Source organism: Terrimonas ginsenosidimutans (genome assembly GCF_022012415.1).
In the GTDB taxonomy this organism is placed as follows: domain Bacteria; phylum Bacteroidota; class Bacteroidia; order Chitinophagales; family Chitinophagaceae; genus Terrimonas_A; species Terrimonas_A ginsenosidimutans.
The window spans coordinates 1-50,258 of record NZ_JAKLTR010000029.1; the positions used below are offsets into that span (position 1 = coordinate 1).

General features: G+C 45.3%; 34 protein-coding genes and 1 riboswitch. Of the genes, 13 read left to right on the forward strand and 21 right to left on the reverse strand.

Translation table 11 applies throughout. The features are described from left to right. The 8 genes from LZZ85_RS26920 to LZZ85_RS26955 all read right to left on the reverse strand — a co-directional run. Positions 1 to 1,637, reverse strand: a 1,637-nt coding sequence (locus tag LZZ85_RS26920; protein WP_237876960.1) for a TldD/PmbA family protein, incomplete at its 3' end; no start/stop codon positions are given. 150 nt (positions 1,638 to 1,787) lie between these two features. Continuing rightward, positions 1,788 to 3,125 carry a TldD/PmbA family protein gene (locus LZZ85_RS26925; RefSeq protein WP_237876963.1) on the reverse strand — a complete coding sequence of 446 codons (1,338 nt, stop codon included), beginning with the start codon at positions 3,123 to 3,125 and terminating at the stop codon, positions 1,788 to 1,790. A 114-nt stretch (positions 3,126 to 3,239) separates the two neighbouring features. Next, positions 3,240 to 4,871: a TldD/PmbA family protein gene (locus LZZ85_RS26930; protein WP_237876965.1), complete on the reverse strand. Its 1,632-nt coding sequence runs from the start codon at positions 4,869 to 4,871 to the stop codon at positions 3,240 to 3,242. A 190-nt stretch (positions 4,872 to 5,061) separates the two neighbouring features. Further along, entirely contained in the window at positions 5,062 to 6,843 is a 1,782-nt protein-coding gene (locus LZZ85_RS26935) for a hypothetical protein (RefSeq protein ID WP_237876967.1), read from the reverse strand. 5 nt (positions 6,844 to 6,848) lie between these two features. Then, complete coding sequence (locus tag LZZ85_RS26940) at positions 6,849 to 8,966, reverse strand: DUF4175 domain-containing protein (RefSeq protein WP_237876969.1); 2,118 nt, start codon at positions 8,964 to 8,966, stop codon at positions 6,849 to 6,851. Beyond that, a complete protein-coding gene (locus LZZ85_RS26945; protein WP_237876971.1) occupies positions 8,959 to 10,383 on the reverse strand; it encodes a BatA domain-containing protein in 1,425 nt (474 codons plus the stop codon). Before LZZ85_RS26945 ends, LZZ85_RS26940 begins: the two co-directional genes overlap by 8 nt. A gap of 28 nt (positions 10,384 to 10,411) precedes the next feature. Further along, positions 10,412 to 11,290 carry a DUF58 domain-containing protein gene (locus LZZ85_RS26950; protein WP_237876973.1) on the reverse strand — a complete coding sequence of 293 codons (879 nt, stop codon included), beginning with the start codon at positions 11,288 to 11,290 and terminating at the stop codon, positions 10,412 to 10,414. 114 nt (positions 11,291 to 11,404) lie between these two features. Next, positions 11,405 to 12,400 carry an AAA family ATPase gene (locus LZZ85_RS26955; protein WP_237876975.1) on the reverse strand — a complete coding sequence of 332 codons (996 nt, stop codon included), beginning with the start codon at positions 12,398 to 12,400 and terminating at the stop codon, positions 11,405 to 11,407. A 376-nt stretch (positions 12,401 to 12,776) separates the two neighbouring features. Here LZZ85_RS26955 and LZZ85_RS26960 point away from each other — a divergent pair, with 376 nt between their 5' ends. Further along, positions 12,777 to 13,403 carry a DUF4159 domain-containing protein gene (locus LZZ85_RS26960; RefSeq protein ID WP_255724363.1) on the forward strand — a complete coding sequence of 209 codons (627 nt, stop codon included), beginning with the start codon at positions 12,777 to 12,779 and terminating at the stop codon, positions 13,401 to 13,403. A gap of 225 nt (positions 13,404 to 13,628) precedes the next feature. Here the strand turns inward: LZZ85_RS26960 and LZZ85_RS26965 are convergent, their stop codons facing one another. The 3 genes from LZZ85_RS26965 to LZZ85_RS26975 form a co-directional block, all read right to left on the reverse strand. After that, positions 13,629 to 14,654 (reverse strand): fatty acid desaturase, encoded by a 1,026-nt coding sequence (locus tag LZZ85_RS26965; protein ID WP_237876978.1) that lies wholly within the window; start codon positions 14,652 to 14,654, stop codon positions 13,629 to 13,631. Positions 14,655 to 15,209: 555 nt separating this feature from the next. Continuing rightward, a complete protein-coding gene (locus LZZ85_RS26970; protein WP_237876980.1) occupies positions 15,210 to 17,492 on the reverse strand; it encodes a polysaccharide lyase 6 family protein in 2,283 nt (760 codons plus the stop codon). Positions 17,493 to 17,496: 4 nt separating this feature from the next. After that, positions 17,497 to 18,534, reverse strand: coding sequence for a LacI family DNA-binding transcriptional regulator (locus LZZ85_RS26975; protein ID WP_237876982.1), 1,038 nt, complete (start codon positions 18,532 to 18,534; stop codon positions 17,497 to 17,499). Positions 18,535 to 18,861: 327 nt separating this feature from the next. Between LZZ85_RS26975 and LZZ85_RS26980 the strand changes: the two genes are divergently transcribed. The 9 genes from LZZ85_RS26980 (at position 18,862) to LZZ85_RS27020 (ending at position 32,670) form a co-directional block, all read left to right on the forward strand. Beyond that, positions 18,862 to 19,617 carry an SDR family NAD(P)-dependent oxidoreductase gene (locus LZZ85_RS26980; RefSeq protein ID WP_237876984.1) on the forward strand — a complete coding sequence of 252 codons (756 nt, stop codon included), beginning with the start codon at positions 18,862 to 18,864 and terminating at the stop codon, positions 19,615 to 19,617. 51 nt (positions 19,618 to 19,668) lie between these two features. Next, positions 19,669 to 21,837 (forward strand): heparinase II/III domain-containing protein, encoded by a 2,169-nt coding sequence (locus LZZ85_RS26985; protein ID WP_237876986.1) that lies wholly within the window; start codon positions 19,669 to 19,671, stop codon positions 21,835 to 21,837. Positions 21,838 to 21,891: 54 nt separating this feature from the next. After that, positions 21,892 to 22,239, forward strand: coding sequence for a cupin domain-containing protein (locus LZZ85_RS26990; RefSeq protein ID WP_237876988.1), 348 nt, complete (start codon positions 21,892 to 21,894; stop codon positions 22,237 to 22,239). Positions 22,240 to 22,261: 22 nt separating this feature from the next. Beyond that, positions 22,262 to 23,545 carry an MFS transporter gene (locus LZZ85_RS26995; RefSeq protein WP_237876990.1) on the forward strand — a complete coding sequence of 428 codons (1,284 nt, stop codon included), beginning with the start codon at positions 22,262 to 22,264 and terminating at the stop codon, positions 23,543 to 23,545. A 38-nt stretch (positions 23,546 to 23,583) separates the two neighbouring features. Then, positions 23,584 to 24,801, forward strand: coding sequence for an alginate lyase family protein (locus LZZ85_RS27000; protein ID WP_237876992.1), 1,218 nt, complete (start codon positions 23,584 to 23,586; stop codon positions 24,799 to 24,801). Positions 24,802 to 24,830: 29 nt separating this feature from the next. Next, positions 24,831 to 28,034: a SusC/RagA family TonB-linked outer membrane protein gene (locus LZZ85_RS27005; protein ID WP_237876994.1), complete on the forward strand. Its 3,204-nt coding sequence runs from the start codon at positions 24,831 to 24,833 to the stop codon at positions 28,032 to 28,034. 19 nt (positions 28,035 to 28,053) lie between these two features. Next, positions 28,054 to 29,598 (forward strand): RagB/SusD family nutrient uptake outer membrane protein, encoded by a 1,545-nt coding sequence (locus LZZ85_RS27010; protein WP_237876996.1) that lies wholly within the window; start codon positions 28,054 to 28,056, stop codon positions 29,596 to 29,598. Positions 29,599 to 29,689: 91 nt separating this feature from the next. Then, positions 29,690 to 30,580, forward strand: a complete 891-nt coding sequence (locus tag LZZ85_RS27015) for an alpha/beta hydrolase (protein WP_237876998.1) — start codon at positions 29,690 to 29,692, stop codon at positions 30,578 to 30,580. Positions 30,581 to 30,729: 149 nt separating this feature from the next. Further along, positions 30,730 to 32,670: an LTA synthase family protein gene (locus LZZ85_RS27020; protein WP_237877000.1), complete on the forward strand. Its 1,941-nt coding sequence runs from the start codon at positions 30,730 to 30,732 to the stop codon at positions 32,668 to 32,670. A gap of 149 nt (positions 32,671 to 32,819) precedes the next feature. Here LZZ85_RS27020 and LZZ85_RS27025 read toward each other — a convergent pair whose 3' ends face one another. The 3 genes from LZZ85_RS27025 to LZZ85_RS27035 all read right to left on the reverse strand — a co-directional run bounded on the left by LZZ85_RS27025 (position 32,820) and on the right by LZZ85_RS27035 (position 36,571). Next, complete coding sequence (locus LZZ85_RS27025; protein WP_237877002.1) at positions 32,820 to 34,076, reverse strand: homoserine dehydrogenase; 1,257 nt, start codon at positions 34,074 to 34,076, stop codon at positions 32,820 to 32,822. A 3-nt stretch (positions 34,077 to 34,079) separates the two neighbouring features. Then, positions 34,080 to 35,141, reverse strand: a complete 1,062-nt coding sequence (locus tag LZZ85_RS27030; RefSeq protein ID WP_237877004.1) for a homoserine O-acetyltransferase family protein — start codon at positions 35,139 to 35,141, stop codon at positions 34,080 to 34,082. Positions 35,142 to 35,245: 104 nt separating this feature from the next. After that, entirely contained in the window at positions 35,246 to 36,571 is a 1,326-nt protein-coding gene (locus tag LZZ85_RS27035) for an O-acetylhomoserine aminocarboxypropyltransferase/cysteine synthase family protein (RefSeq protein WP_237877007.1), read from the reverse strand. A 465-nt stretch (positions 36,572 to 37,036) separates the two neighbouring features. After that, positions 37,037 to 37,151: riboswitch (SAM riboswitch) on the reverse strand. Between the two features lie 316 nt (positions 37,152 to 37,467). Between LZZ85_RS27035 and LZZ85_RS27040 the strand changes: the two genes are divergently transcribed. After that, positions 37,468 to 38,478, forward strand: coding sequence for a PDDEXK nuclease domain-containing protein (locus LZZ85_RS27040; protein WP_237877009.1), 1,011 nt, complete (start codon positions 37,468 to 37,470; stop codon positions 38,476 to 38,478). A 93-nt stretch (positions 38,479 to 38,571) separates the two neighbouring features. Here the strand turns inward: LZZ85_RS27040 and LZZ85_RS27045 are convergent, their stop codons facing one another. Then, positions 38,572 to 39,285 carry a hypothetical protein gene (locus LZZ85_RS27045; RefSeq protein ID WP_237877011.1) on the reverse strand — a complete coding sequence of 238 codons (714 nt, stop codon included), beginning with the start codon at positions 39,283 to 39,285 and terminating at the stop codon, positions 38,572 to 38,574. Positions 39,286 to 39,602: 317 nt separating this feature from the next. Between LZZ85_RS27045 and uvrA the strand changes: the two genes are divergently transcribed. Beyond that, positions 39,603 to 42,479, forward strand: coding sequence for an excinuclease ABC subunit UvrA (gene uvrA / locus LZZ85_RS27050; protein WP_237877013.1), 2,877 nt, complete (start codon positions 39,603 to 39,605; stop codon positions 42,477 to 42,479). Between the two features lie 70 nt (positions 42,480 to 42,549). Here the strand turns inward: uvrA and LZZ85_RS27055 are convergent, their stop codons facing one another. The 5 genes from LZZ85_RS27055 to LZZ85_RS27075 all read right to left on the reverse strand — a co-directional run bounded on the left by LZZ85_RS27055 (position 42,550) and on the right by LZZ85_RS27075 (position 46,987). Next, positions 42,550 to 42,966, reverse strand: a complete 417-nt coding sequence (locus LZZ85_RS27055) for a hypothetical protein (protein ID WP_237877015.1) — start codon at positions 42,964 to 42,966, stop codon at positions 42,550 to 42,552. 563 nt (positions 42,967 to 43,529) lie between these two features. Next, the gene (locus LZZ85_RS27060; protein WP_237877017.1) at positions 43,530 to 43,931 is read right to left on the reverse strand and encodes a hypothetical protein; all 402 of its coding nucleotides are present in this window, start codon (positions 43,929 to 43,931) and stop codon (positions 43,530 to 43,532) included. Positions 43,932 to 43,966: 35 nt separating this feature from the next. Next, entirely contained in the window at positions 43,967 to 44,923 is a 957-nt protein-coding gene (locus tag LZZ85_RS27065) for a hypothetical protein (RefSeq protein ID WP_237877020.1), read from the reverse strand. Between the two features lie 127 nt (positions 44,924 to 45,050). Then, positions 45,051 to 45,503 carry a GNAT family N-acetyltransferase gene (locus LZZ85_RS27070; RefSeq protein WP_237877022.1) on the reverse strand — a complete coding sequence of 151 codons (453 nt, stop codon included), beginning with the start codon at positions 45,501 to 45,503 and terminating at the stop codon, positions 45,051 to 45,053. Between the two features lie 134 nt (positions 45,504 to 45,637). Further along, positions 45,638 to 46,987, reverse strand: coding sequence for a M20/M25/M40 family metallo-hydrolase (locus LZZ85_RS27075; protein ID WP_237877024.1), 1,350 nt, complete (start codon positions 46,985 to 46,987; stop codon positions 45,638 to 45,640). 131 nt (positions 46,988 to 47,118) lie between these two features. On the opposite strand from LZZ85_RS27075, the gene LZZ85_RS27080 reads away from it, so the two are divergent. Then, positions 47,119 to 48,564: an ATP-binding cassette domain-containing protein gene (locus tag LZZ85_RS27080; RefSeq protein ID WP_237877026.1), complete on the forward strand. Its 1,446-nt coding sequence runs from the start codon at positions 47,119 to 47,121 to the stop codon at positions 48,562 to 48,564. A gap of 263 nt (positions 48,565 to 48,827) precedes the next feature. Here the strand turns inward: LZZ85_RS27080 and LZZ85_RS27085 are convergent, their stop codons facing one another. Continuing rightward, a complete protein-coding gene (locus tag LZZ85_RS27085; RefSeq protein WP_237877028.1) occupies positions 48,828 to 50,090 on the reverse strand; it encodes a replication-associated recombination protein A in 1,263 nt (420 codons plus the stop codon). Between the last annotated feature and the right edge of the window lie 168 nt (positions 50,091 to 50,258).

Sequence of the window (50,258 nt, forward strand, 5' to 3'; positions counted from 1 at the left end):
ATACTCCTAGCCGTATTGATCACATTCACGCCACTGAACAATGCGGTAGACGAGCCATGCGATACTGCGCTTGATTGGGAAGGTTGTCCTTTGCCATCATTGAATGTGCCGAATAAACGATAATCATCTTTATCGGCGATATCAGTCATAGCATTCCAGAATTCCTGCGTGTTGGATTGATAGGCAACATCTTTAAGCATACCGGTGATCTGTCCGTTTTTGATCTCATAGAAAACCTGTCCGCCGAACTGGAAATTATAGCGTTGTTGATCGATAGAGTAGGAGCCGCGTCCCGCGATAAAAATTCCTTTCTCTACTTTCTTAATGATGTCATTCACCGAACGTTTATTGGGGTTTGGCATCAGTGATACATTCGGCATTCGTTGGAACTGCACGCTATCCCAGCTGTCTGCATAGCAGCATCCCTGTGAAGCATTCAGTCCAAGGATATGTGCCTGATCGCGGATGGTTTGATAGTTTACAAGTGTACCATCTTTGATAATATCCCAGGTGCCGGCTTTCACCCCTTCATCATCATACCCGATCGCGCCAAGCGAACCTGGTTCAAGACGATCTGCTTTTACATTGACCAGTTTGCTGCCATAGTTGAACTTGCCCGTTTTCCATTTATCCAGTGTAAGAAAACTTGTTCCGGCATAGTTGGCTTCATAACCAAGTACGCGATCAAGTTCAGTCGGGTGACCGGTTGATTCATGAATAGTAAGACCGAGATGCGTTGGGTCCAGTACAAGATCATACTTGCCAGGTTCAACAGATTTTGCAGTGATCTTTTCAGCTACATGACCTGCTGCGGCGATTGCATCTTCAAGCATGTCATAGCGGCCTTTGTACAATGTCAGCGGTCCGTTCTTCAATTTGTTTTCAGGGCCTGCAAGCATGTATTCGTACCCCATTCCCATGGGAGCAGACAGTGCATCACGCGTTTCGAATTTACCGGTTGAACGGTCAATTTTTGTCACAGTGAATGTTGGCCAGATACGGTGTATATCCTGGTCGATATAAGAGCCATCGCTGCTGGCAAAGAACTTTTGTTCATTCACCATAAAAATGCTTGAGTTAACGAAGTTGACACCGGCTTTCAGCGCAGAATCATTTACGGAAAGCAGGAGGTCTACTTTTTCCTTTACAGGAATTTCAAAGGCGTTTTTCTCAACGGGTGTTTTCCAGCTTACCTCTCCAAAGCCTTTCTGAGGTGCAAGCTGAACGGGTTCGGTCAGAAGTTTTGCATTTCCTTTCGCGATAGCAACAGCGAGTTCAGCCGTTTTTACGATGCTGGCATTATCCATTTTTTCTGAGGCGGCAAATCCCCAGCTGCCATTGGCGATCACGCGGATCCCGATACCAAAGGACTCTGTATTGGCAACTCCCTGCACTCGTCGATCTCTTGCCAGTACAGATTGATTGAGGTATCTGCCGATCCGGACATCTGTATAAGTGGCTCCTTTTGCTTTTGCAGCATTCAGTGCAATATCTGCCATCCGCTTTTTCTCTTTCACATCAATAAATCCTTCGAGCAGACGTTGTTCGGGAACGGACATTCCTTTAGCACTGAATCCTGTGAGGAATGCTGCTGTGGTGCCCATGCCGGCGAGAGAGATGAAGTCTCTTCTTTTCACGGTAATGTTTTTATTGTTGACTGGCGCAGGGTTCCCGCGGATTTACGCTGATCAGGCGCAGATACGGAGATAATAGAGAAAGACTGCTAAGATCTGCGTGTCTGCGGATTGATCTGCGCTTATCTGCGGGACCCTACGCCAGGCGATTATTTAAATAGCATCCGACAATGACGTAAATGTAAAATCTCTGATCTTCATCGGCGGAATAATAGAAGAGCCGCTGCGTACCGGTTTGCCGAGTTCTTCCACATTGTTGAGCATGATGATCGGGCTTTCGTTAAAACGGAAATTCTTGATCGGGAATTTGATCTGGCCGTTCTCAATGTAAAATGTTCCGTCACGTGTGAGGCCTGTTTGTACGAGTGTTTGCTGATCCACCATACGGATATACCAGAAACGGGTTACAAGAATTCCTTTCTCTGTATTCTTGATCAGATCGGCTGTAGATGCAGTTCCACCTTCCATGATCATGCCGCCACCGCCAAAGCGGCCACCGCCAGGACCAGGTAAAGGTTTAACGCCGCTCTTCTGCGCCCAGTAACGGCTCACAGCAAGATTCTTTACTACACCTTTATCCACCCAAATGGTTTTTTCAACAGGCAACCCGTCGCCGCTCCAGGTAGAACCTGGCAGTTCAGCATTCATCGGGTCACTGTAGATCGTTACTTTCTCGTCGAACAGTTGCTCTCCGAGACGGGTGCCACCGCCTTTTTTACTCATGAAGCTGCGACCTTCATCAGCGCTGCGCATGTCAAACCCACGGATGATACCGCCAAGCATATCATTTGCCGCAAGCGGTTCAAGGATCACCGTGTAGCGTCCGGGTTCAATTGCTTTAGCGCCAGCCGAGCTGGTTGCTTTGTTTGCCGCAATTTTAGTGAGCGCAAGGGTGTCCAGTTTTTTTACATCGTTGTAGCTATGGTCAACATAGCCAGAACCTGTTCCTTCCTGGTTACGGATCGTAACAGAGAAAGACACGTTTGTACTTTTATTGTAGGCAAACAATCCTTTTGAGTTTGCAACAGCCCGGAAGCCTGCGGAGTTCTCAAGGAATCCGGCTGCTTCAAGTTTGGCATCTTTTGCCACTTTCAGACTTTGTGCAACCATATCTGCTCTTGATGAAGGGCTCATTGCAGCCGTTGAATCCAGAAATCCGATCGACTCTTTGAATTCTGATTGTCCGAGCAATGGCATGTATTCGGGGTTTTCCGGAGAGAGTCTTGCGAGCTCTTCTGCACGGCGAACTACTTTTTCAAGCGATGCATCATCAAATTCATTGATACTGGCATTGCCCGTTCTTTTCCCAAATGATGAGCTAACGCTCAGGCTGAGGTTACTTACTTCACCCGCTGTTGAAACGGCATTACGCGCATAACGGATGTTACCGCTCTGCTGTCCGCTAAGTGATACCTCTGTTTCGTCGGCTTTAGCGAAGCTCAACACTTTTTTTAGTATTGTTTGTGCTTCGTCTTTACTAAGAATAGCCATAAGTGTCCTATGATTTTTAAATGTTTTCTAATTGAATTCAAAAGTAAAAAGTAAAAAAATGCCCGATACGGCATGGTGCTTCTGGTTGAAGATTTTTGTTTTATACTTTTTACTTTATCCGATGCTTCTCGCTGTGTTGATCACGTTGATCCCATTGAAACGGGTGGTTGAACTTCCGTGTGATACGGCACTGCTCTGACCTGGCTGGCCTTTACCATCGTTGAATGAGCCACCAAGTGCATAGTCGCTTGAATCGCAGATAGCAGAAACAGAGTTCCAGAACTCCTGCGTATTTGCCTGGTATGCTACGTCATTCAGCATGCCGGTGATCTTGCCGTTTTTGATCTCGTAAAAGTTCTTACCGCCAAACTGGAAGTTATAGCGTTGCTGATCGATAGAGTAGGAGCCATCGCCAATGATGTAAATTCCCTTTTCTACATTTTTGATCATATCATCCACGCTAAGCTTGTCTTTACCTGGTCTTAAAGACACGTTCGGCATTCGTTGGAACTGAATATCATCCCATCCCTGCGAATAGCAGCAACCCTGGGACGCGTTCAGTCCAAGGATATGCGCCTGGTCGCGGATGGTTTGATAGTTCACCAGTATCCCGTCTTTGATCAGATCCCACTCGCCACATTTCACTCCTTCATCATCCCAGCCCACTGCGCCAAGAGACCCTTTTTGTGTTTTATCCGCAACGATATTAACGAGTTTGTTGCCAAAATTGAACTTCCCTGTTTTCCATTTGTCCAGCGTCAGGAAACTTGTACCCGCATAGTTTGCTTCATAACCAAGAACACGGTCGAGCTCGGTAGGGTGACCAACAGATTCGTGAATGGTGAGCCAGAGATGGCTTGGATCGAGTACGAGATCGTATTTGCCCGGTTCAACAGATCTTGCTGTGAGTTTTTGCTGAACGTCATTCGTGGCGTTCTTCACGTCTTCCAGCATATCGTAACGGTTTTTGTAACGTGTTACGACACCCTGTATCTTATCTTCAGCGCGGGGGATCATATATTCGTAGCCCATTCCCATCGGGGCGCTCAATGACCCGCGAGACATGAATTTACCTGAACCGCGGTCAATTTTTGTAACAGTGAAGTTTGGGAAAATACGGTGAATATCCTGATCGATATAAGAGCCGTCCGTACTTGCAAAATATTTCTGCTCGTTTACTGCAGAAATACCTGCATTCACAAAGCTTGCGCCGCCGGTGATGGCTGCATCATTCACCTGCATCAGCAGATCAACCTTTTCTTTGATCGGAACTTCAAAAGCATTGATCTCGATAGGCGCTTTCCAGCTTACTTCGCCAAATCCTTTTTGCGGAGCGAGGCGAACAGGTTCTCCCTGGATCTTTGCATTTGCTTTCGCTACCGCCACTGCCTGCTCGGCAGCTTTCGCGATGGCTTCTTTGGTTACCGTATGCGTAGCCGCAAAGCCCCATGAGCCGTTTGCAAGAACGCGGATACCAACACCATAGTTTTCTGTATTGCTTACGCCCTGCACTTTTTTGTCGCGTGTTGCAACAAACTGACGCAGGTACCTTCCGATGCGCACATCAGCATAGGTGGCACCTTTTGATTTTGCAGCATTGAGAGCAACGTCTGCCAGTTCTTTTGTAATGGCAGCATCTACTCCCTGAAGGGCTTCTGCCGGATCGATGCTTCGTGCAAAAGCCGGGACAACCAATGAGCCCAGGCCCATCATGCCCGTGTAACGAATAAAGTCTTTCCTTTTCAAAGTTTGTTCCTCCTGTTTTTGAGAGTGATTGTATTTGTTTTGGTTTAGGTCAGATCACCGTGTGCAGACATGGACCGCGGACGGTCGCTGATTGTTGTTTATCGTTTATTCTTTTATCAATGAAATTATGCGTTGCCTCTTTTTATGTCGGATAATTTTCAGCCGAAAGCATCGTCTGTGGTCCGCCAGTTTATCCTGCCGCCCTTCTTTCCCACCACAAAAACGAACATGCGATCAGCAAGCCTGCATAGAAGAACCAAACCGGAACCTGCTTCGTTTCTGTTATTATTTTGTTTCGCGTACCAATTGCAGATGTTTGCTTTTCCGCATGCATGATGTTGCTGCTGATCTGTGCCTTTGCTTTGGCGGCAGACCAGTCTTTGTCTTCAAAAACATATATGCTAACGGTGTCTGTGCTGGATAAGGTTTGCCATCCCGGGGTAGCAGGCCACCAGTTGCCTGTCCACGTATCGGGAAGATAAGGCGTTTGATCGGTATAAAGATCACCGGAGGTCGTCTTTATGACCGGAGGCATCGGATTGTTTTTCTCGAGGGTAAGTCTTACTTCACTGTCAACTGTCGGAAAAGCCGGGGAATATCGCCAGGTCGTTTCCTTTTTTTGCGTACGGCCTGCTTTGCTGATCAACAAAGACCAGAAAGACGAATAGCTGCCCATTGTACCGGATAAAACCCAGCTGTAGGTGGTGCCTGCCGTGTTCAGGATCACTTTTCCTTTACCCGAGAGGCGGCAGGCGGTGATCACTGATTGGTGCTCATCGGTTACAAGTTGTTGCGCAACCGGATCAGGCTGTATTGCAAACCAGTCTTCTGCAGACAGCTGATTTTTTTGCGGTGCATTGCCTGACCACGACAAGTTACGCTTTGCTGTTTGCCCGATCACCTGTTTCCGCAGAATGAATGGTCGCGAAAAGCTGCTGAGCGAACGGTTGCTATCGCTCTGAATGATCAACCCTGTTCCTTTATCGATCTGTGATCTTAAGGCTGCCGCTGCAGACGGGGATAATTCCGCCAGGGCATTATCATCTGCGATCAGCAGGTCAAACGTTTCAAGAACCGAAGCGTTGATCGTATTCAACGCGGTTGCTTTCATGTTCAGGAACTGGTGGTCGTATTTGTCGCGACTGACCGTATTGCGTATGGCCACCGGATAATTATTTTCATACAGCCAGGTTCCAAGAAATTTGTTTTCAAAACCGGGAGAAGAGCTCAGCAACAGGATCCTCGGTTTTCCGATCGGATGTATGATCACCGGAAGTTTTTCTACTGATACAATTCTACCGTTGCGGATAGCCTGTAATTCATAGATAGTGTTGCCATTGTGTGACGGTTGACAGGCAAGAGAAAAGGATTGGCTACTGTCTTTCTGTATATTGACTGAATCCAGTGAAGTACCAAGCCCGGTTAGTACAACTTTGAGATCCTCGCCACCATAATTGTTGTAAACGCCTTGCACCTGGAACTGTCCTCCTCTTGCAATGGATCGCGGCCAATCGGCATGTATGATGCCACCGGGCTCCGATGGTGGCGTGTAACTGGAGTTGATCTTATGTTCTTTCAATATCTCCCATTCATACGGCATGATGCCGTTGCCGGTTATATGGATCGAGTTGATCCCGTCAGCATGTTTGCTGAGATAGATTGGCAGATCCGGAATAAATGTTATGTCCGGCGAACTGCTTTGCTGATCAGTAGTGATATGTTTATACGAACTAAATGAGTCCGGTTCGCTTTCTGCACCCGGTGTGACCAGGACAAGTATTTGAGAAGAGGGCTTCTCTTTTGTGGTTGTGAAGGCGACCGGAATAAAAAGAAGCGCAAGCGAAGTGATGGCCAGCACAGACATAATGATCCTCATTGCAAGCCATGAGCGGTTTGATCTTTTTATTTCTTTCCGGATAAGAAATAAAAGAAGCAGAGCGGATAATATGATAACGATGTATTCCTGCTTCATCGTAGCTATTGGTTCAATTTTTTAAAGTAATGATCGGCCAGGCTTCCTGATCTGTTATTAGTTTTCCGGGGCAACTCCACATCACTTATGATGATCTGCTGTAATGCTTTTTGTATAGAAAGAATATCCTGTTTTGACGCAGAAGCGGGAGCAGCCATCACCGACCTGACTGCGCTCAATGCCGGAAGAAAAAAGACAGGCTGAGCCATTGCTTTTTCACTGATGGCTTTTTCTGCGGCAATCAGAGCTTGCTGATCTTCTATTGGTAATTGTTTTTTCTGCTTTAACATTTCAAGTGCCGTAACTGCATTTCGAAGTTGCTCCAGCTGTTTATCTTCAGCTGTTTGCTTTGGTGGTTGACTGGCGGGATCGATCTTTTCCAGTTTACCGGTCAGTCTTTTTTCAGGTTTTAAGGGTGGCATCCTGATAGATGTTTTGCTGACATATGCTCTCGACTTCTGTTGCAGGTCTTTTAATAGGCGCAATGCTTTATATTGATATGGCAACGCTTCGGCGGGAACATAGGTGCGTAGTTTCAATTCACTGTTCCACATTTCAGTAAGTATTGCTTTCAGTTGCGCTTTTTGCTGAGGCTCAAAAAAAGTAGCATCTTCTGCATTATCATGTTTGTGTGCATACTGATCGATCATAGCCTGGACATCTCCATAAGCAGGTTCTTCACCGGCACCATGATCATGACCGTCATCCGGGCTGTGACCTTCTCCTCCGCTTTCATTTTCTTCGACCAGGAATTTTCCATACCGAAGACGAAGCAGTTTTTGCTCAATGCCAAGCTGATTGCTCCGTGTATTGAACGTGTCTTTGCTTACAGAAGATTGTTCTTTCAACAGTTTCTCCGTGTCTATAATGATCTGGCGCTGGCTTCGGAAATATTCCGGAAACTGGTCCACGCCTGAATCCATGCCGGACAGGCTCAATAATTCAGCAGTATCAGGAAGGGAGATAAAATACATATCCGACCGGCTTTCCTGCCCATGATTATCCGTCGCTTTTATATAGAAATACAGTTCGTCCCCTCCCTGTAATCCCATGGATGCGAGATCGATCAGCTTCGATGTTTCTATATTTTTTTGTCCATTGAATTGAACAGGGAGGCTGAGCTGTTGTTCTTTGAAACTTACGCTTTCACCTTTACCGCTTGCTTTTGTAGCGATGATCAGCGCATTGCTGATCCCGTAATCGTCGCTGATCTGGAGGCGAAGGTTACTGACAGGTTTGCGGCCTGGTTCAATCGTTGTGTATTGTTGTGGTGAAATGATCCGGATGTTTGCCGGCTGGTCATGTATCACTTCCAGTGTATACAGGGCCGAACTGTTGCCAGCAAGCTCCAACTGGTAAAACCCTGCTTCTTTGACCAGCCTGTTCAGGGTCCACTCATTGGTATTGGTGCGTTTTAGCGCAACGCTTTCTTTATTGTTAAAACGGAGATGTACGGAATCGATCTCTCCAGTCGTTTTGATTAACCAGCTTACCTGGCTGCCCTCTTCAACTTTCAGTGAAAACTGTTCCTGTTCGCGCTTTTGCATGCGGGTGTAAGAAGGAGGGGTGATCATCACCGAAAACATTTTGATCCCGGGGGGGATGATCTCTTTCTCGTTTGGTGAAAGAGTATTTTTTATTTGGTCATGATCAACGTTGTTCAGGAAATGTGCTTTTGCGGTTATTGCTATAACGCAAACCACCAGTATGGAGGTGAAAGTCAGCGCCGCCTTTTTTAATGGCCTGAGCAAATCGCTGGGGGTAGTGATCCGGAGGATCTCTTTTTCGATCTTTTGTTTCTGCAATTGTTGTAAGAGAGTAAGCGAATCTGCGGGCGCCAGCAATAGCTGGCTGCTTTCTTCAAGCTGAGGATAGGTCCGGTTCAGAAAGCTCGCAATATTTTCGTTCGATATACGTCTGAATGGACGAAGCAGGTAAACAATGATAAATGCCAGGGTTGCCATTGGCGCGACGGACCACCATCCAACTTTTGCAAAAATGTTCAATGCAGTGGCCAGTAGCAATGCAAAGGCAAGTCCTGAAAGCAACGCACCGGAAAGAAAATTCCGCTGCCACTTTCGCCTGAGCATTTCGATGATATGATGACCTTTTTGCTCAGCCATTTTTTTGTTTTAATTGATGATGAGCAATGATCCTTTCCAGGGTAAATACCGCAAAAACTGCGATCCATAACAAAAAGGAGAGGTCTGTTTTATTCAGGAAACCTGCATCAGCAGTAATGCCATTCTGTTTTTTATCAACGTGACGGGGCATTGATTGCTCCAGAGATATCTGACGAAGGTCTTTACCAGTGTATGCCGGAGACGCCAGGACGATCGGGAGCAGCAGACGTGCAAGACTTTCATTCCAGACAATATCTGTCCATTGGGGATTAAAGCGGCTATTGAAATAGATGATATGTTTTCCCGCTATTGTTTCTTCACTCAGAATATTCCTTCCATTAGCAAGTTTCCATACAGCCAACCCTTTGGATCCTGCTGATGCATACTGATAGAACAGGTCCTGATCTTTACCGTCCAGAATGGAAGATCCGTTATTTGCTGTGGACGATTTTTTTACTAGTGATGAATCGGTATGTTCATATCGGACAATGGTGCCTCCGGCTGCGAGTGTGTTCATGATCTTCTCACCGGGCTCCGAGTCCTGCAGCCAGAAAATAGCCTGCTTCGAAGCTGTGTCTCCGCTGTGATTAATCAAAATATTTCGACCTGTATAGGAAGCGATGGCGGAGAGCGCTGCACTGAGGTATTTTGCATCTGTGCTGTTAGCTCCTGCGTAGATGCTCACATTGATCGTCCGGGACTTATTGATTTGAGTCGATGAATTTGTAGCAACATTTTCGAAGTAGCTCCCGGTACCAGAGCTGATCTTATTAAGGGCCATTGATTGTCCATCGGCATCTACATAGGTATCAACAGTTATTGTGTCGGCTTTTAATGGCCGGTTGATGGAGATCCAATAAAGCTCAAGCTGAGCGGAAGGACGTTTTCCTGCAAAATGAGCGGCGGATAGATCAGAAATAATATAAACAGGAAATTTGGGAGGAAGTGCTGCATCCAGATACCGGATATAAGACCAGTAATTTTGAACAGCAGGTTGATTTTGTTCATACTTCCCAGTATCACTTAATGTTAGTGTGTTGATCTGGGGGGAAAGATTGCGCAATTCAAATCCTTTTTTCAGGAGGGAATCAATAAGGTATTGTTGCTGTTGATATGCTGTTGCGAGTTCATGTTCGTTGATGATGATCCAACCAGCCTTGTTCTTTTGTTGCTGATTATTCCAGTAAGGTTGGGCAAGTAATGCAGCAACGAGAATGATCAGTAAACACCTCAAAAGGAGCAGTGGCCATTCCGTGATCCTGAAATTCCTGGATGTCGTTTTTGCATTTTCTGTGAGCAATGAAATGCTGCCCACCTTCAATGTTTGCCCCTTTCGTTTATTCCACAAGTGTATCAGCACCGGAATGATCACCGCTGCAGAAGCAAATAGGGCTATGGGGTTGAATAGTTGAAACAAGCTTACTGATCATTTTGCAGAAAGGTTGTTAATATCCTTTACTGCGCTTATATAAAAAATCCCGCAAGGCTTCGTCTATGGGTTGATCCATAATCAGGAGCCGGTGATAAATACGTTTTGACAATAATTCATGCCGGATGCTTTCCAGGTGTTTCGCCAGCGCATCTTTGTATGTTTTCGGTGCGCCGGCTTTTATATCTATGGTAGCTCCGGTTTCAAGGTCTTCCAGTGTTGTATATCCTTTATAATCCAGCGTCATTTCATTTTTCCCCATGATCTGCAGTACGATGATCTCGTGACGTAATGCATTGAGCAGATCAAGCAGTTTATACATTTCATCTTTCTCCTGGTACATATCCGTGATGAATACCAGTAGTTCCTTTTTTCTTCCGCCTGAGTAAATGTCTTTATAGTGAACAGGGTGAGTGAACTTTCCTTTTGGACCGGCCTGTTCAAGTTCATGGCATAACCTGTTCAGGTTTTGAAAACCCTGTCTCGCTGCAAGCGAGAAGATGCCGCCTTCTTTTAGTGTGTACAGGCCGACTGAATCACCTTGCATATTTGCCAGGTAAGCGAGACTGGCCGCGAGATACCTGGCATACTCCATTTTGGAATAGTTGCCATCACGGTGATCCATCGACGCGCTTGTGTCAACCAGTAACCGCAGGCTGATATTCGTTTCCGTTTCAGATTCACGGATATAATACCGGTCGCTGCGAGCAAACATCTTCCAATCCAGCCAGCGAAGATCATCACCCGGCATATAGGTCCTGTACTGGCTGAACTCCATACCCGTTCCTTTTGCAGCGCTTTTATTGGCGCCACTCATAAAACCGTCGATCGTTGTTTTCGCCGCGAGCGGAAGGTTTTTGATGGAAGTGAGTATGTAGGATTCCAGCAGGGACATGAGTAAGATGGGAAATTTTAAGTTTAAAGGGTTAGCTCAATAGTTTGGTAGCAATTGTGTCCGGGTTAAACGATCGAACTTCGCAACAGTCAAGCGATCAAACCATTAAATTTCTCAAAGCGTTTTTGGCCTTCCGATCACTTTGATCAGCTCTTCCGTTACTTTATCAGAACTGATATTGTCTGCTTCCGCTTTAAAGTTCATTAACACGCGATGACGGAGAACGGGGTATGCCATTGTTTGAATATCGTCCATGGTGACTGCATAGCGGCTGTGCAATAGTGCACGGGCTTTCGCTGTCAGGATCAGTGCCTGACCGGCACGTGGTCCGGCGCCCCATCTCACCCATTCTTTGACATAGCTGATGTCCGTGGTGTCAGGACGGGTAGCGCGGATCAATTTACCTGCATAGGCTGTCAGGTCATCATTGATCGTTACTTCTCTGACGAGTGATTGCAGCTGTCTGATCTCTGCACCATTCACTATTGCATTGACAGTGGTTTTTCTGGTGCCGGTTGTATTGGCAAGGATCTGTAATTCTTCCTGTTCTGTAGGATATCCAATCTTAACGTATAACAAAAAACGGTCGAGCTGAGCTTCAGGCAGGGGATAGGTGCCTGCCTGTTCGATCGGGTTTTGCGTAGCAAGAATAAAAAATGGCCTGTCCAGCTGGTATGTCTTACCTGCGTAGGTAACTTCAAACTCCTGCATTGCTTCGAGTAATGCAGATTGTGTTTTTGGAGGAGTCCGGTTGATCTCATCTGCCAACAATATGTTAGCGAAGATAGGGCCGCGGGTGAAGGTGAATACCCGTTTACCTGTAGAGGCATCATCCTCCAGGATCTCTGTGCCGATGATGTCTGTTGGCATCAGATCAGGGGTGAACTGGATGCGCCGGAAGGGAAGATGCAGGGCTTGCGCAAGTGTGCGTACCATCAGGGTTTTTGCAAGTCCGGGAACACCTTCGAGCAAACAATGCCCGCCGGCAAGAAGTGCGACAAGTATTTCTTCCAGCACGATGTCTTGCCCTACAATCACTTTTTGTATCTCACGCTTTAATGAAGATACTTTTTGCAATAAACCTTCAACCGTTGATTCTGTCAGTTCCAAAGCAGTTTGTTTTTAAAAAATAAAACAGGGGTTATGCCGGCAATATTCCAACAAGTGTAAAAGTTTCAGAAGTTGAGGTCCGGCTTCGCTCCAGGATAATTATACTAATATCCTAAACGACTAAACTATTAAACAATAGAACTATTAAACTTGTAAACTGTCCTCCCGGCTGCTAACGAAATCAGATTAAATTCCGTCGGGTTGGAAGTTCGATCATTTTGACGTTATTCAGGATGATTTCTTTTGCGATCTGATTAAAATTTGGTGTTTTTTTGCGATAAAACATCACATGTTGAAAAAAGTGAAACTCATGTGGTGAAATTCATGTTCGATAGCGAATGATGCAGTATCTTAGGCGATCAGGGTACGGAAGGTTATGATTAAAAGCAGACGTTTTACTTTCTCCAGAATACGATATCACTCCGGTGATTGGGATACGGATCAGCGTATGCCAACAAATCTATTGAACTCACTCGTGGAGTATACTACCATTCCTGTAAATCAGCAGGAGCGTATCGTGGATCTCGACAGTGAAGAATTATTCAGTTCACCATTTTCCTATCTCAGTGGTCACAAGCTGGTTCAGTTCAGCGCGAAAGAGAATGCTTATTTCAAAAAGTATATCCAGAATGGAGGCTTTGTGTTCGTGGATGATTGCAATCATGATATAGATGGACTGTTTGCAAAATCTTTCGAAGCGCAAATGGCTGCTACATTTGGTCAGCAGGCGTTGAAAAAGATCCCGAATGATCACGAGCTGTATCGTTCTTTTTTTCAGTTTGAGAAAGGGCCGCCTCCTACATCATTTGAATTGAATGGATGGGGTGATGATCTGATCCATGACTACTTAAAAGCCATTGAGATCAATGGCCGGATCGCTGTGCTGTATAGCAATAAGGATTACGGCTGTGAGTGGGACTACGACTTCCGCAACAAGCGTTTTATGGCGGAGGATAACACGAAGTTTGGGATGAATATTATTATGTATGCGATGAAAGCGTGAATCGTTGATCGTTGACCGGAATTCAAGCGAGGTGGAATAAATTGGATCTTCGTGTACAAATTAAAGCGTGGGGCTATCGTTGATAAACGATAGCCCCACGCTTTTAATTTGTGTCGGTCAACGGTCAACGGTCAACGGTCAACGGTCAACGGTCAACGGTCAACGGTCAACGGTCAACGGTCAACGGTCAACGGTCAACGGTCAACGGTCAACGGTCAACGGATCTCAGCTCAATTCTTCCGGCGCAGCCATATCCGCAGGCATGTGTGGTGCTTTGGCGGAACGTTTGCCACGTTTTTCACGCGCGGTGCGTGAGTAAACGGAGAGGCTTCCGTCAAACAGGAAGCGAAAGAGCAGACCCGTGTATGATGTGTGAAATCCTAATGTTGTATAATAGCTGCCAGCGATCTGTTTTACTTTTGGCAGTTTGTTCCAGGGAACGGAAGGGAAATCATGGTGCTCGTTGTGATAACCCACGTTGAGGTTGGTGACGTTCAACGGGCCGTAATAACTTTTCGTTTCCTGTTCGCCGTGAGTAAGGAAATGCTCCTGGATCCATCTTGCACCAAGTGGGTGAAGACCTACCGAGAAGAAAAAACTGGCAAGCAGGAATACTGCAGCTTTTGCTCCAAGAAAATAAATGATCGCAAACATGAATGCGGCTTGAACCAGCCAGTTGATCAACGTCCATGTGTCAAACAACTTGATCTCCTTCAGGCGCATGGGACGCAGCATCTGGAAGATCGGATAGAATAACAACCACACCGCTTTTCCGACAGGGGCATTATTGATCAACTTCGCTTCCCACCGGAATGGCATATCTGCATCGAGTTCTTCAACACCCTGGTATGCATGGTGCTTCATGTGATATTTTGCAAATGAAACGGAACTTGGAAATACGTGCGGCAGATTGGCGATCATGCCAGCCCAGATGTTCGCGGTTTTGTTTTTAAAGATCAGGTTATGTGAAGCTTCGTGAATGCATACCCAGAGAGTGTGGCAAAAGAAAGCTCCTACGAAATAAGCAAGTACGATCGTCCAGATCCAGGACAGATCCCATCCAAGGGGAGAGACTCCGAAGGCAAGAGCGACCAGTATTCCAACAGCAACCAGGATTACCAGGAAGGTATAAGGGTTACGCCCGATCAGTTGTCTGATCTCCGGGTGCTTGGTAATGATCTCTTTCGTTCGGGCCTTGTGCGGCTCCACCTCATCCGACCAACGGAAGGACGAAAATTTTTTACGGCTCATGTAGATTTTGCAGGGGTCTAAAGGTGTGAATATAGGTGATTCTTAGAGGTTTTTGGTGTTGGAAATGTAAAAAATGCCCAATGGGGGATAAAAAAAACAGAGAGGGAAGAACAAACGGCAAAAGCCCTCATTACACATGATTTTTTTATCACGGGCATTAAATTTTTCTATAATCCGTTAGCGATAATGAAAGACTGATCTGCCTTGATTTTAAGATCTGGTTGGGACCTGGGCTACTGAAAATCCACCTGTTTAGGAGATCCCTAAGCCGGCGGGGTCAAAAGAGCTTGTCTGGACGCGTTAATTTTTATTGCCCGGCATTCGTGCAGGTGAAATTGTCATGAGGTGTCGATGATAGTTTTAAGTGTTGATATTCAATTAGATTGAATCAGCGTGACTGGGTAGAAGTATCGCAAAGAAAGCTAAGGGACCGCAAAGCACGCAAAGGAGGACCCGTCTTCGAGAATGAATTTTCTGTATACTCTGAGGTCCTGTGCTTCTTTTGCGATGCTTCTATGCCAGCAAAACCGGAAAATATCTTTTGTGTGGCCCGGTTCAATTTGCTTTATCCCTGTTCTCCACAAATCCATTTTCTGCAACTTTTCCGGAGTCTTTAAAAGAATTCCCTTCCAGCAAGTGACGTGCGCGCACTATGTCTTTGTATCCTAAGACCACGCCCTGCGGGTTTGCATTTTTAAAAGTGTTCGAAATGACCTTTGTTTGCTGAACACCGGTGAGTGAGATCAGCGGCTGCGAACCTGGTGTTTTACAGGCCTCAATTGTGTTGTTTTCAAATATGAGTTTCGGCCCCATCGTGCTTTCATCGTTGCCTCCACGGTAAACATTCAGCAATACGCCATTGATGTTTTTTAATTGGTTCTGCCCGATCAAGATCTTCTCGGCATTGTAATAGCCTTTATCATCTTTCTCTTCTGCCATTACGATGATATCTGCATTATTATCGGAGAAGCTGTTGCCCGCGAAGATCACACTATCCGCAACAGTTGATTTATGACTGAAGAAAATGCTTTCGCAACCACGCATCCTGTCAAATCCCTGAACGCCGGATGCCCGCATTTCTATGTTATAGTGGTTTGAAGGGCCGCTTGTATCACTGCAGATAAAACTTTTTGCTTTTACATTACTACCTTCTGCCATGAGATTGTATAGCAGTAAATGGCCGCCACCATTTACCATGAAAACAGCGGGAATAGCCGGTGTTGAAAAACGGATCGTTGCTTTATTGCCATCGAATGTTACATGACTCTGGATCGTAAAAGGTCGATCCAGCATATATTCTTTTCCAGTGAGCTTTATTATTATCGGTTCCTTCCTTCCGATAGCAGCGTATACTTCTTCGGCAGAACTGCATTCTGCTACAGGTACTTGCATTCCTGTCCATCTGCCCTTTGCTGAGGCTCTCAGCCAGACCGGTCCGCTGGCCGTCACTGCATTTTGATACACCGACTGCAGCGTTCCTTTATTGCCAAATCCTACAGCCGCGGGAAGCTTATGACCTAAACGGTTGAGGGCCACTTTTTGAATTGAATCGGGCACAGCTGCACTTTTTTTGCTGATCTGTGCTGGTAATGGAGCTATATTATTGCTTGCAGCCTGAATGGCTGCTTTTACGAAACCTGCCGGCAGTGCCTGTGCAATAGCGCTGCTTGCAGTATTCGAACTGAAGGCGAAACCACTCATGTTATCGGACACACGATAGATGTTTGTGTCTTTTGTATTATAGAAAATATTGTTCGCGAAATAAACATTATCTGGCGGAAGGGTACGTTCTGCATCGCTGCCCTCACAAAAACTGGCGGCACTGCAATTGTAAAATGTATTGTTAGCGATCACAGCATCAGTCACCTGAACATATCGGTGCGCGGGGGAATTTGGTATTCCATTCATTACAGAAAGGGGCGAGCGGAAGTCTACACCTCGACAGGCAAAAAAGAAGTTGTTCACTACCCATTGTCCTTTGTTGATGACGCGAACGCCCCCAGTTCCATCTTTATAGTTGCCAAGGAAGATATTATTTTCAACGGTATTATTGTCGCCGTGACGAAGTACTACGCCGCCCTGGCATTCCCGGAATAAGTTATTCTTCACGATATTTCCACCGGACTTGATCGACACGATCTCCGTTTCTCCATCACACTCTTTAAAATAATTGTCAGTGATGTTTGTGAATGAATTGAATTGGCAATGTTGCGACACACCTACACGGATGATCTCTCCAGAATTAGATGCCAGCGGAGGACGGCCGTCGAAGAGGTTATTATCGATGGAGTGATGGTTCTCGCGGCTTCGTTCATCGTCCAGAATCACGGCGATCAGTACGCCCATGTTTTTCTTGTTTCTGAAATAAGAGTGATCCAACCTGTTGTTTTTACCATAAAATGAGATCCAGTAATTCTCATTCATGCGCTTCACATTATTGAATTCATTGATGGAGCATTCAGTGACGCGGCAATTATTTGCCAGCTGATCTTTGTTCAGCCTGAATTCAATTACAGCATTTGTTCCGGCAAATCCATTTAGAAATTGCAATCCTTTTATGATCAGGTATTGTCCTCCTATTTTAAGATTGGAATGCCCGGTGATCAATACCTGGCCCGGGGTCTGTGCTATGAAAGTGATAGGTTTTTCCTTGGTGCCTTTGCTTCCCAGTCTGAGCATGGCGTCTTTCCATTCTCCATTTGCAAGAATGATCACATCACCTGGTTTTGCATTTTTATCAGCCTGATGAAGTTCAGTTACATTTTTCACAGTGATGGTACCGGCAAACAGCGAAAGGCCCATCAATAAAGCTGGGGTGAGTAGGAGCAATCGTTTCATAAGTTTATTTTGATCGGGTGTTTTTGGGCTGGATCCTTAAGGATGATTCGCGTATATGAAGTTTGGGTTTCAGTGTTTCTTCCACATCGCTCATGTCGCCGTCATGATGCATGCTTTCGATAAAGAGTTTGGCGGCAACTTTTCCGAGTTCGAAAGCCGGCTGATCCACACTGGAAATGCCAGGCGTTACGAGGCTGGTTATAGGTTCATTATTAAAACCTACCAATCCGATGTCATGCGGCATCTTTAGTCCCCGTTCTTTGATAGCGAGCATCGCGCCGATCGCCATACGGTCACTAATGGTGAAAATGGCATCGGGTCTTTTCTTCATGCTGAGCAGCTCCTGTGTTGCAATGAAAGCGTATTGCTGATTGAAATCACAATGAATGATCAGATCGGGATCCGGTTTGAGTTTGTATTTTTTCAACGCAGCGAGATAACCATCCATACGTTCATTGCTGATACCGAGATTTTTTGGACCGGCAAGAATGGCGATGCGTTTATAACCTTGTTCTACCAGGTGTTCTGTGGCCTGAAACCCTCCGTCGAAATTATCAAGCCGTACACGGGGAGCCATCAAAAAGGGTGTGACGCGGTCAAACACTACCATTGGCATCTTTTTCTCCTGGATCTTCTTGAAATGGTCGAACACTTTTGTTTCACTGGATACGGAAATAATAAATCCATCTACAAGACTGTCCAGTAGGCGCCGGGTATTGACGATCTCTCTTCCGAACGACTCATTGCTCTGACAAACCATTACGGTGTAACCGGCTTCGAGTGCAACCTCATCAATACCTTTCACCATTGACGCCATTACGTAATCCAGGTTGGGAACAATCACGCCGATATTATGTGTTTGCTTTTGTTTGAGGCTTAGAGCAAGCTTGTTTGGTTGATAATTGAGCTCTTCAGACAGCGCCATTACGGCTTTCCTGGTTTCGATGTTTACATCTGGAGCGTTGCGCATTGCACGTGATACAGTAGAGGTTGAAACGTTCAGCGTCCTCGCAATGTCTTTGATCGTTGCCGGTTTATCCATATAGCAGGTATGAACGGTAAAGCTAATCGAAACTTCATTACGGAAATCCCGGTAGCGTTGCCGGTAACGATGCCGGGATTGAAAAAATATAAAAATCGCGACCGATCTCGTTTCCGCTCTGATTTTTATCGCTAAATAGCCGTCTTTTTTTGAAATTTTCGAATATGTATTCCCGGCACGTCTCCCTGTAATCGGCTTAATATTACATCCTGAAGTTTGCCATAAGGATCATTACACCAGCGAAGATCGGTTTGCTTTACCATTTATGCGTTCCTGTTGACTCTCTTCATCTCTATCATTGATCAGATCATTTTTATAAAAACGTATATGAACTCATTACAAGGAAAAGTTGCTATTGTAACAGGTGGTGCGAGAGATATCGGCCGCCAGACTTCTATCAAACTGGCTGCAGCAGGCGTGAAAGTGTGTGTCAATTATAACAGTAATCAACAGGCAGCTGAAGAAACGTTGAACGCGATCAAACAGGCTGGCGGAACTGCTATCGCAGTGAAAGCAGATATGACAAAGTCAGCGGAAGTGTCTTCGCTGATCAATAATTGTGTAGCAGCGTTTGGGGAAAAGATCGACATTCTTGTGAATGTAGCTGGAGGGATCATGGGGCGTAAACCTTTGGCGGATCTCGATGAAGAGTTTTGGGACCTCGTCATAGATGTAAACCTGAAATCCGCTTATCTCGCCGCGCGTGCTGCATTGCCGTATATGAGCACTGGCGGTGCGATCGTAAACTTCGCTTCACAGGCTGCGCGTGATGGCGGCGGCGGCGGAGCGATCGCATATGCTACTGCAAAAGGTGCGGTACTGACCCTTACACGCGGTCTCGCAAAAGAACTCGGGCCAAAAGGCATTCGTGTGAATTGTGTTTCTCCGGGTATGATCAATACTGCATTTCATGATACGTTCACCAAACCAGAGATCAGGGCCAATGTTGCAAATGCCACACCATTAAAAAGGGAAGGCCAGGCTTCTGAAGTAGCCGATCTCGTTCTTTATCTTGCGAGCGACAATGCTTCCTTTATCAATGGAGAAAGTGTAGAGATCAACGGAGGTAGCTATTTTGCTTAATAAATCAGGTCAATTGCGATAATGCTAAGGATACCGGTTATACTGCTTTTTTTGTTTTTGCTGACTGATGTACAGGCACAGCATCCGCTTACTTTTTTTACAAAGGCAGAAGCCGCCAATGTAAAAAAAGAGCTGGACCGATATCCTCTGCTGCTGAAATCTTATAAAGACATCAAAATACAGGTAGATAAGCAGCTCGGAACTGATATCGATGTTCCCGTGCCCAAGGATCCGGCAGGCGGATACACGCATGACAGGCATAAAAGCAATTATATGCTGATGTTCAACAGCGGCATATTATATAATCTTACGGGTGATCTGCGTTATGCAGTACTTGTAAAAAGAATATTGCTGAAATATGCGCTGTTGAATCCAACGCTGAAAAAGCATCCGCAGGCAACAAGCAGTTCTCCCGGCCATATTTTCTGGCAGGCGTTGAATGATGCAAACTGGCTGGTCTATACCGGAATGGCCTATGATCTCGTGCAGAACAGCCTTTCTCCGGCAGAGCGAAAGACGATCGAAGACGGTGCGTTCAAACCAGAAGTTGATTTTATCACAAAAGATCTCAACAGTTGGTTCAACCTGATCCATAATCATGGTGTATGGGCCTGTGCCGGAGTCGGCATTGTTGGCATCGCAACTGATAATAAAGAATACGTCGATATCGCACTGTATGGTACAGCGAAGGATGGAAAGAGCGGCTTCGTTGCTCAGTTGGATGGACTCTTCTCTCCGGACGGGTATTATACCGAGGGTCCATATTATGCGCGGTATGCAATTCTTCCCTATTACATTTTCGCCAATGCGCTGCAGCACGCACGCCCTTCGCTGAAGATATTTGAACATCGTGGGCGGATATTATTAAAAGCATTGCAGGCGGCTTTACAGCAAACAAACACTGATGGGAGTTTCTTTCCTTTTAATGACGCGATAAAAGAAAAAGATTATTCAACCAGCGAGATGATCACCGCTGTTAATATCGCCTGGACGCAATATGGTGCTGACCCGGGTTTGCTGGCAATCGCGAAAAATCAAAAACAGGTAATGCTGAATGGTGGCGGTGCTTCCATTGCCGCAGCATTGACGGGAAAAAATGTTCCGTCTTATTATCCATATAAGTCAGTAGAATATGCGGACGGGGTAAAAGGTGATGAAGGAGGTATAGCATTGATAAGGTCCGGGAAAGAAAAAAAACTTACCACGCTTCTTTTCAAATATACCGCGCATGGTTTGTCACACGGGCATTTTGATAAACTCAATATCAGTTTATATGACCAGGGAAATGAGATCCTGAGTGATTATGGATCCGCCCGGTTTGTTGGCGTTGAGCAAAAATACGGCGGCCGCTATCTGCCCGAAAATGATAAATATGCCGCACAAACAATAGCCCATAACACGGTTGTGGCAGACGAAACGAGTCATTTCAACGGAAGCGAAAAACAGGCGGAGAAGTTTCATGCAAACAAGCAGTTCAGTCATCTTGGAAATCCAGCAGTACAGGTCGTATCTGCTGATGCAGATAATGCTTACAGGGATGTTCGTTTGCAGAGGACTGTTTATATGCTTGGTCTGCCGGGTGAGAAAAAGTTAATGCTGGATGTATTTCATACTTATTCTAATAAAGTGCATCAGTATGATCTTCCGTTCCAGTATAAAGGTCAACTGATCTCTACATCTTTTAGATACCGGGCAGATCAAAACAATCTCCAACCTCTTGGATCAAGGAATGGATACGAATACTTGTGGAAAGAAGCGCAGGCGAGCATTGCGGATACGGTTGCCCAGTTCACGTTTCTGAACGGTCAAACTTACTACACGATCTCCACTCTTGTCAGTGATTCCGCCACACTATTTTTTACCAGAACCGGTGCGAATGATCCCGAATTCAACCTCCGCCGTGAGCCTGCCTTTATCGTTCGTCAGAACGGACAAAACAAAACCTTCATGAGCCTGCTTGAAATTCACGGAAAGATGGATCCGGTGATAGAGATCTCTTCACAGTCGTACCCATCTGTTACCCGGTTAAAGCTGATCCGTGATGATGCGGATTTTACAGTAGTACAAGCAGCGTACGGAGGTAAAGAATTGCTGATCGCTCAAAGCAATAAAGATTTTAAGGATACAGAACATACCATTAGCAATCAGGGAACAGACCTCACATGGAAAGGCCCTTACGCAGTATGGTATGATCATAAACGGATAGGAGTGGAGAAGTGAGATTGCGGAAGCGGCTTTTCCTCTCTGATTATGTCAAATTGAAAAGAATAAATTATGTCAACAACAGATGCAGTGCGGATTTTTATTTCGAATGATGACATACCCTGGGAAGTAGTGGGTGATGGGGTAAGAAGAAAGATCATGTCGTGGGACGACAAACTGATGCTTGTTAAAGTGGAGTTTCAGCGGAATGGTGTCGGAGTGCTTCACCAACACTACCATTCACAGATCACTCATGTGGAGAGCGGTGTGTTTGAAGTAGAGATCGGTGGCGAAAAGAAAGTGCTCAAAGCAGGTGACGCGTATTACATTCCTCCGAATATATGGCATGGATGTGTGTGCATCGAGGCAGGTGTATTGATCGATGTATTCAGTCCGATGAGAGAAGATTTTATCAAATAACGAAGAAACGGTTGCCAGGCGTATGAAAGTAAGAAATCTGAGGTGGTTGATCATCGGATTGATTGGTCTCGCTACGGTCATTAATTATATTGACCGCAGCGCGATCAATATTCTATGGCCGTACATCTATAAAGAGTTTGGGATTGCGGATGCGGATAGTAAGAACGCATTGGCTATCATTACTACTTTCTTTATGATCGCCTACGCGGCTGGTCAAACCGCAACAGGCAAGATGATGGATGCGATCGGAACCCGCCTCGGCATGGTTGTGTCGATCATCGGATGGAGTATTTCTATTGCATTGCATTCAGTGGCCAGATCGCTCGCCTCTTTCAATATCTTCCGCGCGATGCTGGGATTCAGCGAAGCGGGAAACTGGCCGGGAGCTACGAAAAGCAATGCAGAATGGTTCCCGCCAAAGGAAAGGGCCATCGCGCAGGGGATCTTCGGCGCTTCTGCATCTGCAGGATCGGTTGTCGCAGCGCCTGTGATTGCCTCCATCGCATTGGCATTTGGGTGGCGCGCAACATTTGTGGGAATTGCATTGCTCGGGGTGCTCTGGATCATCCCCTGGCTGATCGTTAATAAGAACACTCCTGATAAACATCCCTGGATCACGAAAGACGAGCAGGATCATATTAAAGGTGAAGAGTGGACACTTTTGTCCAGGGGAAACAATTCAAAAGCGTATTCATGGAAAGAATTGCTCCGCTTCAGGAATACCTGGGGAGTGATCAGCTCCCGTTTCTTCATCGATCCGGTTTGGTGGATGTTCGTGACCTGGCTGCCAACTTTCTTAAAAGAGCAGTTTGCATTCGATCTTAAACAGATCGGTGCTTTCGCATGGGTGCCGTATTTGTTTGCAGCCATCGGCGGTCTTTTGGGCGGCTTTTATTCCTCGGCCCTGGTGAAGAAAGGCGTTGACGCAACAGCTGCAAGAAAGAAAGCGATTACCATCGGATGCGTGATCATGCTGGTGGCGCTGGCAGCCATTGCATTTTATCTGGATCAGTTGAAAGATAATGCCAATGTTGCCATTGCATTGATCAGCGCCACATTATTCGGGTTTCAGTTCCTCATCAATAACCTCCAGACCCTGCCCTCGGATTATTTCCATGGGAAGAACGTGGGCACTGTGGCGGGGATGGGAGGAACCTCAGCAGTTGTTGGAACGATCGTGATCACGCTGCTCGTTCCGGCGCTGACCAGGACGAATTATACTTCATTTTTCGTGCTGGGTGCGTTACTTGTTCCGGTTGCCTGGGCCTGTATCATTTTCATTTCATCAAAAAAGACCAGCATGTAATTCACGAAGTATTTCTAACCATTGCTAATGCCTGCTATATGATAAATAAACTATTTCTGACAACACTGCTTGCGCTTATGGCTGTTTGTGCCGGCGCGGCAGACGCTGCTACCGATCCTCCGGCTGAACAGCCCCAGGTATTCGTGTTGAATTTAAAACGTCTTGCGGCCAGCAAGGCTGCCGTAAATGCCAAACAGGAACCAGCACTTGCCGCGTTCAATCAGTTGATCAGGGATGCTGATAAAGCCTTGAAGTTTGGTCCGGTGAGCGTGATGGAGAAAAAGAATCAGCCACCCAGTGGTGATAAGCATGACTATATGAGCCTTGCTCCTTATCACTGGCCCGATCCTTCCAAACCGGATGGGCTTCCCTATATCAGAAAGGACGGACAAACTAACCCTGAAGTAAAAGAATATAAAGATAAAGAGTATCTGCCCGGGCTTTGCGAATCTGTTTACACTTTAGGCCTTGCCTACTATTTCTCGGGAGAGAAACTGTATGCAGATCATGCGGCAAAATTACTTCGGGTCTGGTTTCTTGATACGGCAACCAGGATGAATCCGCACCTGAATTATGGACAGGCTATTAAGGGTGTGAATACCGGTCGCGGGTCAGGCCTTATTGATACCCGCCATTTCATTAAGCTCATTGATGGTATAGGTTTGCTGAATGGATCCTCTTCCTGGAAACAAGCAGATCTAGATGGAATGAAGGAATGGTTTACCTCTTTTCTTCAATGGATGCAGACAAGCAAGGTGGGTATGAATGAATTGAATGCACCGAATAATCACGGCGCTTGGTATGACGCTCAGCGTTTATCAATTGCCATGTTTGTCGACAGTACTGCTCTTGCGAAACGTATCGTTCAAAATGCGCAAGCCCGTCTTGATAAACAAATGGATGATGCGGGAAAGTTTCCGCTCGAATTGGAAAGAACCATTTCTCTTCACTATACAGCCTTTGTGCTGGAGGCTTTTTTCAATATTGCCAGAGTAGCAGATAAGCTTGGTATGAATATGTGGAGTTTTGAAAGTCCATCGGGCAAATCGCTCAAAAAGGCATTTGAAGCAACGCAACCATATATTTCCGGCGCTAAAAAGTGGGACGGTCAGCAGATCAAACCTTATGAATTCGATGAGTCTTATTTTCTGCTGATGGAAGGGGCAGAACATTTCAACTGCCGTAATTGCCGGCAGGATGTCAAAAACCTTGCAGGGAACGATGCTCCACGTTTACGAATTAACCTCTTGTACTGATAACGATTGTAAAAATTTAAACTGCTATTATGAAATCTCTATGCCTGCTGTTCGTCTCGCTATGGCTTGGAAGCCTTGCGTATGGACAAAATAAAACCATCACGGGCAAGGTAACCAATAAAGAAAATGGCGCACCATTGTCTGGAGTGAACATTCTTTCCGATAAGCAAAAAGGCGGTGTTACTACAAATGAAGAAGGAGGTTTCACGATCTCCGTTCCGGCCGCTTCGTCTACGCTTGTATTTTCTTATGTCGGGTTTACTTCACAAACTATCCTGATAGATGGAAAGACCACGATCGACGTAGTAATGGTCGCGAATGCCACCGACATGAATGAGGTGGTGGTGATCGGTTATGGGACGACTAAAAAATCCCATCTGACCGGCGCCGTCTCAAAATTCAAGAATGAAAATTTGGAAGAAACACCAGCTTCCCGTCTCGACCAGGCATTGCAGGGGAAGATTGCCGGTGTGCAGATCCAGAATATCAGCTCTGAAGCAGGGTCTGATCCAAAAGTTCAGGTGCGTGGATTGAGTTCTATCAATGCAGGCTCAAGCCCGCTGGTTGTAGTAGATGGCCACCCTGTTCCTGATGGCCTTTCCTTTGTAAATATGGCAGATGTGGAATCGGTGGAAGTATTGAAGGATGCTGCATCTGCAGCTATTTACGGGTCACGTGGGGCAAGCGGTGTGATCATCATTACTACGAAAAGTGGTAAAGCGGATCGTCCTAAATATGGGGTTAAATTTTCGACAGGGATAAAAACGCAATACGAGTTGTATCCCATGATGACGACCACTGAATATACAAAACTACTTTTCGATGAAGCCGCATTGAAAGCAACCGATCCAGGCGTTCCGCCGCTGACACCAACGCAGATCATTGCGAATAATGAACGGGCTGCATACATTGTGGAACAACAGATCCGGGGTGGCGTTGGGACCGACTGGCAGCGTGAAGCATTGCGTGATGCAAACGTGAAAAACCTGCAAGTGAATGTATCCGGTGGTTCAAAAACATTGAAATATTTTCTGTCCGGTGGCTTTCAGGATGATCCGGGTATGATGTATCATAGCGAATACAAACGTTATAACCTTCGCGCAAAACTGGATGCAAATCTTAGTAAACGCGTCAAGCTTTCTTTTAATATTAATCCTTCTTACATAAAAAGAGAAAGACCTTCGGTTAACTTTATAGACTTTGTAAGGTTCCAGTCATTCCTCCCGGTGTATCATGATGAGACCACCGCCGCGTTCGTGAACCAGGCTACTGCATGGGCAGGTATCCGTCCCGGCGATTTTGCGCAGGCCCGTCACTTTAACGCACGGGTGTACAGTGGCCTGATGCCGGATGGAACGATGTGGAATAATACAGCGGCACTTGATCCATTCAATACGGCCAATAATACACCGAAATCTGTAATGGAAACAAGGTCGATCACCTCCAATGACTATCGCGTCCTGAGCTCTGGTGATCTTTCGATCAACATTCTGCCCGGTCTTGATTTCAAGACCATGGGAAGTGTATATCTCAGCTACACCAACGCACTGGATTTTGCGAAGAGAAGCTCGAACCGTGATGGTGATGTTAACAAGGGCATTTATAACAACAGAACGTTTGTGGATCTTCTTTCTGAGAATACCCTGAATTATGTAAAGGAATTTGGTGATCACAGTATCAATCTTCTTGCAGGCTTTACTGCCCAGAAGACCATGATCAGGGATGAACAGATCACTGGTTTGGATTACCCAAGTGATGATATTACTACATTGAACACTGCATTACAGATCGATCAGTCCAAAGAAGCGACATATAACAACAAGAATGAGATCGGTCTTCTTTCCTGGCTTGGCCGCGCGATGTACAGCTATAAAAGCAAATATCTTGCATCTGTCAGTTATCGTTGGGATGGCAGTTCTTATTTCGCACCGGGAAAGAAATGGGGCTCATTCCCGGCCGTTTCGTTGGGCTGGGTAATATCTGAAGAGAAATTCCTGCAAAAAGCAGATTGGATCAGCAATCTTAAAATACGCGCGAGTTACGGTGTGACGGGCAACAACCGCGTTGGATCATCTTACTTCCCTTATCTCGATCTTCTGTACTCTGCAAACTACCCTTTTGGTTCAGGTACGGGCACGCCAAACACCGGACTTCTTCCTTCCAGCACTGTACTGGCTAATCCGGATATTACCTGGGAGAGAACATTCCAGTACAACGGCGGAATTGATCTCTCCGTGATGAATAACAGACTGAGTTTTTCAATAGATGTGTATCAGTCGCGGACGGACAAGTTATTGCTGTTGCAGTCAGCCATGGGCTTTATCGGTGTACCGCAAACATGGAATAATATCGGAAGCCTCCGCAACAGGGGTATTGAATTTGAGATTACATCCAACAACATCCGCACGCGTGATTTCAAATGGACAACGACCGCAAACATAGCGCACAACAGGAACAAGATCGTGGAATTGGGTGATGAGGCGTATTTGCTGAACCAGGGAGAGCGTACGGAGATCTATATGAATCGCGTGGGTAATCCGCTGATCCAGTTCTATGGGTATAAAACAGATGGTGTATGGTTGTCTCAGGCACAGATAGACGATGCAAGAGCGAAAGGTCTCAAAAGCTCGCTCAGCAATGTTTTTGTCCCCGGCGGATTGAAGCTTGTTGATACAGATGGTGACGGAGATATCGATGCGGATGACCGGATCGTAATGGGCAGCCCTTATCCATCATTTACCTGGGGTTTGAACAACACGCTCAGCTACAGATCTTTTGATCTTGGGTTTATGTTCCAGGGTGTGCAGGGTGCGAAGCTGATCAATGGCGATCCTAACTATAACGAAACAAAACGATATAACAGGAATTATAATGAGAACCGATGGTTAAGCCCTATGTTCCCGGGTGATGGTAAAACACCTTATTCAACAGTCGGTTTCAACTGGATGCTCACTGATTATGTGGTTGAAGATGCTTCCTATTACGCATTGCGTGAAGTGATACTCGGTTATACACTTCCTGCGAAAGTGGCGAAACTGGCGCATATCAGTTCTGCCCGTGTATATTTTTCTGCGCAGAATTTGTTTTTCCATTCTGCTTCAGGATACAGGGGAATTAACCCTGAGGCAAGATTTACATCCGGACCTTATGCAACACCTTTGGTGGATGGCTATCAGCGTGGCAGCTTCCCGATGCCCAAGACTTACATGTTTGGAATTGACATAAACTTCTAACCCTTTCAACCATTAATTTATGAAACGAATAATAAACTTTATTTTGATTGGAAGCATGGGTTTGTTCAGTTGCAAAAAAGTAATTGACGTCATTCCTCAATCTAATCCGAATACAACAACATACTATTCCAATCCGGCAGAAGTGCGTGCTGCATTGAATGGTGTTTACAACGGAATGCAAAAACCATTGTTCTATGAGTGGCAGGTAAGTGAACTCCGGACGGATAACTCAAAACAGGGACAACCGGGAAGTACAGCTTCCACTAACAGGGATCTGAGTGACCTGGATATGTTTACGCCGAATACGGCCCACCAGGGCGTTTATAACTATTGGTTGAATACCTATAATAATATCAGGAATGCAAATATCGTACTCGACAAACTGGGCGTGATATATGACCCTGCTGCGGGTACGATCAGTTTCGCTGATATAGCGATTGCAATCAGTGATGCAGATAGGAGACAACTCGCAGGTGAAGCCCTTTTTATCCGCGGCTATCACTATTTTAATCTCGTGCGTTTGTTTGGTGGCGTTTTCCTGGTACACAAACCGTTAGTGCCAAACGATGGGAAGACAATGAACAGGGTTGCAGCTGCCGATATTTATAAGATGATCGAAGCTGATCTTTCGACGGCGGCTTCTTCCATGAGCGCGGCGAAGTTCGCACAGATCCCTGCAGCAACCCTCGGCCGTGCCAATAGCTGGGCTGCGAAAGGACTACTCGCCAAAGTTTATCTTACAGAAAATAAAAAAACGGAGGCGATCACATTGCTGCAGGATGTGATCACAAACAGCGGCTATTCACTCCGCCCGATCTATGCAGATATATTTGCGATTGATAAAGAAATGAATTCGGAGATCCTCTTCGCTGTACGCTATAAAGCCGGTGGGCTGGGACTGGGATCGCCATTTGCAAATACATTTGCCCCTTTGGGAACTGGTTCCCAGGTGATCAATGGCGACGGTGATGGTTTGAATTATCCAACGGCTGAACTGGATACCGCTACCAATGGCGATACACGTAAGGCTACCATACTTTCTGTATTCGGAACAGGAACGGCTGCCAAATTTTATGTAAGAAAGTTCTTTTCACAGGTTATCCTGGTAGATGATGCGGAAAATGATTTCCCTGTTTTGCGGTATGCGGATATTGTGCTCATGCTTGCAGAAGCTCAAGGTTATACCCCCGCAAGTATAGATCTTATAAACAGCGTGCGCCCCCGTGCAGGATTACCTTTATACAATGCAACAACGATCAACTCTGTAGCGGCATTTGAAAAAGCGCTGTCAAAAGAAAGAAGAATTGAATTTGCATTCGAAAACCAGCGTTTCTTTGATCTGTTGCGCTTCAATAAGACAATGACGACGATAACAATTGAGCAGACAATGAAAGATCATTTCACCAATGAATATTTCACGCATTATCGTCTCTATGTGGCACCGGCCCCGACCTTACAGGAGTTATACGATGCAACTACGCCGGACCGGATGCTATTACCTATACCGCAACGTGAAATAGACACTAATACACAATTAACGATTCCTCAAAATCCTGGTTATTAAGCTAAGAGGCGAAAAGGGAAAGAGAATGATCTGAAAATGTTTTTCTGTATTTCACATTTTACCTGTTCGCCTCTTTTTAACTCTTAAATGAATGAAAAAGATATTTTTCCATACACTGATGATCCTGGCGGGAATACCATCCTTTGCGCAGAATGCTGATACGACTTACAAGCCCGTTGAATTTCCCGACGGATATACTTCTAAAATCGATGTAGTATATACCAGGGTTGGGGATTGGCAGGGGCGTATTGATCTTTATCTGCCTCCGGTCAAGAATGGCCCGTCGCCGGTGGTGATCAATATTCACGGAGGTGGCTGGAACAAGGGCGTGAAAGAATCGCAAACCGGGTTCAATACTTTTTTCCGGATGGGTTTTGCCGTTGCAAATATGGAGTACCGGCTGACTGGGCGGGCTACTGCGCCGGCAGCGGTGGAAGATACGAGGTGTGCACTACTGTATCTTATTAAAAATGCAAAGGAGCTTAATATAGATGTTAACAGGGTCGTAGTGATGGGTGGGAGTGCCGGAGGGCATCTGGCCCTGATGGCAGGATTGCTGGGAAACGATCATCGCTTCGATGTAAACTGCGCCGGCATTGAGAATGTGAAAGTGGCTGCGATCATCGATAAATATGGCATTACTGATGTGTGGGATTGGGGGTACGGGAAAAATGTGACCAGTAAATCTGCTGCGGCATGGCTCGGTAGTAAAGCAACTGATCGGGAGTTTGCGATGTCAGTTTCACCGATCAATTATGTAACAAAGAAAAGTCCGCCCACATTCATTGTCCATGGGGATGCTGATCCCACCGTCCCGTATCAACAATCGGTGGATCTGCACAAGAAGTTTGTGGAAGCAGGAGTAAAAACGGAGTTTATCACCATTAAGGGCGGCCTGCACGGAAAATTCACCAAAGAGCAGAATAGTGAGCTGAATCAGTCGATCGCCGCTTTTCTGAAAAGTGTCGGTATTGTGAATTAGAGACTTCGTATCGGCAACCTGCATGACCATAATGGCAGGATTCTCCCGGATTCATTATTTTTGCCCGTTAAGAACTGCTTAATTGCTTGCAGGCCGTCTGTAACTTTGAAGGACCTGGGTAGACGGCCGGGCACAAAATCAATGAACGAATGAGAAGAACTTCGGTGTTGAACTGGTCATTTACGGCCAATGTCTATATAACTCTTTTATACCGGTTGGCGATTGTTATCCTGATCTTTTCCATCAGCCGGTTTCTTTTCTATTTGTTAAATACCGGTTACTTCCCCGGAGTAGACGCCGCTGCCTGGGCCAGCATTCTCCGGGGGGGCTTGCGATTTGATATCGCTGCTTTGTTCTATACAAATGGCCTCTTCATTCTGTTGTATGCTATTCCACTTCCCGTACGTTATCATCCCGTATATCAAAAGATCGCGAAGATTGTTTTCATTATCACAAATTCCATATCATTCCTGGTCAACAGCATCGATTTTATCTACTTCAGGTTTACACTCAGACGTTCGACGCTGGATGTACTTCGTGAGTTCTCCAATGAAAAGGGGAAGGGAAATTTTATATTGACATTTATCCTCGATTACTGGTATGTGGTATTGATCTATGCAGCGCTGATCGCATTGATGGTGTGGCTGTACAACAGGGCGAAGATCAGGAAGCCGGCTGTGATCAGGCCCTGGATCTACTATCCTGCAGGATTGGTCATAATGGCGGTGTTCATTGCCTTGGCGATAGGCGGTATCCGGGGAGATTTCAAATACAGCACCCGGCCCATCACGATGAGCAATGCGGGAGAGTATGTCGATAACCCCGGAGAGATCCCGCTGGTATTAAATACGCCATTCTGTATCATCCGGACTGCCGGTAAACGGTTTTACCGGGAGGAAAAGTTTTTCACCGCCGAAGAGGCAGAAGGGATCTATTCACCTGTCCAGGAACTGCAGTCGGATAAACCCTTCAAGCCGGATAATGTCGTTGTGATCATTCTTGAAAGCTTCGGCAAGGAAGGTATCGGTTTTTACAACCATGATCTTAAAAACGGAACGTACAAGGGCTTTACACCATTTCTTGATTCGCTGTTTTCTCAAAGCCGGATCTGCTGGAACTCTTTTGCAAACGGGCGAAAGTCAATTGATGCGATGCCTTCCGTCCTGGCAGGTATTCCTGCCGGCGAGATCCCTTTCGTTTTGACACCGTATGCATCCAATAAGATGAAGAGTCTTCCATCTATCCTTCGTGACAGCGGGTATCACACCTCTTTTTTCCATGGAGCGCCCAATGGCTCTATGGGCTTCAAAGCGTTTGCAAACCTGGTGGATATTGAACGTTATTATGGAAAGGACGAGTATAACAATAATGCGGATTATGATGGACTGTGGGGGATCTGGGACGAACCATTCTTCCAGTTTTTTGCCAGGAATCTTGATACGATCCGACAGCCGTTCTTCTCTGCGATATTTTCAGTGTCATCACATCATCCTTTCAAAGTGCCGAAGCAATATGAAGGAGTGTTTCCGAAGGGCGATCTGCCGCTTCACGAATGTATGGGGTATACTGATATGGCACTGAGAAAGTTCTTTGCCACAGCATCAACGATGAAATGGTTTAAGAACACCCTGTTTGTGATCACCGCCGACCATGCGACAGTTTCCGAATTCCCGGAATACCAGACCGCCTGGGGTAATCTCTCTATTCCCATCGCGTTCTATCATCCTGGGGATAGTTCGATTGTGAAGCTGGATAGCAGCGTTGTTCAACAGATCGATATCATGCCAAGCGTACTCTCTTATCTGAATTATAAAGGGAAGATCGTTTCGTTTGGAGAAAGCATTTTTGATCCGCATAAGAAGGACTTCGCCGCGAGTTATCTTGGAGGGTTTCAATGGATACAGGAGAAATATTTATTACAATTTGATGGGCTGAAAGCGTCCGGGCTTTTCGATTATCAGCATGACAGGTTGATGAAAACGGATCTGAAAGATCAGTTGCCTGCGGTGAGAGATAGCCTGGAGCTGAGGATGAAGGCTTTTATACAGCAGTATCATAACAGGCTGATACAAGATAGGATGCTGCCCTGATTACCGGGTGCTCATTGCAAATGACCCGCGCGTAATAGGAGAATAGCGCAGAAGGCGTAAAGAAACCACAATGAACGCTAAGATGAACTTAGCAGTCCCTGCGATCTCGTTACGCCCTCTGGGTTACTTCGCTATAACACTGGCCTTAATTAAATGATCCCAGCCAGTTCCAGGCTCTTTTTCTTTAACTTCCTGATCTCAACATCTTCAATCACAGGGTCTGCTGTAAGGATCAGTGAGGTGTTATTGTCTTTCCACCAGGTATTGTTCTTCAATTCTTCAAAGGCGATCACGCCAACCAGGTACTTTCTGTCTTCACGAGCATGCCATTCTTCGATCCATTCAAACTTCTCGCGAGGAATGAATTGCCAGTCATCAAAACTTACATACACACGCAGGAAAACATCATTACTGATCTCATGCGGTTTGTGGTGATACAATTTCTTATACTCATACTTATACTGATAACGCAATGCTGAAATATCACTCAACACTGCAGACGCGGTCGGAAAGCTTCCTGCGCCTTTTCCATAGAAGAATTGCTTATCGGCAAAACCGCTTTCGATCACTACTCCATTGTATTCGTTCTTAACGAAGGACAGAGGATCATCCTGTGTCACAAATTGTGGCAGTACATATGCTGCTACACGGCCATCATGCAATTTCTTCGCCTGTGCGACGAGCCGGATCTGCTGGTTTTTCTCTTTCGCAACAGTAGCATCTGTACCGCGGATATTCTGGATCCCGTTGAACAGGATATTTTCCGGAGCTTCTGTGATGCCGTAAGCATGTGTAAGCAGGAATGTCCATTTATTCACCGCATCAAAGCCTTCCACGTCGAGCTTTGGATTACTTTCAGCAAAGCCCAGTTGTTGTGCCAGTATCAGGGCCTGTTTAAAATCAAGACCATCTTCAAACATTTTTGTGAGGATGAAGTTGGTAGATCCATTCACGATCGCTTTGATAGAGTGTAACAGGTCATTGTCATAATATTCTTCCAGGTTCCGGATCACGGGAATGGAAGCGCAGGCTGCTGATTCATATAGTAATGACTGACCCGTTTTTTCCTGCAGAGCCAGCAATGCGTGCAGATTTTCTGCGATCATTTTCTTGCTGGCGCTTACCACGTCTTTATTATTGTTCAGGGCGGTAGAGACGATCTCGAACGCTGCTACTGCATCATCAATTACTTCTACTATCACGTTGATCTCCGGATCATTCAGCAAAACGTCTTTATCTGTAGTGAATAGTTCTGCGGGAGCATTTCTTTTCTTCTCCGGATTTTTAATGCACACTTTTTTCAGGCTCGCTTTCAGTGAAGGTGTTTGTTGTAATACTTTGTACAAACCCTCGCCTACTACGCCAAATCCAAAAAGACCGATCGTTAACTGTTTATGTGTTTCCATTTTTTATTGATTCACTATTTTTAAATGAGAAGATGTATTGTTTGATTGAATGAACTGTCGCAGTGCCGTTTCGATTTTCTCATATTCGAGCAGAAATCCGTCGTGACCGAAATCGCTGGAGATCTCCAGCAATTGCGCACCCGGAATCGTATCGTGCAGGTAGTACTGTTCTTGTATCGGGTATAAAACATCGGAACGGATCCCGATAACCAGTGTAGCTGCTTTGATGCGTTTCAAAGCTTCTTCAATATTTACTCTCGACCGGCCGACATCATGGCTATCCATTGTTTGTGTTAAGCGATAATAGCAAACAACATTAAAACGGTTAACAAGTTTTAATCCCTGGTAACGCTGATAATTGTCAGAGGCATAAGTCACTTCAGCTCCAAGTGACACAAACGCTTTATCTCTTGGCTGCGTGATATCATAACCGTTATAGTGTCTGTACGAAAGCAGCGCAATAGAACGGGCGGCCGCCAATCCTTTCTGCCCGGCGTCAGGGCGTTTTTCGAGCCAGGTGCTATCCGCTTCAATTGCCATCCGCTGTGATGCATTGAATGCAACTCCCCATGGGGAAAGGGTCGCATTTGTTGCGATCGGCACAATATGTTCAAACAATTCAGGTTCTTCGATTGCCCATTCCAGTAACTGCATACCACCTGTGCTGCCACCTAATCCAACCAATACCTTTTTGATCCCAAGCTCTTTCTTGAGATGCTGGTAAGTTTTTACGATATCACGCACCGTAAATACAGGGAAATCATGATAATAAGGTTGATTGGTTTGGGGATTATTGCTCAAAGGGGATATGCTGCCGTAAGGGCTACCGGGTTTGTTTACGCAAATAATAAAGTGCTTCGAAGGATCGAAAAATTTTCCGTCCCCCACAAGGCCCGGCCACCATTCAGCAGGATTACTGTTGGCTGTAAGCGCATGAAAGATCCAGATCACATTATCCCTGGCGGCATTCAATTTTCCATGCGTTGTATAAGCCAGGTGGAAGCCAGGCAGAATAGCGCCTGACTCCAACTGGAAAGGATGATCGTATTTAAAAACTGTGACCATGAGTTTAAGTAAAAAGTAAAAATTAGAAAGTAAAAAATGCAGTCTTATGAATCAGATGATTCTTCCGTATGCCCATTTTTTAATTTTTACTTTTAAATTTTTAATTAATTGGCAAGTGCCTTTGCAAAGACTTTTTCAAACGCCTGCTCAAAATCCGCTTTGATATCTTCTATATGTTCAATGCCGACGCTGATGCGAACGAGATTTGGCAATACACCGGATGCCTTTCTTTCATCATCACTTAATTGCTCATGCGTTGTTGATGCAGGATGTATAGCCAGTGTTTTTGCGTCACCTACATTCGCAAGATGACTTACGAGTTTAAGGGAGTTGATAAACTGGCGGCCATGTTCAACACCTCCTTTGATCCCGAATTGCAGGATACCTCCGAAACCATTTGTCAGGTATTTCTTGGCGAGTTCATGATAGGGGCTGCTTTCGAGGCCAGGGTACCATACAAACTCAACGCGCTCATCCTGCTCAAGCCATTTTGCGAGTGCCAGGGCATTCTGTACATGACGCTCTACGCGAAGGCTTAACGTTTCCAGGCCCTGAATATTGAGGAAGGAGTTGAACGGGCTCTGAGAAGGCCCAAAGTCGCGCAAACCCTCTACACGTGCCCGGATCGCAAAGGCGATATTGGGTAAGCCAAGTGGATTCCCTTCACCGAATACATCCCAGAATTTCAAGCCATGATAGCCTTCAGATGGCTCGGTAAACTGTGGGAATTTTCCATTTGCCCAGTTATAGTTTCCGCCATCGATGATCACACCCCCGATAGATGTGCCGTGTCCGCCGATCCACTTTGTTGTTGAATTTACCACCACGTTTGCTCCCCATTCAAGAGGTCGGAACAGATATCCTCCGGCGCCGAATGTATTATCAACGATCAATGGCAGGTCATATTCTTTAGCCAGCGCTGCAAACTTTTCGAAGTCCGGAATATTGAGACGCGGATTGCCGATCGTTTCCAGGTAAATGGCTTTGGTGTTTTTATCGATATGTTTTACAAAACTTTCAACGTTATCGCCATCAGCAAAGCGCACGTCTACACCCAGACGTTTGAATGCTACTTTGAATTGATTGTACGTGCCACCATAGAGATAAGAGGTACTTACGAAATTGTCGCCCGCTTGCAGGATATTATTCAACGCAAGAAATTGGGCTGCCTGTCCGGAAGAGGTTGCTAATGCGGCAACACCACCTTCCAGTGCAGCGATCCGCTGTTCAAACACATCAGTTGTCGGATTCATGATGCGCGTATAGATGTTGCCGAACTGACGCAGCCCAAACAGATTGGCGGCATGATCAGCGTCGTCAAACGCATACGAAGTTGTTTGATAAATGGGAACGGCCCTTGACTTGGTTGTAGGGTCGATTTGTTGTCCTGCATGTAATTGCAGCGTCTCAAAATGAAGCTTCTTACTCATGATAAAGGTTTTGTTGATGAATGAAGGGGAACAGCGATTGCAAACGGAGTAGTAATACGCCCAAAGGGGGATATGGTAAAATGATGCCTTACGGCATACAGCAAATGCAACAGATACCTGTGGTATAAAGAGGAGAGTTGGTATGGAGTACTGTTGTCATGTATGTTCGAGTGCTCTACAAATTTAGTGGACTTCATTTTCATCTGCCAAAATTTTCTTTGTTAAAATTCTTTGGCTTTATTAACAGTCAGGGTTGGGACGGTGTCCTTGCATATCCGGAATGCAGATACGCAAATACGGTTACCGATCAGCCTTCATTGTTAATAAAGACGACGTTGAGAACTTACCAGAGAGGTTTCGGCATTACCGGGGGATTTTCTTGGAGCATGTGCAACAAAAAAGCTCACCCGATAAATCAGATGAGCTTTTTAATATCTTAATACGTGTATTTCGAAGCTGGGGTCTGACTTATCTGTCCTGGATTGTCCAGGATGGAATTGGCACCTTGCCTTTCCGCGGAACGGAAAAACAGGTTGTCAAGGCTTCATAGGGCCATACCCTCAGCCTTTCTTGATAAGCATGTCCCGGTTTAAGGCCGGGGATGTTTTAAAGAACTGCTGCAAAGATAGTGTCCCGGACGGGAGATTTCCAATTTTTCAGGCTTACTATTTTTTGAGAGTTCGCCAATTCCTTAAATATCAGTTATGTTGTACAATATGCTTGGCGATGGTGGTTACCGGTTTTCAACACATAAAACTGATGAATTCCTCTTCCAAAGGATAAAAAATAAGGGCCGGAACTGAGGGAAAAACATGGACTGTAAAAGGCCCTGATGGTAATGTAATTGGCAATTTTATGGCGGGTCAAATACATTAAACCATTTTAAAACAGTCGCTATGTCAACTCAATTGGAACCGTCATTTATTGAAGAAATTAAAAGTCTTATTCTCCAAAGCCGTGAGAATGCTGTACGCACGGTAGATCATCTCAGAGTGATCCTTTACTGGAATATTGGTAAGAGAATTTTCGAAGAAGAGCAGGGAGGGAAAGATCGCGCAGATTATGGAAACTATATAATCAAATCTCTTGCAGTTACGCTGCAGCCCGAGTTTGGAACTGGATTCTCCATCCGTCAACTGGAAAGATACCGTCAGTTTTATCGGGCTTTTCCAATTGCGTCCGCACTGCGGACGCAATTCAGCTGGACCCATTATAAACTGCTATTATCGCTTGACAGTCAAGATAAAATATATTATTACCAACGGGAAGCGGCGCGAAATAACTGGACTGCCAGGCAATTGGAAAGACAGATTAACAGTCATTTATATGAACGACTGTTAGCAAGCAGCGACAAACAAAGCGTACTTGCAGCAGCAAGCCAGGAAAACGTCAATCTTACACCTTCCGATATCATTAAAGATCCGATGGTATTAGAATTTTTGGGACTAAAACAAGACGCTAATTATTACGAAAAAGACCTGGAATCGGGATTGATCACCCATCTTCAGGAGTTTCTGCTTGAACTTGGAAATGGATTTTCGTTTGTGGCGAGGCAAAAACGTATTCACCTTGACGGAGATGACTTCTTTATTGACCTTGTTTTCTACAATCGTTTACTCCAGTGTTTTGTACTTATTGAACTACTTCGAAGCAAAGTAACTCACCAGGATTTGGGACAGCTTCAAATGTATGTCAACTATTATGACCGGTTTGAAAAGCAGTCTTTTGAGAATCCTACTGTTGGAATACTATTGTGTGCAAGTAAGAACGAGGCTATGGTTAAGGTCACGTTGCCGGAGAACTCATCCATTATAGCAAGTAAATACAAACTATACATGCCATCGGAAACGCAATTACTGGAGCAGTTGAGGTCCGGGCTGGACGCGGCTAATAAGGAGGAGAATTAAATTTATAAGATCATATTTACTCAAAATAAAAGCGGGCCGTTTTACAACAGCCCGCTTTTTATGGGTACAAAATGAGTACGTTGATCTGATATCTTAGTGCTGCTCAGTAGTAGTTGTTGTTGAAGTCGCTGCAGTCTGATCAATTATCTTAGATCCGGAATATCTTACAGGTACAATTTTGGCAACTTTTGGAGTCGCTTTTTTAGCCGCTGTTTTTTTCTTCGCCACTTTCGCTTTTGCTGCTTCTTCCTGAGCTACTGCATCAGCTTCTTGCTGCGCGGCAGTTGCGTCAAATGCTACAGAAGGATTTTCTGTGTTGTAAGTGCAACCTATGCATACGTTCAATGTATTTGCATCTCTATCGAAAACCAATACACCTTCAGCTATGCTTTTAGCGTCTTTAGCTTCTGGATCATCACCAAGTTTCTGCGCAGGAATTTTATATACTGCTGGTGATTTTCTCAGGTTTGCTTTAATACGTCCCTGAGGAAGACCTTCAATCCAAACAGTTCCTTTGTTAGAAGGATCCATTGACACGCTTACTGTAGATGCGTTGCCGTCTTTATCGGTGATATTATACTGACCGAGTACAGGGAAGATCTTTTCCTGAGTCAGTGCCTCTGGCATTGGCTGAAGTTTATACGTGTCAGCACTCCAGTTATTGTATTTGTCTTTGCTTACAGTTTCTGTTGATGTTGTTGTAACTGTTTGTTGTTGTGCAACAGTATCTGTAGTGGTAGTTTGTGCGTTTACGGAAGCAGTCAGCAGAGTAAATGCTGCACCTGCTAGCATTGCGGTTTTTTTCATAAAGTGTCTATTTTAAAAGTTTGTTTGCTTGTTTCACGCCATTACTTTAAAATTTGTGCCAGAAACTGCTTTTCGGGTGAAATGATTCCGAATTTTTTCTAAATTGAATATAATTAATTGATAAACAGTACTTTATAAAACGCCTTTTTCAGAGTCCCTTCTCAGTGATCAATAAGATTTCCTTCGGATCGTCTTGAATTCACGGAATGAGCGGCCGGAACTGCAGCTGGTATACTATACCTAAAACTTACTGACGGTTTGTTTGTTTTATCTTCGTTCCCTTCCACATAAAAACAATTTTTAAACTAGTTTATTGCATGGCGAAGCAGATCGAAGGAGAAGATCAGATTGAGGTTTTTGGAGCGCGGGTGCATAACCTGAAGAATATAGATATTTCCATTCCCAAAAATCAACTCGTAGTTATTACAGGTATCAGCGGCAGTGGTAAATCATCGCTTGCATTTGATACTATTTATTCCGAAGGACAGCGGCGCTATATGGAGACATTCGGTGCCTATGCCCGTCAGTTCATCGGAGATATGGAGCGGCCTGATGTTGATAAGATCACCGGCCTCTCTCCGGTTATTTCCATTGAGCAAAAAACAACCAATAAAAATCCCCGTTCAACTGTTGGAACTATTACAGAAGTGTATGACTTCTTTCGTTTGCTATTTGCGAGGGTGGGCAAAGCTTATTCCTACAACACTGGCAAGGAGATGGTGAAATGGAGCGAAGAGGAGATCGTTGACAACATCTATCGTCGTTTCGAAGATCGCAATATCAGTTTGCTTGCACCACTTGTTCGTGGACGGAAAGGACATTACCGTGAGCTCTTCGAAGACATCCGTAAGAAAGGATTTTTAAAAGTACGCGTGGATGGTGAGGTGCTTGACCTTGTTCCAAAAATGCAGGTAGATCGTTATAAGATCCACGATATCGAGCTGGTGGTTGATCGCATGCAGGTCACAGACGAGTTCCGTGCACGCCTTAGTCAAAGCGTGCAGCAAACATTGCGTTTGGGAAAAGATCTGATGTTCCTTCTTGTCGCCTCAGGGAAACCTGCTGACGCAAAAAAGAAAACAAAAACGGCAGAAGCTTCTGATCTGCTCGTTCAATATTCAAAGATGCTGATGTGTGAAGACACTGGCATCAGTTACGAAGAGCCTTCTCCCAATGCATTCTCCTTTAACTCGCCTTATGGGGCCTGCCCTGTTTGCCGTGGTCTGGGAACAACTTTTCATGTAAACCTTGAAGCGGTTGTTCCCGATAAAGAGATCAGCATCAGCGATGGCGGTATTGCTCCGCTGGGTGAAGAACGTGAAGCGCATGTCTTTCGGCAGGCGCAGGAGGTTGCGAAGAAAAATAAGATCTCGCTTACAAAGCCGATCAAAGATATTCCTGCGAAATCTCTCAACCTGCTGCTGTACGGAAATGAGGAAGGTGTGGAGGAAGAGATCGATTATGATAACATGAACTTTGACCCTCAAGGACCTTATGAAGGAATAGTGAACATGCTGAAACGCTGGTTCAATAACGGGCACAGCGAAGGCTTGCGTGAGTGGGCTGAAGGGTATATGCAGCTGCAGCCATGTGACAGTTGTGGAGGAGCGCGGTTAAAAAAAGAAAGTCTCTGGTTCAAAGTTGATGACCGGAATATTTCCGAGCTGAGTGAAATGAACCTCGATAATCTTGCGGCGTGGCTGGATGGTATAGAATTGAGGATCGATAATAAACAGAAAGCCATCGCAAAGGATGTACTGAAAGAAATACGCGAACGGCTGAAATTCCTGCTGGACGTTGGTTTGACATATCTGACATTGAACCGCTCTTCTAAAACGCTGAGCGGCGGTGAATCGCAGCGGATCAGGCTCGCAACACAGATCGGATCACAACTACAGGGGATCACGTATATCCTGGATGAGCCATCGATCGGATTGCATCAGCGGGATAACCATCGTTTGATAGAAGCATTAAAAAATCTCCGCGATATCGGTAACAGTGTTCTTGTCGTTGAACATGATAAAGACATTATGCTCGCGGCCGATCACCTTATAGATATCGGACCTAAAGCAGGCTACCACGGGGGTAAGATAGTTGCCCAGGGAAAGCCTAAAGACCTGCTGAAACTGGATACACTAACTTCCGGATACCTCAATGGAAAAAATAGTATTCCCGTCCCGGAAGTGAGACGAAAGGGTAGCGGTAAATTTCTTGAACTGAAAGGTGCGAAAGGAAATAATCTTCGCGGTGTTGATGTAAAATTTCCTTTGGGTAAATTCATCGTTGTTACAGGGGTTAGTGGCAGCGGTAAGTCGACACTGATCAATGAAACTCTGTACCCGATCTTATCACATCATGCGTATGGTTCAAAAATGTCTCCCCTTGAATATAAATCATTGAAAGGGCTGGAGCATATTGATAAGGTGATCGAGATCGACCAGTCTCCGATCGGCCGTACGCCCAGAAGTAACCCTGCAACCTATTGTGGATTCTTTACAGAGATAAGAACGCTGTTTGCTTCCGTGCCCGAAGCGAAGATCCGTGGATATAATGCGGGACGTTTTTCATTCAACGTGAAGAGCGGTCGCTGCGAAGTGTGTGAGGGTGGTGGCATGCGGGTGATCGAAATGAATTTCCTTCCTGATGTGTATGTGCATTGCGAGAAGTGCAATGGCAAGCGTTATAACCGTGAGACGTTAGAGATCAGGTACAAGGGTAAGTCGATCGCAGACGTGCTTGAAATGACTGTAGAAGAAGCGGTAGAGTTCTTCCAGCCGGTTCCATTCATCTATCGGAAGATCAAAGTACTGGAAGAAGTGGGTTTGGGATATATCACGCTTGGTCAATCGGCCGTAACCTTAAGCGGCGGAGAAGCGCAGCGTGTCAAGCTATCTACGGAATTAGGAAAACGTGATACCGGTAAAACATTTTATATCCTGGATGAACCGACAACAGGTCTTCATTTCGAAGATATCCGTCATCTGCTCGATGTATTGAATAAACTCGTGGAGAGAGGTAATACGGTGCTCGTCATCGAGCATAATATGGACGTGATCAAAGTGGCCGATCATCTGATCGACCTCGGCCCTGAAGGTGGAGATGGGGGAGGAAAGATCCTTTTTGAAGGAACGCCCGAGGAAATGATCAAAAACAAGGAAAGCTTCACTGCGAAGTTTCTGAAGATGGAGCTTTAAACAGTATCGAAAGAAATCAAAAGGCCGCAAAGAATTGCTCTTTGCGGCCTTTTTAATGCATTTAGCAGTGTTATGGTTTCTTTTTAATGTCAGGCAGGTTTATTTTACCGAGTACCCACACGAGCCCTAAAGCGCCTGCAATAAGGGTGAGATAAAGACCAAACCCTGCGCTGCCTATGCTCAGGCCCTCGGCTGTCATCCTTAAAAAGAAGATCAATGCGCCCAAAGCGATTGCGGCAAAAGATCCAAGCGCCACTTTCTTGAACGTCTCATCGAAAGGGAGTGTTTTATCACCAAGAAGACTTGCTGCTGCTACGCCGGCAACGCCGAAGAAAGACAGGATACCCCAGCTTCTGAATCCGTTTACGCTGATCCCCCCAAAGATCCCCATGCTCATAGAGAACCATGGCAGAAAAATGGCGATCAGCGCGACGCCTGCGATAATAAGGCAATAAAGTTTCTGTTTGTGAAAGTTCAGTTGGTCCATAACAAAACGGTTGATAGAGTTGAGCCTACTCATTTGGCTTTTCGGCATCCGCCCCCTGTTGGTTTGTATCCGCCATGCGGGAATTGGCATTCTAATATATGAAATAATTTTTACGCAATGTCCCCCCCTGTATGTGGTATTTAGGATCCGGTGGATGAATTGTTGATGTTACAGGATCGATGGTAGATGACCGATGTTTAATGGTCGGACGAGAGACATCTATTTGGGATCCGGGTGTAGCAGCCACGGTAGAGGCAGGGCAAAAAAAATCCAGTAAGAGGCAGAGGGTAATTAATAAAATTGTATACTATGAGAAATAGAGAATAGAGAGTACCAATAGAGAACGGATTAGGTTTATTCAACCGGGTATCAGATTTCATTAAGCCCTCTGCTGCTTACTGGAGCAACAGTATGGAATACTGTATGGAAAAGAACTTCTGTAACGGTCAGGCACTTCTGCAAAACCGCCCTTAATTATTTATTCGTAAACTTCTTGATCACTACTGAACGTTTAGCTTTCGCATTCGCGGCCATTCGCGGCCATTTGTGAACATTCGCGTCTGTTAGTGTATAGAGAAGTTACCTGTCGCCACTTCCTCATCACCGGAAAATACATGGTACACGTATTTCCCTTTCCGCAAACCGCGGATCTTTTTGTGATCACCATCTTTCATTTTGAAATGTTGGATCAGCGTGCTGTCCAGATCAAAAACAAAAAATTGAATTTCCTGCTCATTGTCTTTTGCAACAACATGCATGGTTTTGCTGATGACGCCAGGATATATTCTGACAGCATCATTGTTCCTGGAGGTGCTTGTTTTTATTTTAGCTTTCGCTGCAGGATTTCTATCATCCCCGGTCTCAGCTGCTTTTTTGGGATCACCTGCTGCTTGAGAGTGATAAGGGTTGATCACTGAAAGGCAGCACAAAGCTGTAAGAGAAATCAGGGTAGATTTTATCTTCATATAGGGTACGGATTGATGACAATTTCTTTGTATTCTTAGTAGAATACCGGGCAACGCAGTTGGCGTCTCGCCGGATCAGGAGTTCCTCCAAAACGTATCCCGAAGCGGAATACAGTTGAAAAGAATGCATCTTTCTGGTTTGGATTACCTCTCTGAAGATTCTGCGGATCGATCAATGTGCTGCCATTACCATAAGTTCCACGATAGTATAGTTGTTTTGCAACCGAAGCTTGTGAAGCTGTAAGGTATTTATCAAAATAAATAGGGTCAATATAGCTATCGCTGCTTACATCGTCGATGTAGTCAGTGAACAATTTCCGGTGAAGTAGTTCAAAGCCGATGTATGCTTTATCGCTCAGATAATATTTAGCACCAACTCCCATCGGGATCTCTCTTTGAACCAGTTTGTAAGGCTTACTGTCAGGGTATTCTTCCATTCCCTGTCCTTCCAGGCGAAGTGGTTGCAGCTCTACCCATTTTCCATTCAATTGTGTTTTTGGATTGTACTTCATGACACCGACACCAATTACACCATAAGGGCGCAGCTTGCCTTGCAGGCCATCCCATTGTTCAAAAAGAACCGTCGGATAAACCTCTGCAGCGATATACCCTTCAAGCACAGAAGTTCTAAAGCTCAGGTTTCTTTTCAACCTGTCTACTTCAGCTCCTCCTTTATCTGGTGCTTTTGCATCATCGCCTTCAAGAACGCCATGGTTCAATGATAAACGAAGTCCAAATAACTCAGACGGGTAAATACTTACGTATAAGCTTTTTGCAAGTTTGGTAAGAGGGAAGTCGACATCCTTTACAAATCTTCCGCCCTTTCCGGCAGAACCGCCAAGGTCGCCAAGGAAAAACATCGGACCAACGCCGAAAGCAAATTCACCATTGCCAATGGTTCCGCCAACTGATTGTGCGTTAGCGTGATTAGGTAGTACGCTGCCGGATACGGCCAACAGCGCAATGAATGCGTGTAGAATTTTGTTTCTCATAGATTCGAATTTCTTAGTACTCTATTGGATTTATCAAGGGCCAAAATAGATAAAGAAACAAGTATCTATGAAATGTTTTTGCGAGTTTTTTTTATTGTGATTATATAAAAGTTTTTCTACTTAGTGTTTATACGCTTGCACGGATCATTTCTATGTGTTCAATACCATCTTCATCATACACAGCACTGCTCTGCTCAAAGCCTAATGATTCATAAAATTTTTTAAGATATAATTGAGCACCAATCCTGATAGTAGATCTACCATATACCCGAAAGAGTTCTTTAATGCTTTCTTCCATTAAAATTCTTCCCAATCCTTCCCCTCTTGCTGATGGGGATGTGACAACGCGGCCAATTGATGGGGCATCCGGATACGATATTCCCTCTGGTACGATACGGGTATAAGCAACCAGCTTATCATCTTTTCTACCTAAGAGATGATAACAATAATGATCCTTGTCGTCCATATCCTGAAATACACAATTCTGTTCTACTACGAATACTTCGGTTCGCAGGCGCAGCAATTCATAAAGTTCATGCAGGCTCAGTTCTTCGAATTTTTTTAAGGTCCAGCTGATCATCGTCTATATGTATAATATTATAAGTCTCCTGAAAGCGGATGTAAAGAAAGGTAATTGGTTTCATGTAGCGAATAGTTACCGGTGTTTAATAATGTAGATTTTAACACCGGTAACTATTACCGTATACGGGCATACTATCTTCCCGGAGTTGGAACAACAGCAAGGCTTTCATTTCCGTCATCGCCAACAGATTGAATGCCGAAAAAGTAGTTATCCTTTGAATAAGGGAGTTCCGCAGTTGTTCCAGTCGTAAAGATCTTTTTCTGCCAGACAGCGCTTGTTGTCTCTCTTATTAAAATATAATACCCTTTTACTTTCCCCGATTTTGGTGCTTTCCAGCTGAGGTTAGTATAATTAGTAAGCTTCCTCGTTTCGACTCTTGCTTCCTGCGGCATAGCCGGTGCTTTGGCAAGATTTGCCAGATTGCTCAGGTTCATCGCTGTGTTCTTGCGGAGATATTCAAAATCCATAAACTCGGGAAGGTCTCCATATTGTATCCCGTTCTCCACACGCACATCCTGGTGCTGATGGTAGTAGTTCTCATTCATTTCAGTGATCCTTACCGCAGCATAACCGCGATTGACATATGGTGTATGATCACCGCCACGAAGAAAGCGATCGTTTCGATAGATCATTACTACCTGAAGGTTGTCTACATACCGTTCGCCTATCTCTTTTACGTAACGTGCAAGCTGTCTTGCTTTCCCATCATTTTCCAATCCAAGGTTCCTGATATTGGAGATCACACGGCCGGTATCCTGTGTGGAGAATGCTTCACTGAATACCCGCACCTGCGTGTTGTTGATGATATTTGTTTCACTGCTGTTATTACTTCCCATGATATCATTATTCAAAACAGCTTCAATATTCCAGTTGCCTTTTTTTGCCTTTTCCGCCATATAGTTTGCGCCAAGCAATCCCTGTTCTTCACCACTTACGGCGATAAAAATGATCGTTGCGGGAAAGGATTGAGTGCTCATGATACGTGCGCATTCCAGTACAGCTGCTACGCCGCTTGCGTCGTCATTGGCGCCTGGCGCATCACCTGTGCGGTCCATCACGCTGGTACGCATATTATCCAGGTGGCCGCTGATCAGGAAGATGCGGTTATCCTGCGGATCAGTTCCTTTCAATGTGGCAACTACGTTTCCCAGAACGAGGGGCTGATCTACGCGGCGGCCGTCCGGGGCAAGTGTCGTAGTATCAATGATCGCAGTAAGCCTTCCATTTGATTGTTTTGCAAACTGATTGAATTTTGAAAGCACCCAGGTCCGCGAAGCACCGATCCCTCTTTTCGGATCTGTTTGTGTGCTGAGTGTATTCCTTGTACCGAAAGCTACCATCTGCCGGATATAGGAAGACAGAGAATCCTTCGAAACCTGGGCTACCATCTTTTCGATCTGTGGATCACGCTGAATGATGGTTTGTGCGTTGCTTCCGATAGCGGAGCTGATAAAAACAGAGGCGATAATAATTTTTCTCATAACAGTCATTGAGTTTTAAAATTAGGATATTCGCAGTATTGTTAAATAAGATCTGATCTGCCTGATTAGATGTTTAAATACGGCGGGAACTTGTAGTATAACCCGGGTTCCTGTGGAAACCAGCCTGAAGCATGAAAAACGAGACACTGATACTTGAAGTAAATGACCTGTCTGTTCTGAAATCGTCTGTACCTGTAGTTAAAAATGTTTCTTTCGGATTGAGAGCAGGGGAAAATCTTGCGATCACCGGAGCTGCCGGTAGTGGCAAAACCACACTTGCCCTCGCTTTGGCAGGCCGCATATTTTTCAGCGGTAAGATCCGTTATGCGGAAGATAAGCTTGAACGCATCGTTTGGGTGGAGCAACAACACCATTTTAAGAACCGCTCTAATGTCAGCAATTTCTATTATCAGCAACGTTTTAATTCGATGGACGCAGAAGATGCGGCAACGGTTGATGAATATCTTGGTAATGAAGACGTATCCTCCAACCCGCTGCTAAAGCCATTCCGTATTGATGAATTACTGGAGAAACCTTTGATCCAGTTGTCAAACGGAGAGAATAAGAAAGTGCAGATCGTTCGTGCATTACTGGCGTCTCCGAAAGTTTTGATCCTCGATCAGCCTTTTGTTGGCCTGGATGTGGATACCCGGGCTTTCCTGCATGAACGGATCAATGAGCTCGCGGCTACAGGCATTACTATCATTCTGGTAACACAGCCGGATGAAGTGCCGGCGTGCATCACAACGGTCGTTACATTGAAAAAAGATGAGCCGGCTATCGTACAGGACCGAAAGACTTTTGCAGACTCGCTGATGCCTTCAAAAGACAAGCATAAACAACCTGTGATCAATGAGGCCCTGCTGTCACAATTGATAGTTGGAGCAGCGGTAAAATCTTTCAGCGATATTATACGGATGGAAAAAGTGCACGTGCGTTATGGCGATAAAGTGATCCTGGACAATATCAATTGGGTAGTAAAGCCGGGAGAATGCTGGCTGCTTTCAGGTGCAAATGGTGCGGGAAAATCCACCTTGCTTAGCCTGATCACGGCAGATAACCCGCAGGCATATGCCAATGAGATCTATTTGTTCGATCGCAAACGAGGGTCTGGTGAAACTATATGGGATATCAAGAAGAATATAGGCTTTCTTTCTCCGGAGCTGATGTTGTTCTTTGAAAACAGCAGTAACGTCTTCGATGCCGTTGCATCAGGATTATTTGATACGATCGGTTTATTCAGACAGGTGTCTGATCAGCAAATGCTGCAGGTCTACGGCTGGCTGGAGTTGCTGGGAGTAAAAAGTATTGCGCGCAAGCGATTGAATGAGCTTTCGCAGGGTGAGCAACGCAAAGTGCTCCTGGCCCGCGCGCTGATCAAAAATCCGCCATTATTGATACTGGATGAACCCTGCCAGGGATTGGACGACGAAACCGAAGCAGAACTGAACAGTCTCATCGATATTATCTGCAGGAAAAGTGGAAAAACTTTAGTGTATGTAACGCATTACGCGAACAGAAGACCAGCCTGTATCACGCAGTATATTCGTTTGGACAAAGGGAGGGTGGTCTTATAAGTCTGAAAGGTTTGTCAGCGTCATCGGTCGAAAAACATAGTGTACCAATACTCTACAGTTTCCGTGGTAAAACGGGTGGTAAGTGTACCAATACTGTACAAACCTGCTGCCGTGCACCTACAAGCAAATCGTCCTCTCTGCGTCCTCTCTACGTTGTCTCTTCCCTTTATTTATACTGGCCTTATGCGCAGCAAGGTATATAGCTATATGGCGGATGGCACATTGCGCCGGTTGTGTTTGCGGTCTTCCCGAACTCCTGATCCTCAATACCCATACTTATCCTTCCACAGCGATCTTAAAAATTTTCGGAGTTCCTCCTCTCTTGCATTTTTTCCGGGGTCGTAAAATTTTGTTCCGGCCAGTTCTTTGGGCAAATATTCCTGGGCAGAAAAGCTGTTCTCGTAGCTATGTGAGTATTCGTAGTTTTTTCCATAGCCCAGATTTTTCATGAGTTTGGTAGGAGCATTACGGATATGTAGAGGTACAGGCAGATCTCCCAAACGCTGAACCGCAGCCTGGGCCATGCCGATCGCTTCATAGGATGCATTGCTTTTGGGAGATGAAGCGAGGTATACGGCACACTGGGACAGAATGATCCGAGATTCCGGATTGCCGATCTTGTTCACGGCATCAAATGTTGTATTGGCCATGACCAGTGCTGTTGGATTGGCATTGCCTATATCTTCACTGGCAAGGATCACCAGCCGGCGCGCAATGAATTTGACATCTTCTCCTCCTTCAAGCATTCTTGCGAGCCAGTACACTGCGGCATTGGGATCGCTGCCGCGGATCGATTTGATGAATGCCGAGATGATATCATAATGCTGCTCTCCACCTTTATCATAAAGGGCGATCTTTTTTTGTGCGATCTCCATTACTTTCTGATCGGTGATGATCACCTTCCCGTTTTCAGGTGTAATCGAGTCTGTTACAAGTTCAAAAAGATTAAGAAGCTTTCGGGCATCACCGCCGGATATATTAAGTAAGGCGGTGGTTTCTTTCAGTTCGATGCTTTTTTTGCTGAGCAGTTCATCTTTCTGGATGGCTGTTTCCAGCAATTGTATCAGGTCTTTTTCTTCCAGTGATCTTAATACATATACCTGGCTCCGGCTTAGGAGGGCACTGTTTACTTCAAAAGAGGGGTTTTCGGTAGTGGCACCGATGAGCGTCACAACGCCCTTCTCTACAGCGCCAAGCAGCGCATCCTGCTGTCCTTTATTGAAGCGATGGATCTCATCAATAAAGAGGATCGCATTGCTTTTGGTTTGTGCCTCTGCAATCACTTCCCGTACTTCTTTAACTCCCGAACTGATGGCGCTTAATGTATAGAAAGGGGCGAATAATGTGTTGGCGATAATATTGGCAATCGTGGTTTTTCCCGTTCCCGGAGGTCCCCAAAGGATCATGGATGGGATCTTGCCGTTCTCGATGGCCTTGCGAAGAATGCTTCCTTTGCCGGTGAGGTGTTGTTGTCCGGCAAGATCATCGAGCGTACGGGGTCTTATTCTTTCTGCTAATGGAGTCATTGTTTGCGGAGGGGGTGTATCCCAATAATTTTAGCAAATTTCGGGGTTTTTAGGGAATAATAAGGCGGTTGCCGGGCGGGCAATGCGCTTTTTTGACGGGAGGTCGAAAGACTCTGTGTACTTTTTTTGCCGGACGGGCAAGGGGTTTTTTTTCGACGGGAGCGTCGA

Coding starts and splice junctions, on each gene's coding strand:
- LZZ85_RS26925 (WP_237876963.1), bottom strand. CDS start 3,125: ATGGCTATTCTTAGTAAAGACGAAGCACAAACAATACTAAAAAAAGTG.
- LZZ85_RS26935 (WP_237876967.1), bottom strand. CDS start 6,843: ATGAAGCAGGAATACATCGTTATCATATTATCCGCTCTGCTTCTTTTA.
- LZZ85_RS26940 (WP_237876969.1), bottom strand. CDS start 8,966: ATGGCTGAGCAAAAAGGTCATCATATCATCGAAATGCTCAGGCGAAAG.
- LZZ85_RS26950 (WP_237876973.1), bottom strand. CDS start 11,290: ATGTCCCTGCTGGAATCCTACATACTCACTTCCATCAAAAACCTTCCG.
- LZZ85_RS26960 (WP_255724363.1), top strand. CDS start 12,777: ATGATTAAAAGCAGACGTTTTACTTTCTCCAGAATACGATATCACTCC.
- LZZ85_RS26965 (WP_237876978.1), bottom strand. CDS start 14,654: ATGAGCCGTAAAAAATTTTCGTCCTTCCGTTGGTCGGATGAGGTGGAG.
- LZZ85_RS26970 (WP_237876980.1), bottom strand. CDS start 17,492: ATGAAACGATTGCTCCTACTCACCCCAGCTTTATTGATGGGCCTTTCG.
- LZZ85_RS26975 (WP_237876982.1), bottom strand. CDS start 18,534: ATGGATAAACCGGCAACGATCAAAGACATTGCGAGGACGCTGAACGTT.
- LZZ85_RS26980 (WP_237876984.1), top strand. CDS start 18,862: ATGAACTCATTACAAGGAAAAGTTGCTATTGTAACAGGTGGTGCGAGA.
- LZZ85_RS26990 (WP_237876988.1), top strand. CDS start 21,892: ATGTCAACAACAGATGCAGTGCGGATTTTTATTTCGAATGATGACATA.
- LZZ85_RS26995 (WP_237876990.1), top strand. CDS start 22,262: ATGAAAGTAAGAAATCTGAGGTGGTTGATCATCGGATTGATTGGTCTC.
- LZZ85_RS27000 (WP_237876992.1), top strand. CDS start 23,584: ATGATAAATAAACTATTTCTGACAACACTGCTTGCGCTTATGGCTGTT.
- LZZ85_RS27005 (WP_237876994.1), top strand. CDS start 24,831: ATGAAATCTCTATGCCTGCTGTTCGTCTCGCTATGGCTTGGAAGCCTT.
- LZZ85_RS27010 (WP_237876996.1), top strand. CDS start 28,054: ATGAAACGAATAATAAACTTTATTTTGATTGGAAGCATGGGTTTGTTC.
- LZZ85_RS27015 (WP_237876998.1), top strand. CDS start 29,690: ATGAAAAAGATATTTTTCCATACACTGATGATCCTGGCGGGAATACCA.
- LZZ85_RS27020 (WP_237877000.1), top strand. CDS start 30,730: ATGAGAAGAACTTCGGTGTTGAACTGGTCATTTACGGCCAATGTCTAT.
- LZZ85_RS27025 (WP_237877002.1), bottom strand. CDS start 34,076: ATGGAAACACATAAACAGTTAACGATCGGTCTTTTTGGATTTGGCGTA.
- LZZ85_RS27030 (WP_237877004.1), bottom strand. CDS start 35,141: ATGGTCACAGTTTTTAAATACGATCATCCTTTCCAGTTGGAGTCAGGC.
- LZZ85_RS27035 (WP_237877007.1), bottom strand. CDS start 36,571: ATGAGTAAGAAGCTTCATTTTGAGACGCTGCAATTACATGCAGGACAA.
- LZZ85_RS27040 (WP_237877009.1), top strand. CDS start 37,468: ATGTCAACTCAATTGGAACCGTCATTTATTGAAGAAATTAAAAGTCTT.
- LZZ85_RS27045 (WP_237877011.1), bottom strand. CDS start 39,285: ATGAAAAAAACCGCAATGCTAGCAGGTGCAGCATTTACTCTGCTGACT.
- uvrA (WP_237877013.1), top strand. CDS start 39,603: ATGGCGAAGCAGATCGAAGGAGAAGATCAGATTGAGGTTTTTGGAGCG.
- LZZ85_RS27055 (WP_237877015.1), bottom strand. CDS start 42,966: ATGGACCAACTGAACTTTCACAAACAGAAACTTTATTGCCTTATTATC.
- LZZ85_RS27060 (WP_237877017.1), bottom strand. CDS start 43,931: ATGAAGATAAAATCTACCCTGATTTCTCTTACAGCTTTGTGCTGCCTT.
- LZZ85_RS27065 (WP_237877020.1), bottom strand. CDS start 44,923: ATGAGAAACAAAATTCTACACGCATTCATTGCGCTGTTGGCCGTATCC.
- LZZ85_RS27070 (WP_237877022.1), bottom strand. CDS start 45,503: ATGATCAGCTGGACCTTAAAAAAATTCGAAGAACTGAGCCTGCATGAA.
- LZZ85_RS27075 (WP_237877024.1), bottom strand. CDS start 46,987: ATGAGAAAAATTATTATCGCCTCTGTTTTTATCAGCTCCGCTATCGGA.
- LZZ85_RS27080 (WP_237877026.1), top strand. CDS start 47,119: ATGAAAAACGAGACACTGATACTTGAAGTAAATGACCTGTCTGTTCTG.
- LZZ85_RS27085 (WP_237877028.1), bottom strand. CDS start 50,090: ATGACTCCATTAGCAGAAAGAATAAGACCCCGTACGCTCGATGATCTT.